Source organism: Aeromonas sp. Prich7-2 (genome assembly GCF_017939255.1).
Taxonomy (GTDB): domain Bacteria; phylum Pseudomonadota; class Gammaproteobacteria; order Enterobacterales; family Aeromonadaceae; genus Aeromonas; species Aeromonas caviae.
Genome location: NZ_JAGKRI010000117.1, coordinates 223,848 through 270,331, shown reverse-complemented (window position 1 = coordinate 270,331; position 46,484 = coordinate 223,848). Strand labels below are relative to the sequence as shown.

Sequence of the window (46,484 nt, the reverse complement as noted above, 5' to 3'; positions counted from 1 at the left end):
TAGGCCGAGGGTCTTTTTAGGACAGTCAGGCGCGATTCTCATCGTGGCGCGGAGAACATTCTCCATCAAGACGCCGGATAGATTTAAGCAAGCCAACCACAACACCCGAAATCAAGGTTGCAAAAAAGGGGGTGACCATAGATTTTTTTGGGCAGATGAGCGGGTGAACAGAGGAGGGGACTGGTCGGCAGCCCGGCCATCAAGCGCGGGGGTCTTCCACCTTGATGTTGGCGGGGACCCGCTTGTTGCCCAGCACCATGGCGCGGACCAAATCGCTGCGGGTGAGGCGATCGGTCAGGAGTACCACTGCCGCATGGACGCCAACGGCGGCCATCAGGGTGTTGGCGATGATGCCGTGCAGCTCCTCCAGCCACTCCTCGCCCCAGAAGGCATCCCAGGTGGTGAGCCAGCCGGTGACGACGGTCCCGACCAGGGACAGCAGCAGCAGCCAGATCATCAGGGAGCCGACCGGATTGTGGCCGAGGTAGTAGGGGTGGCGCCCCTGGGCGAGCTGGCGCAGGTAGTAGCGGACCCGGGCAGGGGTTGGCCACCACTGGCCGAAGCGGGCGTAATAGGGGCCGATCAGCCCCCACAGCAGGCGGATGATGAGCAGGATGCCCACCGCGTAGCCAGCATATCTGTGGGGTTTGCTGCCCTCTTCCAGCACGAAGAAGTTGAGCAGGCAGAGGGTGACGGTCGCCCAGTGAAACACCCGGATGAGGGGATCCCAGACTTTCACTTCAGAGGCAGGTGTCATGGCAAGGCTCCATGGTGGGGGCCGGGGGAAGACCGGCCGGGGCGGCGTTACTCGTCGATCTCTTCTTTCACCTTTTTCAGGTCGGTCGGGTCGAAGTAGATCTCGACCTTGCGCTTCTCCTTGTCCCAGCCGTAGATCTCGTAGCAGCCGGTCTTGGTGGCCTTGAACTTCTTGATGTCGTAGCCCATCGCCTTGATCTGCTGCTGGGCGTCGGCTTCGCTCATCCACTTGCTCTTGTCGGCCTGGGTGCATTGGGGGTCGGCCAGGGCTGCGCCGCTCAACAGGGGGATCAGTAACAACAGGGGGGTTAGTTTCATTGCTTGCTCCTTGCGGGTGGTTGGGTCAACAGTCGCAAGGCTAATCAAGGAGCATTAAGGAAGAATTAAGGGAAAAGGGAAATGAATGGCTCTCCCCGGCGGTGGGCCGGGGAGAGGGTGATCAGCTCAGCTTGCCCCTGACCAGCCACTTGTCCAGCGCATTGGCGAAGCGCTGCTTGTCGGCGGCGTTGAAGGGCGCAGGGCCACCGGTCTGGACGCCGGCAGAGCGCAGCTCCTCCATGAAGTTGCGCATCCCGAGCCGTGCCTGGATGGTCTCCCGGGTGTAGATCTCGCCCCGGGGATTGAGCGCCTCGCCCCCGGCGTCGATGACCCAGGAGGCGAGGGGAATGTCGCCGGTGATCACCAGGTCGCCTGGCTTGACCTGCTGGGCGATGACATGATCTGCCACATCGAAGCCCTTCTCCACCTGCTGGGTCTTGATGAAGGGGGAGGGGGGGACTCTGAGTCCCTGGTTGGCCACTAGCGTGGTCACCACCTGGGCGCGGTGGGCGGCGCGGTAGAGGATCTCCTTGACCGGGATGGGGCAGGCATCGGCATCAACCCAGATGGGCATGGCATGGCTTCCTGTGTCTGGAACGGGTGGCGCATCTTAGCATGGCTGGCGCGGGGCGGCTGCCCCGGGGCTGAGTCGTCCCCGCCTTTGGTGTAAGCTGGGGCCTGCACATGAAACGAGAAGGAGACGAGATGGATCGGGTGCCCGGTGACGTGATTTATGGCCTGACCCTGGACGGCAAGGGGGGCATGACCCCGCTGGCCGAAGGTAGCGAGATCCCCGGTGCTCAGCCCGGCTGGCTGCATCTGGACTACGGCAACCCGGAGTCGGCGCGCTGGCTGCTGCAGACGCCGCTGCTGGGGGAGGCGGCCCGGGAGGCCCTGCTCGGCCAGAGCAACCGTCCCAAGCTGGTGCGGATGGGGGAGACGGTGCTGCTGATCCTGCGCGGCATCAACCACAACAAGGATCACAGGCCAGAAGAGATGGTGGCCCTGCGGATCTTCATCACGCCGGATCTCATCATCAGCAGCCGACGTCGTCCGCTGCTCTCCGAGAAAGATGTGTTCGAGCAGCTGTCGCTGGGGGGCGGCGCCGACACACCCGCCGACTGGCTGGTGGAGATATGCGACGCCCTGACCGACCGGGCCGGGGAGTTCGTCGAGGAGCTGCACGACCAGATCCTGGATCTGGAGGAGATGGTGTTGATGCGCGACCTGCCCGCCAACGGTCGGCTTGCGCGCATCCGCAAGCAGCTCATTATGATCCGTCGCTACCTCTCCCCCCAGCGGGATCTGGTGGCGCGCCTGGCCAACGAGAAGATCAGCTGGCTGGACGAAGATGACAGGCGACGCCTGCTCGACATCGCCGACCGCTTGCGGCGCTGGCTCGACGATCTGGATGCCGGGGTGGCGCGCACCGCCGTGCTGGCGGACGAGATCAACAACCTGATGGCGGAGGCGACCAACCGCCGTGCCTACCAGATGTCGGTGATGGCGCTGCTGTTCCTGCCCGCCAGCTTCCTGACCGGCCTGTTCGGCATCAACCTGGGGGGGATCCCCGGGGCCGAGAGTCCGACCGCCTTCTGGGTGTTCTGTGGCTTCCTGCTGGTGCTGGCGACCGGACTGGCGGTCTGGCTCAAGCACAGGCGCTGGTGGTAAGGAGTGAACATGACGACATGGGAATCTTTTGGCGTGACCCTGCTGCTGTTGCTGGGGCACACCCTGGTGCGCGGCCTCATTCACAAGAGCCTGATGGCCCTTGGCCAGAGCCGGCAGGTGAGCGAGAACCGGGTACTCTACGTGGAGCACGTATTCCACTTCCTGCTGGGCTGCGCCACCTTGCTGATCCTGGCCGGGGTCTGGGGGCTCGACTTCTCCCGGCTGGTGGTGCTCGCCTCCTCCTTCTTCGCGGTACTGGGGGTCGCCATGGTGGCCCAGTGGTCGATCCTCTCCAACATCACCGCCAGCATTACCATCTTCTTCGCCTTCCCCTACAAGATTGGCGATCGCATCCGCATCCTCGACAAGGATGACTCCGTCACCGGCATCATCACCGAGATCGGCCTCTTCTACGTGCGGGTGCGGGATGACAACGGCGATCTGGTCACCTATCCGGCCAACCTTATTCTGCAAAAGCCGGTGAGGCGGCTGGAGGGAAAGGAGGCTGAGTCCACGCAGCCGGAATGAGAAAAGGCTCCCTCGGGAGCCTTTTTCGATGGCTGTTCAGCGTTCGAAGAAGCGGTAGAGGTGCTCGACCTGGACGGGGCAGTCGGCCACCAGGTGGATGTGGTCCCGTGCCTCCTCGGTGGACGAGAAACTCATGGGGCACCCCAGGGTGTCCGTCATCACGTAGAGGTGGCCGTCCTGCCCCCTGAACTCCACGATCCAGCCGGGGGAGACGATGTCGTGCATGATCTCCGCCTCCTTGAACCTGTGCTGCTGGTGAAGCGCGCGCAATTCACTGACTGTCATGACTTCCTCCTATGACTCATGGCGCCACCCTCAAGTCTAGTTCTCCTTCCCGGTGGCGCCGTCATCGGATCAGGGCCCCGTCGCCCCCTCACGGGGCGGTTGCAGGGCGATCAGCAGCTCTCCGGGCAGCGGCGTGACAGGGCCGGTGACCACCCTGGGTCTGGCCTTGGCATCCAGCACGAACAGAGGAATGGCGCCGGGATTGGCATCCTGATACTGGTCCCAGTCGAAGGTGTCGCTCAGGCGGGTCGCCTTGATCTGCCCGCCCCGGCTCAGCAGGCCGCTCAGCCTGGCGAAGTTGATGTCGGCGCCGAACAGGTTCTGGCGGGCACGGAAGGTGGCGCTCTCCCGGTTGGCCTTGCCGTGCTGTTCGCTGGAACGCAGGGAGTGGACCTTCTCCTCCCCGTAGAGGTGGGCGAAGTGCAGCACCCCGAGGGCGTTGTTGTGGCGGCTGGGAGAGAGCGCCAGCACGGTGCTGATGCTGGTGAGGGGCAGGTGCCGCTCGGCGTGCTCCGACTGGGGGTTGCCGAAGTAGCAGGGCAGGCCGCTCATGCGGGCCAGCTTGCAGTGCTCCCAGGCAGGATCGGAGAGCTGCACCGGGATCCCCTGATCCGCCAGCGCCTTGCCGATGGCCCGGGCCACCGAGTTGGCGCCGATGAGCAGCCAGACATTGGGGGCGCTCTGGCGCATGTCGAGCAATCTGGCCAATGGCGTGGCCGTCAGGCTCTGCAGCACCACGGTGAAGATGATGACCGCAAACACCAGGGGCACCAGCTTGTCGGCATCCTTGATGCCGGCCTCGTGCATGCTGATGGCGAAGGAGGCGCTGACCGCCGCCGCCACTATGCCCCGGGGGGCTATCCAGGCGAGCAGGGCGCGGGCGCGCCAGGGCAGGTCCGACCCCCGGGTCGAGACCAGGATGCAGAGCGGGCGGGCCACGAACTGCACCACGCACAGCAGGGCCAGCACCATGGGGCCGAGCTGCCAGAGCTGGGCCAGATCGAGGCGGGCCGCCAGCAGGATGAAGAGGGAGGAGATGAGAATGACGGCGAGATCCTCCTTGAAGGCCAGCACCTCCTCCAGATCCAGCCCCTCCTGGTTGGCGAGCCAGATGCCGAACACGGTCACCGCCAGCAGGCCGGATTCGTGACTGAGCCAGTCAGACAGGGTGAAGGTCACCAGCACCAGCGCCAGTACCCCGAACTTGTGCAGGCTGACCGGCAGCCAGTCCTTGCGGATGAGCAGGGTGGTGAGCCAGCCGGCACCGACCCCGATGAGCGACCCCACTCCCACCGTCTTGGCCAGGGCCAGCAGGGTATGACCGACCAGATCCCCCTGGCTGCCGAGGCGCACCGCCTCGAACACCAGTACCGCGAACAGGGCGCCGATGGGGTCGATGACGATCCCCTCCCAGCGCAGGATCTTGTCCACCTCCCGGACCGGGCGGATCACGTTGAGCATGGGGGCGATCACCGTGGGGCCGGTCACCACCAGCACGGCGCCGAGCACCATGGCGACCCGCCAGTCCAGCCCAAGCAGGAAGTAGCTGGCGGCGCCGATGACGGCAAAGCTGGTCACCATGCCGGTGGAGCAGAGGTTGCGTACCACCTTGCCGATCCCCTTGAGTTCGGTCAGGTGCAGGGTCAGCGCCCCTTCAAACAGGATGATGGCGACCGAGAGGGAAACCAGGGGAAACAGCAGATCCCCCAGCAACTGATCGGGATCGAGCAGACCGGTCACCGGGCCGAGCAAGAGGCCGCTCAGCAGCAGGAACAAAATGGCGGGAACGCGCACGGACCAGGCAAGCCATTGGGCGAGCAGGGAGATGAGGGCTATTCCGGCGAGGGAGAGAGCAATCATGCCAACCTCGTACAGGTGATGGGGTTGGACCTAGTGTAGCGGGGAAGGGGGGCAAGATGACACCCGCCAGGCGTGCAGGAGAGAGCCGCTCAGATCAGATGGGGCTCTCTTTGTGGAGTTCGGTGACGCAATCGGTCACCGCCAGCACCAGGGCGGAGCGCACCATCTGATCGAGCCGGTTGAGCTGCATCTGGTAGAGGGGCCAGTCCTCCTCGTTGGCCGGGGGATCCTGCGGCATCATGCTGCCCTGCTGGATGGCATTCAGGCGCTCGAGCAGATCGCGGACCGGCTTGTCGCTGAAGCGGTAATCCTTGGGGTCGCGTACCAGAAAGTCGCGGATCTTCAGGTACGCCTCGAGATCCTGATAGCGCTCGAGGGAGATGAGGCCGAGGGCGAAGATGAGCTTGAGGCGCACCTCCAGCTGGCCGAGGGGGCCGCTCTGGTTGAGCAGGGGTTCGATGGCGTATTTGACGGCATACTCCTCCTGACGAAAGGCTCGCCGCATCAGGGAGTCGACCGCCTCTTCCAGGATGGTCACGACCTCGAGAAAGAAGCCGCGGGGGCCATCCTGCTCGTTCAGTCGCTCCAGTACTTCATCTTCCTGGTGTGTGGTCATAAGTGCTTCGGGTCCGGCTGACAGGGGGAGAGCAGGCCTCCCCCGGTTTGTATCGTATGGGGTCCGTCACGGGCGGTGTGACGCCACCCCATCAGGTCACTTCAAGTTGTTGTAACGGGCGACGATGGTGCGTACCACATCGCTGTGCTCATCCAGGCCGGTGACGCGGGCCAGGGTCCGTGCCGGACCAAGTTCCGCCAGCATGGCCTGCAGCTCCACCGCCTGGGGATCGTCCTCATTGCGGTAATGCAGTGCGGCGGCGATGCCCTCCTGCAGGTGATCGCTCGGCAGGCCGTATTCCAGGGTGCCGAGCAGCGGCTTCACCAGTCTGTCCCCCGCCGCCAGCTTGCGCAGCGGCTGGCGACCGACCCTGTCAATCTCGTCCACCAGATAGGGGTTGGCGAAGCGGGAGAGGATCTTCTCGATGTAGGCGGCGTGCAGGCGCGGGTCGAAGCCGTAGCGTTTCACCAGCACGGCCCCGCTCTCCTCCATGGCGCGGCGCACCTTGCTGCGGATCAGCGGATCCTCGATCGCCTCGCGCACGGTGTGATAGCCCCTGAGCTTGCCGAGGTAGGCGGTGACGATGTGGCCGGTGTTGAGGGTGAACAGCTTGCGCTCGACGAAGGCCATCAGGTTGTCGGTGGGCTCCATGCCTGCCACCTGGGGCAACTCCCCCTTGAACTGGGTCCGATCGACGATCCACTCGCTGAAGCTCTCCACCGTCACCTCCAGGGGATCGTCGTTCGCCGCGGCGGGCGGAACGATGCGATCCACCGCCGAGTCGACGAAGCCGACGCACTGCTCGAGGGTGGCATGATACGCGACCGGCAGGTACTTGAGTACCTCCTCCTTGAGGTGGCTGGTGCCGCGCACCATGTTCTCGCAGGCGATGACGTTGAGGGGAGTCAGGTTGCCGGCATCGAAGCGGGCCTGCAGCCCCTTGGCCAGGGTGCTGGCAATCTTGTCCAAGATGTTGGGGCCGACCGCCGTGGTGACCAGATCGGCGGTGATGATACGGGCGATCACCTCGTGTCCGGCCGAGCTGACGGCGGCAACGTTGCGCACCACGTCCAGCTTCTGATCCGTGCCCACCACGTGCACCTTGTACTCCTGGCGGTGGTTGAGCTGGTCGATCAGGGTCTCGTTGACATCGGCGAAGGTGACCTGATGGCTGGCGTCAGCCAGCAGTTTGCCGATGAAGCCCCGACCGATGTTGCCGGCACCAAAATGCAATGTTTTCATGATATTAACCTCTACAACCAAAGACGATGACGGATGATTACGCGGCCTGCTCGGCCCCCAGCAGATCCAGGAACTCCTGGGGATCCTGGGTGCTGGCCAGACGGTCGACGAGACCGGGCTCATCCAGTGCATTGGTCAGGCGGGTTATGACCTGTATGTGTTCATCGTTGCGGGCGGCAATGCCGATGACCAGGCGCGCCACTTCATCGGCGCCCTCGCCGAAGGCGACTCCGGCCGGGTACTGGCAGATGACGATGCCGGTACGCTTCACGTGCTCCTTGGCGGCGATGGTGCCGTGGGGCACGGCGATGGATTCGCCGAGGTAGGTGGAGACCAGCTGTTCGCGCTCCAGCATGGCGTCGACGTAGTCCGGTGCCACATAGCCTCGCTCGGCCAGCAGCTTGCCGGCGGTCACGATGGCCGCTTCCTTGCTCTCGGCCTTGAGGCCCAGGTGCACGTCCTGCAGGCTCAGGGTGAAGACTTCCGGCTCCTGCGGCTCGTAGCTGTCGTCGTTGGCCGCCACCAGCAGTTGCGGGTTGGCGACGTCATCGTTGGCCGCGTTGGCCAGGCTGAGGTTCTGCACCAGCTCCTGATAGAGGGCGTTGTCGAGGAAGTTGGTCAGCGAAATGTGCTGTGCATGCGGCGCATGGCGACGGGCACGGTCGGTGAGATCCTTGTGGGTGATGACCAGATCCACCTGATCGTCCAGGTTGTTGATGGCACGGTTGGTCACGCTGATGTCGAGACCGGCGGCCTGCACCCGCTTGCGCAGCATGCCGGCGCCCATGGCACTGGAGCCCATGCCCGCATCGCAGGCGACGACGATGTTGCGCACTGCGGTCAGCTCGGTTTCCGGCTTCTTGGCGGCGGTGGTCTCGGGCTTGGCACCCTTCATGGCCTTCATCTTGCGGGTGGCTTCACCCAGGGCATCGGCCTCGTCGGCTTCCGGCTGCTGGGCACGGACGAACACGGCGGCGACCAGGAAGGAGACGGTGGCGGAGGCGACGATGGAGAGCAGCACCCCGATGAGGGAGGCTTTCGGCGTCATCAGCAGCACGGCGAAGATGGAGCCCGGGGAGGCGGGGGAGACCAGACCGGCGTTGAACAGGGTCAGGGTGAAGACCCCGGTCATGCCGCCTGCGATCACCGCCAGGATGAGGCGCGGGTTCATCAGCACGTACGGGAAGTAGATTTCGTGGATGCCGCCGAAGAAGTGGATGATGGACGCACCGGCAGCGGACTGCTTGGCGGCGCCACGGCCGAACACCATGTAGGCCAGCAGCACGCCCATGCCCGGACCCGGGTTCGCTTCGATCAGGAAGAAGATGGAGCGGCCCTGTTCGGTGGCTTGCTGGATCCCGAGCGGCGAGAAGATGCCGTGGTTGATGGCGTTGTTCAGGAACAGGATCTTGGCCGGCTCGACGAAGATGGAGGTGAGGGGCAGCATGTGGTTGTCCACCAGGAAGCCGACACCGCTCGCCAGCACGCCGGAGAGCACCTTGACGAAGGGACCGATGACGAAGAAGGCGAGAATGGCGAGCAACATGCCGATGATGCCGGCGGAGAAGTTGTTCACCAGCATCTCGAAGCCGCTCTTGACGCGACCTTCCATCGCCTTGTCGAAGCGCTTGATGGCCCAGCCACCCAGCGGGCCGACCATCATGGCGCCCATGAACATGGGGATGTCGGTCCCCACGATGACGCCCATGGTGGTGATGGCACCGACCACGGCACCCCGGTCCCCCCCGATCAGCTTGCCGCCGGTATAGCCAATCAGCAGCGGCAGCAGGTAGGTGATCATGGGACCGACCAGCTTGGCCAAGGTTTCATTGGGCAGCCAGCCAGTGGGGATGAAGAGGGCGGTGATGAAGCCCCAGGCGATGAAGGCGCCTATGTTGGGCATGACCATATTGGACAGGAAGCGTCCAAAATTCTGTATCTTGACTTTGGTATCCGGTGATAACATGTCGGGACCCCGTTTTAAGCCTGTGTGATTAAAAGTGGTAGTCGGGATGACGAGTTTTGCCGAACTCCCATCCCAGTCGTCTAAGCAACTTCAATCTACCAGCTTGTGACCAAATTAGGCTGAAAACGGGGTGTCTTGTGACCTGGATCTCAAATACCCCGACCTCCCCCCTCCCGACATAGTGATGACGATCACAGTCAGTCGCTGTATTTCGGCTACATTTCGATCTTCTCGCCTCTGGGTGTCAATTTTTTGTGATTGATGTCTCGTTTTGCGGTTTGCGCAAATACGGTGTCAATGTGACTGTCGTCACAAAATCAAATTTTGCACTCAAATGAGTCATGATTTGTCGCCTCGTATTCGCAAGTAATGACGATGGATATGCCGTAGTTCATCGTTAATCACCAATGAATCATTTATTTTGTAACCCACTTTCAGTTTTTCCCCCGAGAGGATCGGTTCCAACAAGGCCTCTTGTGACGCCCGGGTGGCGGATCCTGATCCGCTCCCGTCTCGATCCTCCCTGCCGGTAGCGACGCAGGCTGGGGCCTGCGAGCGGGTCTCCCATTCCGTCTGCCTGCGGAGCGCAGCCATAAAAAAAGCCCGCAGGATGCGGGCTTTTGCAGGGCAGACAAACAGGGGGATCACTGCGCCTTGGGGGCCTCGTCGGCAGGCGCGGCATCGGCCTCGCTGGCAAGGGCGACCGGTGCCGGACCCGGCACCAGATCCACCGCCGGCTTGGCGATGAGGGAGCGGGTCTCTTCCACCGCCTCGGTCAGCTTCACCTCGATGATCTGGCCGAGCTCGTAGACCACCTCGGTCTTGTCCAGATAGACGCGGCCGTTGTCCCAGTTGCACTCCAGCCGATCCTTGTTGTCCAGGATATGGCGGGCGGGCATGAAGACCACGGCGCCGTTCTCCTGCAGGCGCAGCTTGAGGCCGGCGCGCATCACGTCGATGATCTCGGCGTTGAACACCTTGTCGGTGCCCGCATCGGCCTTGAGGTAGCGCACATAGAGCCAGTCGCCGATGTCGCGCTCCACCATGCGGTGCAGGCGGCGGCAGGCGGTCAGGTGCTCGGTCAGCTCCAGGCTGGGGCGCTCACCCGGGGTCTTGCCGGCGATGACCGCCTTGAGCAGGCGATGGTTGACCATGTCGCCGTATTTGCGGATGGGGGAGGTCCAGGTGGCGTAGGCATCCAGACCCAGGCCGTAGTGGGCACCCGGTTCGGCGGACATCAGGGCATAGCTCTGGAAGCGGCGGATCTTGCCGTCCAGCCAGCGGGTGTCCAGGTTGTCTATCCAGCGTCGCAGGGCGCAGAAGCCGGAGAGGCTGGCGATCTCTTCCTTCTCGAACGGGGCCTCGGCGGTCTTGAGCAGCTCGATGGCGCCGTCCAGGGACTCCTCGTCAAAGCCGGTGTGGACGTTGAAGATGCCGTAGCCGACCTCTTTGCCCAGCACGCGGCCGGCGCAGATGTTGGCGGCGATCATCGACTCTTCCACCATGCGGTTGGCGATGCGGCGCGGCTCCACGTGGATGGCCAGCACTTCGCCGTCTTCACCCAGCTCGAAGTCGTAGTCGGGTCTGTCCGGGAACACCAGGGCGTGCTCGGTGCGCCACTTGATGCGGGCCTCCGTCATCGCCTTCATCAGGGGCAGCTGGGCCAGGACGCCGGCGTCGATATCCAGCGCTTTGCCGTGCTCGGCCCAGTCGGAGACGTCGTCATAGCTGAGACGGGCATGGGAATTGATGCGGGCGGCGAAGAACTCGGTCTCCTCCAGCAGCAGGCCATCCTCGGCGATGAGCAGACGGGCGCACAGGGTGTTGCGCTCCTCGCCCTCTTTCAGGGAGCAGAGCTCGTCGGAGAGGGTGCGCGGGATCATGGGCACGTTGCGCCCCGGCATGTAGACGGTGAAGGCGCGCTGGGCGGCCTCCTTGTCCAGCTCGCTCCCCTCGGCCACATAGGCGGTCGGGTCGGCGATGGCCACCAGCAGCTCCCAGCCGTTCTCCAGCTTGGTGATGGCCAGGGCATCGTCCATGTCCTTGGTCTTGGCACCGTCGATGGTGAAGAAGGGAACCTGGGTCAGATCCCGGCGGGGCAGCTCTTCCTCTTCGATCACCTTCCACTCCGGCAGGTCCGCCGGTTCAATCTGGGCCAGGTTGTGGCGCGCCAGCACCACCCACCAGGGCACGTTGTGATCTTCCTGGGTGGCGATGAGCTGGGTGATCTCGGCGGAGAAGTTGCCGTCCACCAGGGCATGGCGCTTGAGGGTGGCGACCACCCAGTCCCCTTCCTTGAAGGATTTCTCGTCCAGACCCTTCTTGGCGCGGGCCTTGATGGCGTCCTTGATGAGGGGGTGGTCGGGCACCACGTTGAGGCGGTCGCGGAACATCTTCACGCGGCCGACGAAGCGGGTGACGGCCTGTTCCAGAAGGGCATCCGGCTCGGCCACCTCTTTCTCTTTTTCAGTGCGGATCAGGGCGCTCACCCGGTCACCGTGCATCACCTTCTTCATGTAGGGAGGCGGCACGAAATAGCTGGTCTTCTCATCGACCTCCAGGAAGCCGAAGCCCCGATCGGAGGCGCGGATCACACCCTCTTTCTTGGGGATGTTTTCGCGGATTTGTTGCTTGAGCTGGGCCAGCAGCGGATTGTCTTGGAACATAAATGGGGAACCTGAGTGGAGACCTGATGGTTAATCGCCCAGCACTATACGTTTTTACCCCCCCAAAGCCAAGGTGAATGGCCCCCTCAACGGGGTTGCAGTGCCCGTCGCCCCTGCTGGATCAGGCGCTGGGATATCTGCTTGTGCAGCCCCCGCTCCAGCACCCAGCGGTGCCAGTAGAGCTGCTCGACCAGGTGGTGATCCGGGTTGAGATCGAGCAGGCGCCCCTCTTCCAGTTGCTGGCGGATCTGCAATTCCGGGATGAGGCAGCAGGCCAGCCCCTGCTCCGCCATGGCGACGAAGGCCTCGGAGGATCGCACCGTGTGGCAGGGGTAGCCACCGGGGGGGAGGGCGAAATGACGGGCCATGTAGCTGATGTGCATGTCGTCGCGCTGATCGAAGGCCACCGCCGGCGCCTTGGCCAGGGCCGCCGCCGTGAGGCCGTTCGGGAAGTGGCGGGCGACGAAGGCGGGGCTGGCGGTGAGCAGATAGCGCATCTCGCCGAGTTCGTCGACGCAGCAGCCCGCCAGCGGCTGGGGTTGCAGGCTGACGGCGCCGAACGCCTGCCCCTCGCGCACCCGGTCCAGGGTGCGGCTCTCGTCATCCACCAGCAGGTTCAGCTCGATGGGGTATTGCTCCAGCAGCGGCGCCAGGGCGGGCAGGAACCAGGTGGCCAGGCTGTCGGCATTGACGGCGATGCTGACCCGGATGGGGGCCCTGGGCTCGTCGGGGGAGAGTTCGCCGGCCAGCTCCAGCTCCAGCTGGCGCACCTGGCGATAGTGGGCCAGCAGCTTCTGGCCGAGCCCCGTGGCCTGCAGCGGCTGGCTGCGGATGATGAGCGGCTCCGCAAACTGCTGCTCCAGCTGCTTGATGCGCTGGGAGATGGCGGACTGGGTAATGTGCAGGCGCTGGGCGGCACGCTCGAAGTTTTGCTCCCGGATCACCGCGTCCAGGGCCAGCAGCAGCTTGTAGTCCAACGTCTTCATCAGCATTCCTTATGAAAAAAGGGAGTTCAGCAAGAATGCTACTCAAGGGAGCGCCAGAGGACAACCTGACCGCCCCATGGAGGGGGCCGGTGCCCGGGGCCGCCCCTGTGAGATGTGACAGTAGTCCTGACATGAGATTCATAAGATACTCACCCGGTCCGTTTTTGCATGGGGTGGAAACGGATCATAGCGAGCGTCTTGAATCCCGGGCCGGTCCCGGGACTTTTTTTGCTCAGATGACGGCGAGCAGAGCATCCCCCGCCGGCCGGTAATGGCCCTGCAGGGGGCGATGGACGGCGCGGTCGAAACGCTCGTCCAGGTGGAAGCGGATACCGACCCCGCGCACGGCCCCCAGATCCACCGCCTGGCGATGGCCGAGGCGCTCGATGGGCAGGCCGAGGCGGCGGAAGATGCGCTCCACCGGCAGGCTGACCACGGCCACCAGCTCGCGGATCCCCTGCTCCCTGGCGAAGGCCAGCACCTCGCGGAAGATGACGCAGGTGAGTTCGCTGATGCCGTTCTCCAGGCGAGGGGCCCGGTCGGCGTCGATGGCGAGGCGGGTCAGCTCCCACACGTCGTTGCCGCGAGGGGGGGCTTCGCCAGCGAGGGCGGTGGGGAAGATGCTGGGCAGCATGTAATCCTGGGCGCAGCTGAGCAGGCGGATGCAGCCGCACAGCCCCTGCTTGTCTTCAATCAGCACCCAGTGGGTGTCGGGCTTGTCGAAGTTGTCCCGCTCCAGGCCACGGCGGGATTCCACGTCCCAACCGAGTCGATCGGAGAAGACGCGGTTGCGAAATCGGTAGAGCTCGTTTTCGACCTCCCATCTGGGGTGTTCTTTCAATTTTCCTTTGAAAACAAGCATTCATGTCTCTCCATTTCATGGTTAGGCGCTATAATCCAAGGCCTTGGCCAGGGGAGGCTTGCCTATGACACGCGACCAACTGCTTGAGTACCTGGAACATTTCACGCTGGTGACCGATGGCAACCGGTTGTCCGAGCTCATCGGCCGCTTCACCCTGGGAATGGGTTACGACTACTACCGCTTCGCCCTCATCCTGCCCATGTCGATGCAAAGGCCCAAGGTGGTGCTGTTCAACCAGTGCCCCGACTCCTGGGTACAGGCCTACACCCTGAACAACATGCTGGCCTGCGATCCCATCATCCAGCTCGCCCGCAGGCAGACCCTGCCCATCTACTGGAACCGGCTGGACGAGAAGGCGCGCTTCCTGCAAGAGGGGAGCATGGATGTGATGGGGCTGGCGGCGGAATTCGGGTTGCGCAACGGCATCTCGTTCCCGCTGCACGGGGCGGCGGGGGAGAACGGCATACTCTCTTTCATTACCCGGGAGCGGGCATCGAGTGATCTGATGCTGGAGTCCTCGCCCATCCTCTCCTGGATGTCCAACTACATCTTCGAGGCGGCGATCCGGATCGTGCGCCAGAGCATGAGGGAGGACGATCCCCAGGAGCCCCTGACGGAGCGGGAGACCGAGTGCCTGTTCTGGGCCAGCGAAGGGAAGACATCGGGGGAGATCGCCTGCATCCTCGGCATCACGGAGCGCACCGTGAACTACCACCTCAATCAGGTCACCCGCAAGACGGGGTCGATGAACCGCTACCAGGCCATCGCCAAGGGGGTGAGCAGCGGCATCCTGCTGCCGAACCTGGAGCAGGTGGTGGTCACCAACTTCCCCTCCCTGCTGCAGTGAATACAGGCCCGGCGGCACCGGCTCGTCGCCTGGCATCCCCTCTGTCGCCATCACCGCTGTCCTGCGCCGTCCCATCCTGCCGCCGATTCTCGGGGCGGGGCTGTGACCCCACAATTGTCAGATCCTGCAATTGACAACCTTCTTTGTGTGGTTTCGGCCCGGTTTTCATCAGTTTTATGAATGCATCAGAAAATGAATGAATTTCTCTGATTGCCCGTGCCCCCTTATAGTGCGTTTCTCACTTTCACAGGAACGCATCTCCATGTTCGCCACCACCCTGCAAGGCTTTACCCTCGGCCTTGCCATGATCATCCCCATCGGGGCCCAGAATGCCTTCGTGCTGAGCCGGGGCATTCACCGCAATCACCACCTGCTGACGGCGACCCTCTGCTGCCTGTGCGATCTCGTGCTGATCGGCATCGGGGTGTTCGGCGGGGCCAACCTGCTGGCAGCCAGCCCGATCGGTCTGGCCCTGCTGACCTGGGGCGGCGTGCTCTTCCTCGGCTGGTTCGGTATCCGTTCCCTGCGCAGTGCCTGGCGCGGCCAGGAGGCGGCCCTGGCGGACTCGCCCCGGTTGATGGGGGTGAAGAGCGTGCTGGCCATGACCCTCGGAGTCACTCTGCTCAACCCCCACGTCTACCTGGATACCCTGATGTTGCTTGGCTCCTTCGGCAGCCAGTTTGCCGAGGAGCTCAGACCCGCCTTCGCGGCGGGGGCTATGCTGGCTTCTCTGGTCTGGTTCTACGGACTGGCGTTCGGGGCGGCCGCCCTCTCCCCCTGGCTTGCCCGGGGCCGGGTGCAGCAAGCCATTGATCTTGTTGTAGGTCTCATCATGCTGGTGCTGGCGGTCAAGCTGGCATTGGGTGCCATACCGGCCTCATGAGGCTATTTTTGTGCCGGGCTTCATAAAAATGAGTCCCGGTGCCATCTGCTGACATATTCGTCTGTTAAATTCCCGGCGCTGGTAAAGCGTTACTCATAATAAAAGGGAAAAAAACAGTGAATAACACCATGAAGCTGGGGGCTATTGCCGCCATCGTGCTGCTGTCTGCCTGCAGCAACGAGAATGACAGCAAGGCGCAGCCGGGGACCGTCTCCCTGCGCCTGATCCAGACCTCTGATATCCACTCCAACGTGCTGGGCTACGACTACTACCAGAACAAGGAGGATCGCAAGTTCGGCCTCTCCCGCACCGCCCTGCTGATCCGCGCCGCCCGCGCCGAGAACCCCAACAACCTGCTGCTCGACAATGGCGACCTCATTCAGGGCACGCCGCTGGCGGACTACATCTTCGAGCAATCCGGTGCCGGCTATCTCGAGAAGCAGGCGCACCCGGTGTTCAAGGCGATGAACGAGCTCGGCTACGACGCGGGCAACCTGGGCAACCACGAGTTCAACTACGGCCTGGACTACCTCGGCAAGGTGCTGGCGGGAGCCGACTTCCCCTATGTGAACGCCAACGTGTTCGAGGCGGGGGCCTTCAAGCGCGATGCCAAGGGACAGATTGACTGGAGCGGCAACAAGTTCACCCCCTATCTGCTGCTGGAGCGCGAGGTGACCGATGACAAGGGCCAGCGCCAGCGCGTCAAGGTGGGCATCCTGGGTCTGACCCCGCCCCAGGTGCTGCAGTGGGACAAGCGTCATCTGGAGGGCAAGGTGGTGGTGGCCGACATGGTCGAGACCGCCAATCACTATGTGCCCGAGCTGCGCGCCAAGGGCGCCGACATCGTGGTGGTGGTGGCTCACACCGGCATCAATGCCAGCAGCTATGAGGCCATGATGGAGAACTCCGCCTGGCATCTGGCCAAGGTGAAGGGGGTGGACGCCCTGATGCTGGGCCACGCCCACAAGAACTTCCCCGGGGACTTCCCGGATCTGCCGGAGGTGGACAACCAGGCCGGTACCCTCAGCGGCATTCCCACCGTGATGCCCGGCTACTGGGGCAACCACCTCGGTATCATCGACCTCAAGCTGGAGCAGGTGGACGGCAAGTGGCAGGTGAAGCAGAGCCAGGCCAGCCTGCGCAAGATAGACGCCAGCGAGGGCAGTGCGGTGGATCAGCGGGTGGTGGACCTGGTGCAGGCGGATCACGACGCCACCAACCAGTGGCTGGACGAGCCGCTCGGCAAGATCACCTCCCCCATCCACAGCTTCTTCGCCCTGGTACAGGACGACCCCTCGGTGCAGCTGGTGAGCGATGCCCAGCGCCGCCACGCGGAGCAATTGCAACAAGACGGCCTGCTCAAGGAGTCCTACCCGATCCTCTCGGTGGCGGCCCCCTTCCGTGGCGGTCGCAACGGCATCAACGACTTCACCTACGTGGCCCAGGGTGACATCTCCCTGCGCAACGTCTCCGACCTTTATATCTATCCGAACACCCTGCAGGTGGTCGAGGTGAACGGGGCCACCGTCAAGGAGTGGCTGGAGATGAGCGCCGGCCAGTTCAACCAGATCGACACCGGCAAGACCGGGGTGCAGTGGCTGGTGAACGAGAGCTTCCCCACCTACAACTTCGATGTGATTGACGGGGTCAGCTACGAGGTGGACATCACCCAGCCGGCCCGCTACAGCAAGGACGGGGTCAAGGTGAGCGACGGCCAGCGCATCAGCGGCCTCACCTTCAACGGCCAGCCCGTGGACCCGGCCCAGAAGTTCTACGTGGTGACCAACAACTACCGCGCCAGCGGCGGCGGCCACTTCCCGGGCATCGACGGCAGCAACATCGTCCATGAAGATCCCTTCGAGACGCGGGAGATCATCGCCCAGTACCTGAAGGCCCAGTCTGCGGACAACCCGGCCGGCTTCAGCCCGGCGGCCAACAACAACTGGCACATGAAGGCCCTGCCCGCCAACGTGGACGTGCGCCTCTACTCCTCGCCGACCGACGAGGCCAAGGCCCTGGCGGGGGCGGATCTGTCGTACCAGTCCACCCTGCCGATGGATGACGCCAAGCACCCCGGCTACGCCATCTACCGCCTGATCCGCCAGTAAGGCAGACGCTGGCAGCCAACAAAAAAGCCCTCGCAGTGCGAGGGCTTTTTCATGGGGCGCGGTGCCATCCTGTCCTGTCGTCTGGACTTGCCCGGTCGACGGGGCGGGAGGGCATCAGTAGTAGCCGGGATCGTCCGGATTGGGGCGGGTCTTGAAGCGGCGGTGCAGCCACATGTACTGCTCCGGCGCCTTGCGCACGGCGGCTTCAATTTCGCGGTTGGCGCGGCTGGCATCCGCCAGGTCGTCACCGCTCGGGTAGTCTGCGAGCGGGGCCCCGATATGCAGGGTGTAGCCCTCCCGGGTGCGGATGTTGTAGCAGGGCAGGGTGACAGTGTTCTTCACCCGGGCCAGGGTGGCGGTACCCGTGATGGTGGCGGCCTGCTCCACCGCGAAGTAGGGCACGAAGACGCTGGCATGGCTGCCGTAGTCGTGATCCGGTGCATACCAGAGGGCGTCGCCGTTGCGCAGCGCCTTGATCATCCCCTTCACGTCCATCCGGTCCACCAGGTATTTGTTGGAGGCGCAGCGACCGTGGTACTGGGCGTACTCCAGCACCGGATTGGTGTTGGGGCGATAGACGCCGACCCCGGGGCGCACCAGGCCGAAGCAGCGGGCATTGAGCTCCAGCGTCAGGAAGTGGCAGGAGAGCAGCAGCATCCCCTGGCCCTTCTCCATGGCGTTGATGACGTGCTCTTCCCCTTCCACCTTCATCAGGCGGCGCATCCGCCAGTCTGGCCAGAACCAGGCCATGCCCACCTCGAAGATGGCGCAGCCCACGCTCTCGAAGTTCTGCATCAGGAGGGCTTCGCGCTCATCCCGGCTGAGCTCGGGCATCGCCAGCTCCAGGTTGCGGCGGGCAATCTTGACGCGGGATTTCAGCAGTTTGCGGGCCAGGGTGCCGAGCTGGCGGCCCAGCCACATCTGGCTGCGCCAGGGCAGCAACACCAGCAGCCAGAGCAGGGAGAGGCCCAGCCAGCTCCCCCAGTAACGGGGATGGAACAGACGGGGTTCGAGGCGGGGAGCGTGTTCTTGGGCCATGAAGAGTCTCTTGTTCGCAAAGGCAAAGGGGGGAGTCCGACCGAACCGGGGGGCCTGTGTGGGGTGGCTCGGCGCGGATGCGGTCACTCGCATGTCGAGGATTCTATCCGAAAAGCGGGGGCGGGCGCGAATCGCCGTCATCTGGTCAGAGGGGGCATCAGGGCACAGGGCCGTGCTTTTTTCACGCCCCGGAAAAGAGTGTGATAAAATCGGCCGCTGAATTTTTCAGGTTTTGAGAGCCGATACAGATGAAAATCACCCTGCCCGAGTTTGAAAAAGCCCGCATCCTGGTCGTTGGCGATGTCATGTTGGATCGCTACTGGCATGGCCCTACCGGCCGGATCTCCCCCGAGGCGCCGGTCCCCGTGGTCAAGGTCGAGCACATCGAGGAGCGCCCGGGTGGCGCCGCCAACGTGGCGCTCAACTCCGCCGCCCTCGGCGCCCAGGTCGTGCTGCTGGGCCTGACCGGTCAGGATGAAGCCGCCGATGCCCTCGCCAGCCAGATGGTCGGTGTCAAGGTGGCCTGTGATTTCGTGCGCCTGACCGACTATCCGACCATCACCAAGCTGCGGGTGCTGTCCCGCAACCAGCAACTGCTGCGCCTCGACTTCGAAGAGGCCTTCCACGACGTGGATGCCAGCCTGCTGATGGGCAAGGTGGAGCAGGCGCTGCCCCAGGCGGACGTGATGATCCTCTCCGACTACGGCAAGGGCGCCCTCAACGATGTGCCCGGTATGATCCGGCGTGCCCGCGCCGCCGGCATCCCCGTGCTGGTCGACCCCAAGGGGACCGATTTCGAGAAGTACCGCGGTGCCACCCTGCTGACCCCCAACATGTCCGAGTTCGAGGCCGTGGTGGGCAAGGTGAAGGGGGAAGAAGACCTGGTCGCCAGGGGGCTGGAGCTGGTCAAGCGCTTCGAGCTGGACGCCCTGCTGGTCACCCGTTCCGAGAACGGCATGACCCTGATCCGCGAAGGGCAGCCCGAGCTGCACCTGCCGGCCCAGGCCCACGAGGTCTATGACGTCACCGGTGCCGGTGACACCGTCATCTCCACCCTGGCGACTTCCCTTGCCGCAGGCAAGAGTCTGGATGAGGCCTGCGCCCTGGCCAACACCGCCGCCGGCATCGTGGTCGGCAAGTTGGGGACCTCCACCGTGAGCCCGGTGGAACTGGCCAACGCCCTCTACACCGAGCAGGAGACCGGCTTTGGCGTCATGTCCGAGGCCCAGCTCAAGGTGGCCGTCCAGGCCGCCCGTCTGCGCGGCGAGAAGGTGGTGATGACCAACGGCTGCTTCGACATTCTGCACGCGGGTCATGTCTCCTATCTGGCCAATGCGGGCAAGCTGGGGGATCGCCTGATCGTGGCGGTGAACACCGACGAGTCCGTGCGTCGCCTCAAGGGGCCGGGTCGCCCGGTCAACCCGACCGAGCGCCGTATGACGGTGCTGGCGGCCCTGGGTGCCGTGGACTGGGTGGTCCCCTTCAGCGAAGACACTCCCCAGCGTCTGATCGCAGAGATCCTGCCAGACCTCCTGGTCAAGGGGGGCGACTACAAGCCCGAAGAGATCGCGGGTTACGCCGAGGTGACCGCCAATGGCGGCGAGGTGCGGGTGCTGAACTTCGAGGACGGCTGCTCCACCACCGACATCATCAAGACCATCCGCGAGCGCGGATAAGCGTAAAACCCGGCCAAGGCCGGGTTTTTTGATGGGGCTGCCGGGTCGGTGATATGGCCGCTGCCTGGCAGGCCCCGACCAACGCACTTCCAGCGGCGAACAGAGATGAAAAAGGCGACCTAGGGGTCGCCTTTTCTCATGGTGTGCGCCTGGCTCAGGACTTCTTGGTGACCTGGGCGGCTGGCATCAGACCCTGGTTCACCTCTTCCAGATCCTTCTGCTCCAGGATGCCGGCGGCCTGCTTGAGGGAGAGGATGCTGAGGATGTAGTTGTAGCGGGCCTCGGAGAGCTTCTGCTTGGCCTGATACAGCTTGCGGGTGGAGTCCAGCACGTCGACGATGGTGCGGGTACCCACCTCGTAACCGGCTTCGGTCGCCTTCAGGGCGCTGTCGGCGGAAATGACGGACTGGCTGTAGGCGCGGACCGAGCCGATGCTGGCGTTCACGTTGTTGTAGGAGGAGCGGACCGTGCTCTGTACCGAGCGGAAGCTGCGCTCGAGCTGTTCGCTGGCGGCCACGTAGTTGAACTGTGCCTGCTTGACCTGGGAGGTGGTGGCTCCGCCGGTGTAGATGGGCAGCTTGAAGTTCAGGCCGATGTTGCCCTGATTGCTGTTGCTCTCGGGGTTGCGGATCTCGTCCTTGTAATCGTTGTAACCGGCGTTCAGGCCAGCGCCCAGATCCAGGGTCGGTTCATGACCGGTCTTGGCCAGATCGATCTGCTCCTTGGCGATGTCCTTGCCGATGCGGGCGCTGTGCAGCTCCAGGTTCTTGTCCAGGGCCAGTTCCAGCCACTTGTCGGAGTTGAACGCGGTCTTCTGCGGGCTGAAGCGATCGGTGTTGAGCACATCCAGTTGACGGTGGTCGATACCGGTCAGCTCGCGCAGGCTCTCGTAGCTGTTGTCCAGGGTGTTCTCGGCATTGATCTCGTCCGCCAGCGCCTGATCGCGCTCGGCCTCGGCCTCGTGCACGTCGGTGATGGCGGTCAGGCCCACTTCGAAGCGCTGCTGGGTCTGTTCAAGCTGACGCTCGACCGCGGTCTTGTTGGCACGCACGAATTCCAGGGTATCCATGGCCTTGAGCACGTCGAAGTAGGCCTGGGCGGTACGCAGCATCAGGTTCTGGTACTCGAGGTTGTAGGCCACGTCGGACTGGGTGGCGCTCTTCTCGGTCAGATCCAGGTTGACCCAGTTGCTGCGACGGTAGATGGATTGATCCAGGGTCACGGAGCCGGTAGCGCCCGTGTTGGTCATGGTGTCGTTCTTGTTTTGCAGGTAGTTCAGGCCGGCGCCCAGGTTGATCTGGGGCAGCAGGGCTGCACGGGATTCGTTGATCTTCTCGAAGGCCTGGTCCCGCTTGGCCTTGGATTCCAGCAGCTGGGTGTCCTTGATCTGGGCCTGTTGGTAAATATCGAGCAGGTTTTCGGCATGAGCGGCGCCGCTCACACCCAGCATCACCATGACTGACAAGAGTGTTCTTTTCATATGATAGTTTTAACCTTTTGTATCAACCCAAAGCTGTCCGCTGGATGAAGGGGGGATTGTCACCGACCAAGCTTGATTTCAGCTTAACCACTCTACTATAAGCAGATTTCATTGCGAACTGTCTCTTTTCCAGCTGCGGAAACGTCAAGGTCCGGGGCGAGTTTTCTCGGCAACGCGCCTAGCCAAATGCCCTGTGGCTGCTAAAATCCTTCCCTCATCGTCGGCGAGAGCGAGTGAATGAATGTTCATTCATGCCCCCGAATATTATGGTCAAACCAAGCCAAGTCAAGCTGGCAGGAGTCTCGAATGTCACAGCAAGCCTTGCCTCAAACCTGCCACTACTCCAGCGATGATGTGAAAATCATTGAAAAATCAGCTGGATATAATGGCTTCTTCAAGGTGAATGTCTACCGCCTGCAACACAGGCTGTTTGCCGGTGGCTGGAACGCCCCCATCGTCCGGGAACTGTTCGAACGTGGCCATGCCGCCGCCCTGCTGCCTTATGATCCGGTGCGGGACGAGATCGTGCTGGTGGAGCAGTTTCGCATCGGCGCCATGGAGACCAGCGCCACCCCCTGGCTGCTGGAGCTGGTGGCCGGCATCATCGATGAAGGGGAGACCGCCGAGGCAGTGGTGCGGCGCGAAGCGGTGGAAGAGGCAGGGATCGAGGTGGGACGCTGCGAACACGCCATCAGCTATCTGGTGAGCCCGGGTGGCAGCACCGAGCGCATCGAGGTGTTCGTGGGCGAGGTGGATGCCAGTCAGGCCAAGGGGATACACGGTCTGGCGGAAGAGGGGGAAGACATCCGGGTCCACGTGGTGAGCCGCGAGCAGGCCTATGCCTGGCTCAAAGAGGGGCGCATCGACAATGCCGCCTCCGTCATCGCCCTGCAGTGGCTGGCCCTGAATCACGGCGAGCTGCGGGCACGCTGGCTGGCGGGGCGCTGAGGTGACGCTCGTTCAGACCCGGGTCAGGTGCCCTGTGTCCGACTGGAACACTGTGCAGTGGGTCCACCCTTCATGGACCCTGATTGAGGGAGCCGCGACATGTCATTAGTCCAGAGCCCGATGAAGCGCTATGTGCCTGATTTGATGTCCTTGCAGCGTACCTGCGAGGTCAATTACATGGCGCTGATGAAACTGTTGCCGCCCGGCGGCAGCGTGGGTGCCGAGCGCCGCTATCAGGTCGGCAACGGCCTGCAGTTCCAGCTCACGGTGACCGAGGAGAGCCGCTTCACCAGCCAGGTGATCCTGGCCCAGCACAACCCCGAATTGCCGAGCTACTTGCAAGCCCGGATAGAGATTCGTTTGTATCATGATGTGCGAATGGCGGAAGTGTGTGCGGCGCAACAGATTTCAATGTTGCAACCACGTTATGATTATCCCAATCAAAAAATGCATCACAGGGATGAAAAGGAGCAGGTAAATCTATTCTTGGCCGATTGGTTGAGATTTTGTCTCAAACACGGCACCAGCCTGATTAACATCCTCTAGTCGAACCCATAAAAAAAGAAGCGTGATTTTGGAAACAGAGCTACCTCAGGCGCCGGACGGCAGTGTGCGCCTGTTACAGATTACCGATACCCATCTCTTCGCCAGTGCCGAGGGGCGGCTGCTGGCCGTGCCCACGGCGCAGAGTCTGGCCGCCGTGCTGGAGCGGGTGCAGGCCAACGAGCACCCGTTCGAGCTCATCCTCGCCACCGGGGATCTTTCCCAGGATCACAGCCCGGAGTCCTACCAGCGTTTCGCCTCCATGATGGCGCCCCTGGCCCGCCCCATCTACTGGTTGCCCGGCAACCACGACGACGGCCCCCTGATGACCGAATACCTCCATGCGGCCGGCATCAGCGAGGCCAAGCAACTGGTGGGGGATCACTGGCAGGTGATCCTGCTGGATACCCAGGTGCGCGGCAAACCCCACGGGGTGCTGGGGGATCACCAGCTGGCGGCCCTGGATCAGGCCCTGCGCCAGCATCCCGAGCGCCATGCCCTCATCGCCCTGCACCATCAGGCGGTGCCGGTGGGCTGCGCCTGGCTGGATCAGCACAACCTCAAGAATGCCGACGACCTGTTCGCCGTGCTGGCCCGCCACCCGCAGCAGAAGACCATCCTGTTCGGCCACGTCCATCAGGAGTTTGACGAGGTGCACCACGGAGTGCGGCTCATCGCCAGCCCCTCTACCTGCATCCAGTTCAAGCCGCTCTCCGACGGTTTCGCACTGGACGAATCTGGCCCGGGCTGGCGCTATCTCACCCTGCACCCGGATGGCCGGGTGGCGAGTCAGGTGTGGCGCCTGCCGCTGGGGCAGTTCGTGCCCGACCCCAATGCCACCGGTTACTGAGGCGTTGCCATGAAGCCCGTCCTGCTCTATCTGCACGGTTTCAATTCATCCCCCGGCTCGGCCAAGGCGCAGCAGATGGCGGTCTGGGTGGCAGAGAACAGGCCCGATATCGAGGTGGTGATCCCGGCCCAGCCCAACACCCCGGCGGCCGCCTGGGTGGCCATCGAGCAGACCATTGCCGATCTGCAGAGCCGTTATGGCAACGAATTCAAGCTTGGCGCCGTGGGCAGCTCCCTCGGTGGCTTTATGGCGACCCGGGTCAGCGAGCGATACGGTTGCCGCGCCGCCCTCATCAACCCGGCGGTGCGCCCCCACGAGCTGCTCTGCGACTACCTCGGCCCCCAGACCAACCCCTACAGCGGCGAACGCTATGAACTGTTGCCTGGGCACATGGACGAGCTGAGAGCGCTGGCGGTGCCGGTGACTGCTCCCGAGCGGCTCTGGGTGCTGCAACAGCAGGAGGACGAGGTGCTCGACTATCGCAAGGCGCTGGACGAATACCGCTTTGCCCGTCTCTCCCTGGAGTGCGGCGGCGATCACGCCTTCACAGGCTTCGAGCGCTACCCCGCCCAGATCGTCCGTTTCCTCGGGCTCTAGCCATGCAACCGCCGTTGGCCGCCTTCCTCGAACAGGTGCTGGCCACGGCCCAGGCGGGGCTCACCTACTCCCGGGATCCCTTCGACATCGCCCGCTTCGAGGCGCTGCGAGCGGCCACGGTGACGCTCATCGCCAGCCAGAGCGAGCTGGCTCCCGATGCCATCGGCGACTGGATTGCCCTCGACAGCGGCTATCCCACCCCCAAGCTCGATGTGCGGGCCTTCATTCAGAACGACGCGGGCCATGTCCTGCTGGTGCAGGAGCGCAGTGACGGGCGCTGGACCCTGCCGGGGGGCTGGTGCGACATCGGCGATTCGCCTGCGGACGCCGTGGTGCGGGAAGTGGTGGAGGAGACCGGCCTCGTCTGTCGGGCGGTGCAGCTGCTGGCCCTGTTCGACAAGCTCAAGCATCCCCATCCCCCGCAGCTGCCCCACGCCCACAAGGCCTTCTTCCTGTGCGAGGTGACGGGCGGCGCTCTGCTTACCGACACCGATGAAACCAAAGGGGCGGAGTACTTCCCCATCGACGCCTTGCCCGAACTCTCCCGCCACCGGGTGGTTGCGTCCCAGTTGCGCACCCTGCATGACCATCTGTCGCAGGGGCGGGGGGATACCCTGTTCGATTAACCGGTTCGCAGCCTGACACTGCGGCAAGGAGGCAGCATGATCACACGCATCGGCAATACCCCCATCCAGAAGAAACACAAGGCAAGCTGCCACTGCGGCGCCGTGGTGCTGGAGCTGACCCTGCCGGATGGCGTGGTGGATCCGCGCCGCTGCGACTGCTCCTTCTGTCGGCGGCGAGGGGCCATCGTCGCCTCGGTGCCGCTCTCCGGCATCCGCATCCTGCAAGGGGAGGCGGCGCTTCGCTGCTACCAGTTCAACACCCGCACCGCGAAACACTACTTTTGCAGCGTCTGCGGCATCTACACCCATCACCAGCGCCGATCCAATCCGGCGGAATATGGCTACAACCTCGCCTGTCTGGAGGGGGTCAACCCGTTCGATCTGGGAGAGGTGCCGACCCGCGACGGGGTGCATCACCCTGCAGATACCGTAGCCGATTGAACGCGAGGTGACTGCCCGACGGGTGGCGGGGAGGACGGGCGAGGCGTTGCCGCGTCACTCCCGTGACGACATCTCAGGGGGTCATCTGCTTGTGTAGCCCCCGCCATGGCTGTGTTAACCTTGCCCTGTCCGTCTCCCGGCGGACCCCGGCCTCTCTCTTCATTCCATCTCTGCCAACAGGGGGCACACCCGTGACGACTGCTTCAGCGCTGCCGGATCTGATCCTCGGGGCCTCGCTCTATTTTCCGCCCCTGTTCAAGGCTGTGCTGCTCGGCCTGCTGGGCTGGCTGCCGCTGCACCATCTGCTGCGGGACTGGCTCTACGGCGGCGAGGTCTGGCACCCCCTGCTGATGGATCTCTCCCTCTTCATCCTCGCCGTCAGCGGCGCCCTATGGATATTGCTACATGGCTAAATCACCCCTTGCGACCCTCAAATACTTCTCCACCCTGCTGGTCTTTGCCCTGGCGCTGGTGTCGCTCTGGTGGCTGTGGAACGACTACATGCAGGGTCCCTGGACCCGGGATGGCAAGGTGAGGGCCGAGCTGGTCAGCATCACGCCCCAGGTGTCGGGCAAGATCGTCAGGATAGGGGTCAAGGACAACCAGCTGGTGAAGACGGGGGACCTGCTCTTCACCCTGGATCCCGAGCCCTATCGCATCGCGCTGGACAACGCCAGCGCGGCCCTGGCCAAGGCCAGGTCGGATCTCGACAAGGCGGAGCACGAGGCGAATCGTCGCCAGAGCCTCTCCCGCACCGTCATCTCCGCCGAGGCGGTGGATGAATCCAGGCTCAATGCCCAGGCGATGAAGGCGGCCTATGAGGTGGCCCAGGCCAATCTGGAGCAGGCCAGATGGTCCCTTGCCCGGACCGAGGTCCATGCCGCGAGCGACGGCTACATCACCAATCTGCAGGCCAGGGTCGGCAACTACGCCACCGCCGGGGTGCCCCTGGTGGCCCTGATAGACACCCACTCCTTCTATGTGCAGGGCTATTTCGAAGAGACCAAGCTCAGGCACATCGCCCCCGGCAAACCGGCCGAGGTGGTGCTCTACAGCGGGGATCGGGTACTCAGGGGGGAGGTGGAAAGCATAGGGCGCGCCATTCACGATCAGAGCCTGGAAGGCAGCGAGGGGCTGCTGCTCGACGTCAAGCCGAACGTGCCCTGGGTGCGTCTGGCCCAGCGGGTGCCGGTGCGGATCAGGCTGCTGGCGATTCCCCCGGATCTGGTCTTGATCGCGGGCACGACCTGCACCATCACCATAGGGGACTAGGGTGATCCCCTCGCTCTGGCGCCAGACCCCCTGGGGCAAGGCCAACGGCGGCCAGTGGCGCTACGCCCTGCGCAATGCCCTGGCCATGTGCCTGTCGCTCTGGCTGGCGTTCGTGCTGCAACTCGACTCTCCCTACTGGGCCATGACCTCCGCCGCCGTGGTGAGCTTTCCCACCGTGGGGGGCGTCATCAGCAAGAGCCTGGGGCGAGTGGTGGGCAGCCTCATCGGCGCCATGGCGGCGGTGATGATCACCGGCCTTGGCATCGGTGATCCCTGGCTCTTCAGCCTGCTTATCGCCCTCTGGCTGGGGGGTTGCACCTACATCTCCAACCACCATCAGAACAACGTCTCCTACGGTTTCGCCCTGGCGGGCTATACCGCCGCCATCATCGCCTTCTCCTGCGTCAACCTGACCGACCCGCAACATATCTTCGACATCGCCCAGGCCCGGCTGAGCGAGGTGATCGTCGGCATCCTCTGCGGCGGCCTGATGATGATGATCCTGCCGAGTTTCTCCGATGGCGAGACCCTGCTGGACTCCCTCGGCAAGAGCCAGACCCGGCTGCTGGAACATGCCCAGCTGCTCTGGCTCGGGGAGACGGGCGCCGATGTGCGCACCGCCCACGAGGGGGTGATCGGTCAGATCCTCACCCTGAACGTGCTGCGCATCCAGGCCGTCTGGAGCCACCACCGCCTGCGCCGCCACAACCAGTTGCTGAACTATCTGCTCCATCGCCAGCTGGGGATGGTCAGCCTCATCTCGGGGCTGCGCCGCATGCTGCAACACTGGCCAGAGGACGCAGTCGACCCGGCCCCCATGCTGGCCGCCGTGCTGCGGGAGCTGGGACAGGGGGGCTGCGACAAGCTGCGCATCGCCCGCCTGATGGCGCCCTTCGTGGCCCGTTCGGGGGACGATTATCGCTGTCAGGCCTTCTGGCTGCGGCTGCGCCACTTCTGCTGGAGCTACCTGGAGTGTCAGCGCTGGCTGGAAAGGCTGGCCCGCCACGATGGTCAGGAGTGGCCGGCGCCGCCGCGCCACAGCTCTCTGACCAGCCACACCGACGGCCTGGAGGCGGCCTACAACGGGGGGCGTACCTTCCTCTGCGTGATGCTGGGCTGCACCTTCTGGATCCACACCCAGTGGGATGCGGGCGCCGCAGCCCTGACCCTGCTCGCCATCTGCTGCGTGCTCTATTCCGCCACCCCGGCCCCGGCCAAGGGGGCCCAGACCATGCTCAAGGCCATCGTGCTGCTCAGCTTTATCTGCTTCGGGGTCAAGTTCGGGCTGATGATCCGCATCGACGACTTCTGGATCTTCTGCTCCCTGCTGTTCCCCGCCCTCATCACCCTGCAACTGCTGAAATTGCAGCGCCCCCAGGGGGCGGCGCTCTGGGGCCAGCTCATCGTGCTGCTCGGCTCCTTCCTCGCCATCACCAATCCGCCGAGCTACGACTACCTCGCCTTCGTCAACAGCAGCCTTGCCCAGGCACTGGGAGTGATGAGTGCAGGGCTGGCGTTCCAGCTCCTGAGGCCCAGCTCGGATCGGCGCAAGAGCCGCCGCCTGATGCATCGTCTGCGGCGGGATTTCGTGGACCAGCTGGCCCCGGCCCCGCATCAGAGCGAGGGGGAGTTTGAATCCCGGGTCTATCACGCGGTGAGCCAGCTCAGCCAGAGTCAGGATCAGGGGGCCCGGCTCTGGGTGCTGCGCTGGGGCGTGGTGCTGCTCAATTGCAGCCATATCGTCTGGCAGCTCAGGCTCTGGCGCAGCCGGGATCCGGCCCTCTATCTGGTGCGGGACGGCTGTCTGCGCTGCCTGAAAGGCATTCTGACCGAAGGGGGCGTGCAGCACGAGACCCTGGGGCGCACCCTGGCGGAGCTGGACCGCATCAGCCAAGGGCTGGGGGAACATGCAGACCCGGCGGCCCGGGCACTGGCGGGACTGGTGTGGCGACTCCATTGCTCCCTCTCCCAGCTTGTGCAGGCCCTGCCCGGGGAACCCGCCTGATCCCGTGCGGGGAGGCCGGAGCCCCTCTGGATCACCCTTTGCGAGCGCCCCATTTGTCCCGGGCCCTCCTAGCGAGTAAGATTCCCCCCAAACGTCAATTCGCAAGGCCCTCCATGTCCACTCAATACAATGCGGATGCCATTGAGGTCCTCAATGGCCTTGAACCGGTGCGTCGCCGCCCCGGCATGTACACCGACACCACCCGGCCCAATCACCTCGGCCAGGAGGTCATCGACAACAGCGTCGACGAGGCGCTGGCGGGTCACGCCCGCAATCTGGAGGTGATCCTGCACGAGGATCAGTCCCTCGAGGTGATCGACGACGGTCGCGGCATGCCGGTGGACATCCACCCGGAGGAAGGGGTCTCCGGTGTGGAGCTGATCCTCTGCAAGCTGCACGCGGGGGGCAAGTTCTCCAACAAGAACTACCAGTTCTCCGGCGGCTTGCACGGGGTGGGGATCTCCGTGGTGAACGCCCTCTCCGATCGGGTCGAAGTGACTGTGCGCCGGGACGGCCAGGTCTATGACATCGCCTTCGAGCGGGGCGAGAAGGTGTCTGATCTGACCATCACAGGCACCTGCGGCCGTCGCAACACCGGCACCCGGGTGCGCTTCTGGCCGGAGGCGCGCTACTTCGATTCGCCGCGCTTCTCGGTTTCCAAGCTGGAGCACCTGCTCAAAGCCAAGGCCGTGCTCTGCCCGGGCCTCACCATCAAGTTCCTCGACAAGAACACCGGCATCAAGTTGGAGTGGTGCTACGAAGACGGCCTCAAGGATTACCTCATCGATGCGGTCAAGCAGTTCACCTGCCTGCCGGAGCAGCCCTTCGTCGGTTCTTTCAGCTCCGAGCAGTCGGCGGTGGACTGGGCCCTGTGCTGGTTGCCGGAAGGGGGCGAGTGCCTCGCCGAATCCTATGTGAACCTCATTCCCACCGCGCTCGGTGGCACCCATGTCAACGGCCTGCGCCAGGGGCTGCTCGACGCCATGCGCGAGTTCTGCGAGTTCCGCAACCTCTTGCCCCGCGGGGTCAAGCTGACCCCGGAAGACATCTGGGATCGCTGCGCCTACATCCTCTCCATCAAGATGCAGGACCCGCAGTTTGCAGGGCAGACCAAGGAGCGACTGTCGTCCCGCCAGAGCTCGGCCTTCGTGTCGGGCGTGGTGAAGGATGCCTTCAGCCTTTACTTGAACAGCAACACCGAACTGGCCGAACAGCTGGCGGAGCTCTGTATCTCCAGCGCCCAGCGCCGGATGCGCGCCGCCAAGACGGTAGTGCGCAAGAAGATAACCCAGGGCCCTGCCCTGCCCGGCAAGCTCACCGACTGCGGCTGCGCCGATCCCATGCAAGGGGAGCTCTTCCTGGTGGAGGGGGACTCCGCGGGCGGCAGTGCCAAGCAGGCTCGCGACCGCGAATTCCAGGCCATCATGCCCCTGCGCGGCAAGATCCTGAACACCTGGGAGGTGGAGGCCGGTCAGGTGCTCGCCTCCCAAGAAGTGCACGACATCTCGGTGGCGATCGGGCTCGACCCCGACTCCGACGACCTCAGTGGCCTGCGCTACGGCAAGGTGTGCATCCTGGCGGATGCCGACTCGGACGGTCTGCACATCGCCACCCTGCTCTGCGCCCTCTTTGTGAAGCACTTCCGCGCCCTGGTGGAAAAGGGCCATGTCTATGTGGCCATGCCGCCCCTCTATCGTATCGACATCGGCAAGGAGGTCTTCTACGCCCTCGACGAGGACGAGAAGAACGGCGTGCTGCAACGGGTCGAAGCCGAGAAGAAGAAGGGCAAGGTGATGGTGACCCGATTCAAGGGGCTGGGTGAGATGAACCCCAAGCAGTTGCGGGAAACCACCATGGATCCCAACACCCGCCGCCTGGTGCAGCTCACCATGGGCGCGGAAGGGGAAGATGGGGACGAGACCCTGCAACTGATGGACATGCTGTTGGCCAAGAAGCGCGCCGGTGATCGTCGCGAATGGCTGGAAGAGAAGGGCAACCTCGCCATCATCTAAAGCGAGTCGCAAGTACCCCGGCCCTCCCCTTCGCAAGGGGAGGGGGCCAAGCCTCTCCTCCCCCTCCATGAGGGGGAGGGGGCCAAGCCTCTCCTCCCCCTCATGGAGGGGGAGGTTGGGAGGGGGTCTTGTGATTCACCGTCGGCCCCCTGCCGACCCGCATTTCCGGCGTGCCCTCTGAGGGCGCGCCATAGCAAGAGAACAACCTTATGAGTGATGCTATCGAGCTCAGTCTGTTGGATGAAGTAGAGCGCCAACCAGCTCCCGAACCGAAAGAGATAATCACATGAGTGATGCCATCGAGCTCAGTCTGGACGGGGTGGAGCGCCAGCCAATGCGCACCTTTACCGAGCAGGCTTACTTGAACTACTCCATGTACGTCATCATGGATCGGGCCCTGCCGCATATCGGCGACGGCCTCAAGCCCGTGCAGCGGCGCATCATCTACGCCATGAGCGAGCTGGGTCTGTCGGCGCTGTCCAAGCACAAGAAATCCGCCCGTACCGTGGGTGACGTGCTGGGCAAGTACCACCCCCACGGCGACAGCGCCTGTTACGAAGCCATGGTGCTGATGGCCCAGCCCTTCTCCTACCGCTACCCGCTGGTGGACGGTCAGGGCAACTGGGGTGCGCCGGACGATCCCAAATCCTTCGCCGCCATGCGTTATACCGAAGCGCGGCTGTCGCGCTTCTCCGAGCTGCTGCTCTCCGAGCTGGGCCAGGGCACGGTGGAGTGGACGCCGAACTTCGACGGCACCATGAAGGAGCCTGTGGTGCTGCCCGCCCGCCTGCCGCACATCCTGCTCAACGGGGTGACTGGTATCGCGGTGGGGATGGCGACCGATATCCCGCCCCACAACGCGCGGGAAGTGGCCCACGCCTGTGTGGAACTGCTGGACAACCCGAACGCCGGCCTGGATGCCCTGATGGCCCATGTGCAGGGGCCGGACTACCCGACCAATGCCGAGATCATCACGCCGCGCGACGACATCCGCAAAATCTACGAGACCGGCAAGGGTTCCATCAAGCAGCGGGCGGTGTGGAGCGAAGAAGATGGCGACATTGTCATCACCGCGCTGCCCCATCAGGCCTCAGGCGCCAAGATCATGGAGCAGATTGCCGCCCAGATGGTGGCCAAAAAGCTGCCCATGGTCACCGATCTGCGGGATGAATCGGACCACGAGAACCCGACCCGTCTGGTGATCGTGCCGCGCTCCAACCGGGTGGATGTGGAGGGGCTGATGGCCCACCTGTTCGCCACCACGGATCTGGAGAAGAACTACCGGGTCAACCTCAACATCCTGGGTCTGGACAACCGGCCCCAGGTCAAAGACCTCAAGACCATCCTCACCGAGTGGCTGAGTTTTCGCCGTGAGACGGTGCGCCGCCGCCTGCAGTATCGCCTCGACAAGGTGCTGGCCCGCCTGCACATCCTCGAAGGTTTGCTCATCGCCTATCTCAACATCGACGAGGTGATCGAGATCATCCGCACCGAGGAGGAGCCGGGCCGGGTGATGATGGAGCGCTTCAACATCAGCGAAACCCAGGCCGAGGCGATCCTCGAGCTCAAACTGCGCCACCTGGCCAAGCTCGAAGAGTTCAAGCTGCGCGCCGAACAGAACGAACTGGCGGAAGAGCGCGACAAGCTGGAACTGATCCTGGGTTCCGAGCGCCGTCTCAGCACATTGCTGAAGAAAGAGATCCTGGCGGATGCCGAGAAGTACGGCGACGATCGCCGTACCCCGCTGGTGGAGCGCGCCACCGCCGTGGCCCTGACCGAGAAGGAGCTCACCCCGAGTGAGCCGGTGACCGTGATCCTCTCCGACAAGGGCTGGGTGCGCGCCGCCAAGGGTCACGACGTGGATGTGGAGGGCCTCTCCTACAAGGCGGGGGACGGTTATCTGGCCCACGCCCATGGCCGTAGCAACCAGCAGGCGGTGTTCCTCTCCACCCTGGGGAGAACCTACTCGCTGGAGGCTCACACTCTGCCGTCGGCCCGCAGTCAGGGCGAGCCGCTCACCGGCCGCTTCGCGCTGGGGGCCGGCGAAGAGGTACGCCATCTGGTGATGGGCAATGAAGGCGAGCCGTACCTCATCTGTTCCGACGCCGGTTACGGCTTCGTCTGCAAATATGACGACCTGATCGGTAAAAACAAGAACGGCAAGGCGCTGCTGACCGTGCCGGAAGGGGGCATCGTCATGGCGCCCCAGAGGATAGGCGCGCCGGACACGGATCTCTGCATGGCCATCTCCAACGAGGGGCGCATGCTGCTGTTCCCGCTCAATACCCTGCCGGTACTCGGCAAGGGCAAGGGCAACAAGCTCATCAGCATCCCGTCGGCGCGCGTCAAGGCGCGGGAGGAGTTTATGGTGATGGCCGCCGTCATCCCCCAGGGCCAGTCGGTCACCCTGTTTGCCGGCAAGCGCAAGCTCACCCTAAAACCAGCTGATCTTGACTACTACCGCGGCGAGCGCGGCCGCCGTGGCGCCAAACTGCCCCGCGGTTTGCAGCGGGTCGATCGCATCGAGATTGAACCCGTCGCCGGCGCCGAGCCGGCAGCCGGGGAAAATCAGGAAGGGTAATTTGTATGGAGATGGTATTTACCTGACAGTTGCCCACAAAAGGGAGTGGTCATACGGCTTCAAACCGGATAACAAAACGGTACCCCTACCGTGTTATCCGGAGTCACCGTATGACCACCAACGAGAAAGTAGCACGTCGTAAACTCAGCCTGCTAGAGCTCGCCAAAGAGCTCAATAACGTCAGCAAAGCCTGCAAGCTCATCGGCTACAGCCGCCAGCAGTTCTACGAGATTCGCCGTAACTACCAGACCTATGGGGCTGAGGGCTTGCTCGACAAACTCCCCGGCTGTAAAGGGGCGCATCCCAACCGGGTCGCTCCCGAGATTGAACAGGCTATCCTCGATTACTCTCTCACCAGACCAACCCATGGCCCGCTGCGGGTCGTGCAAGAACTGGCTTTGCAGGGTATCAACGTCAGTGCAGGCGGTGTGCGTGGCGTGTGGCAACGTCATGACTTGCTCTCTAAACACGACCGTTTGTTGCGCCTCGAGAAAACCCACCGGGAGCAGACCATTGAACTCAATGACGAGCAAATTCGCCTGTTAGAGCGCTTCAGCCCCGAGTTTCGCGAACGCCAGATTGAGGTCCACTACACCGGGGAACTGGTGGCGGTCGACACCTTCTTCGTCGGTGCACTCAAGGGGGTGGGCAAGGTGTATCTGCAAACCGTGCTCGATTGCTACAGCCGCCACGCCTGGGGACGGCTCTACACCAGCAAGCTGCCGGTGACGTCGGTCCATGTGCTCAACGAAACGGTGCTGCCGTTCTTCGAGGCTCATGAGGCACGGGTCTATACCATCCTGTCGGACAATGGGCGCGAGTTCTGCGGGCGCCCTGACCATCATCCCTACGAGCTGTTCCTGCAACTGGAGGGGATTGAGCACCGGACCACCAAGGTACGCAGGCCGCAGAGCAACGGCTTTATCGAGCGGCTACATCGCACCCTGCTGGATGAACACTTCCGTATCAAGGGGAGGACGACCTGGTATGAATCAGTGGAGCAGATGCAGACAGACCTGGACAGCTATCTGGATCACTACAACACCCAGCGGCCACATCAGGGCAGGATGATGGAGGGTCAAACCCCCTACAGCATGTTCAAAAAGGGTCTGAAATTGATACCGAAGGAAGTGCGCTCTAAAGTAGCGTAAACAAGACACCGGTTTGAGGCCGGTGTCAGGTGATAACTAGATCTGTACAGGTAATTAATAGAGAAGGGAGCGAATAAATCGCTCCCTTTTATAATTTATTTCTAGTAGTTAATGGATTCATAAATCCAACCTACAAAATTAAATCATGGCATGATCGCCTCAAACTCTGCTCTCTCAACAAAATATTGGTGAGCAGTCACATCGAATAAAATTTCAACTAGGATATATTCCTAGGTCGATAGGCTACGATATTAACCCCTCCTTTACCCTTATATCTTGTCATTTCGAATATATCTATTTTTGAAATTAGCTCTGGAGTTTTGCTTACTCCATAAGTTCGAGGGTCAAAATCTGGCTTTAACCTTTTTAGCAAGCCTCCCACTGGGGCTACATTTGCCCAATTTTCTGTATCATCCTCTTTATATTGAAGCCAACCCTGTAACAAAGCATCGATTATTTCCTGAGGAATTTTTTCGTTATCTGTAGAAGGTGAGACATTAACAAGACCGGTATGTATTATTGAAGGGATTGGTTCACCGAGGTTTTCTGTGAAAATAAAGTCATCACATGAGTTTCTAAATGATATAGGAGTTTTCTTTTCTCCAACGCCAAAAACATACATTTCTGATTCACGCAACCGAGATGCTAACTTTGTGAAGTCGCTATCTGAAGATATAATTGCAAAAGCATCGTATTTTTCTGCGTATAGTAAATCCATTGCATCAATGATTAATGATGAATCAGTTGAGTTTTTTCCAGTGGTGTACGCAAATTGTTGAATCGGTTGGATAGCTAACTCATTGAGGCTTGTTTTCCAATTTTTAAGATATTCACTTGACCAATCACCATAAGCTCTTTTGGTTATTACATGTCCATGTTTTGATATTTCATCAAGAATAAGTTTGATTTTCGAATACTGTGCATTGTCCGCGTCAATGAGAACAGCTATTTTTTTCTGATCATTTAAATCTTTCATGTGTAGCCTTTAATTCTAATTGAAGTTGGTAGGTTGGCTTAAATTGACGAAGCCCGACATCTGAAAACAAATTAATATTTTTGATAACTTATCAGAACCGAATGGTTCTTTTCGTGATCCGTGCTGAATTTTGCTACACGAAGGGATGCAGGTCTGCTTAGCCAAGCAAAATCAGACGTTCGCGAAAATAGGCTTCCACTGTCCTGTTGCAACCCCTCTTATCTCCCTTTTTTCCAATCACCACGGGGCCAATGGCGTGGACGATTACGCTTCGCTAATCGACCCTACTCGCCTCTGCTCGCTAAGCTTAAAGGGATCAGCACAGTGCCAGGAGGCCAATCATGGAGATCGACAAAGCCATCGGGCTGATCGAGGCCCACGGGGTCTTTCACGGGGATCACTACAGCTTCAACAGCGGCGAGTTCGTGCAGTGGTGCCAGGAGGATACCCACCAGACCCTCAGCCTGGAGCAGGCCAATCACGATCTGGCGCCCTTCTGCATCCGGGTCGGTTACGCCGAGCCGGTCCGGTCGTGGCGTTACTATCTTACCTGAGCTCACCCGAGGGGTGACGCAGAGGGCGGGACGAGCCGCGCGATGCGGTGAGTCAGTAACAAAGGAGCCGGCAAGGCTCCTTTCTTGTGATGGGCAGGGCGAAGGCGGGGAGTGGCCCTAGTTGTCGACGTTCCAGGCAATGGGCAGCTCAAGATCGAATATCAGCTGATCCCCGTCGAGGGTAAAGGCCAGGCTGGTCTGGTGCTGGTCGTATTCATCGATAAGACGGCAGCTCTCGGCGAAGTTGGATTCGTAGCTGAGGCGCGCACTGCCGCCGGTGTTAGCCCCGTCGAGTTCCACCCCCAGTACCCGCAGCGGGTCTTTCTGACTGAGCTTGACCCGGCTGTCCCCCACGTCCACCAGCCGCTCCAGCAGGGGGAAGAAGTCCTGCTTGTTCGCCTCGATGGCCCGAGTGATGGCCTGCTCCAGCTCGGCGCGGCTGGCAAGGGGGCCATCCAGCGTGTAGCGGGTCTGTATCCTCTCCTGGGTCATGCTCTCTACCTCTCTGGTGTTGCCGGCGGGGGCCTTAGTCCTGGCTGTGATGGGGCGCTCAGGCGGGAATGCGGCCATTGCGCACCAGGGCCCGGCGGATGTTCTTGCACATCTTGCCGAAGTTGTAGAGCTCGTCGAAGGTGGGCAGGATGCCGCGATCGATCTGATATTGCCAGTAGCAGAGGTCCGTATCCACCAGCTCCATCAGCTTCTTGGGGCAGCCGATGCAGGTGTTGTCAGGTCCGCACTTGAAGGTATCCGGCTGATAGAGCGGAAACTCCGCCTTCACGGCGTCGATGATCTGTTGCATCGCGGTGATCCTGTCGGGCTTTCTGCTCACGGCCTTGCTCCCCGGCTCTGGTATGGGGGAGTGATTATATCCCTGTCAAAAATGTGGCCAATGACGCTTACGGGGTAGTTTTCTGCCGAGATCGGTGTTCACGGCCAGGGCTTGTGTTGAAAACGGGGCGCTGGATAGCACAACGCCCGGCAAGCCGGGCGTTGGAATACGCAGAAGGGAAAGGCCCGTCATCAGAAGTCGTGGTAGAGGGGCCAGCCGAGCAGGGGATGCTTGAGACCGGCGCGCATCTCCATGTTGTCGAGCTTCTCCGGGGAGGCGTCCTCTTTTTGCAGCTGCTGGTACTGGCGCACAAACCCCAGGGTGTGCAGCAGGTTCGGCACGAAGCCCGGGCTCAGCTCCTGGCGCAGGGCCGCGGCCATGTCGGCGGGCAGCTCACTCAGCATCAGGGCGAGCTGGGTGGCCAGATGGTCGGTGTCGAACCAGGCCTCGTCGAGGGCAATCTCTCGCGCCAGTCGGCGTTTGAGATCCTGCTTCACCTTGAGGGGGGCGGCGCCGCTGCCCTTGCCGCAGAGGATGCGATAGAGCAGCGCCTCGGCCAACTTGTCCTCCATGGTGGGGTGGTCGCTCTCGCTGGCGAAGAAGTGCTGGTCGATCAGCCCCATCAGGCGGCTCTTGTTGTGCTCGGTCAGTGCCTTCTCGTACTCCTGCCACCCTTGCCACTCCTCAATGTCGGGGGGGCTCGAGATCTTGTCCAGCAGGCGCGCATCCACGTCACCGTAGAGGCTGTTGCCAGCCTGCTTGGGGCTGACGGTGATGAGCATGGACCAGCCCTTCTGGAACGGCTTGATGGGGCCTTCCGGCGCCAGCAAGAGCGCCAGCGCCTTGGCCGGATCCCGCTGGGAGAGCTCCTGCAACCCCAGGCTCACCACGCCGATGACGTCGTGGGCGGCCTGCTCCAGCAGGTGCATCTTGTACTTGTTGTAGTACTTGTCGGCGAATTTCAGGCTCATCAGCACCGCCTTGCCCTTGATGGCGGCGAGCTGCTGCTGACTCAAGAGTTCATTGTCGCGGCCAAAGCGCAGCACCTGGGTGAGATAGGGGCCCTGGTTGGCATCGCGAATGACTAACTGCATGAATGGGCTCCTTAATCCAGAAAGCTGAACATGTCGTCGACGTCGCCGTACTCGTCTTCCTCGACCTTGTTCTTCTCTTTGGCCTGCATCACCAGCTCGGCGGCAAACTTGTTGATAATGCCGTCCCAGGTGGAGTGCTCATTGCGCAGCAGCGACTTGATGGACTTCTCCACCTCGGGGGCCAGCTCGCGGATCAGCATCAAGAGGCTGCGCGGGTCGTCCAGGGCGTAGTCGTGGACATCCTCGCTCTGCTGGCGTTCGCTGTAGCGCAGGGACTCTTCGAGATCTTCCTCTTCGGCGTGCAGCACGTCGCGATAGCCTTCCTCCTCTTCATAGCGATCGCCGCGATAGAACTCGATAAAGGGGATGGCGAGGTAGAAGAGACCGGCCGGATCCTCGGCCACGCACTCGAGGATCTCCCGCTGCTTGGCTTCGCTCTCCTGGGTGCGGATCAGGTAGTTGAGGAAGTCGAAGGTGTGCTGTTGCAGCTCGTCGGCGTTGTTCTTGATCGCCTCTTCCCAGTAGAGGGGCTGCTGGCAGACGATGTCGCGGATCCGCTCCGGGGTCATCAGCTCGGAGATGATGGAGGGGAAGGAGATGTCGTGCTGGCCGTTGATCTGGGTCAGGGTAACGATATCAATATTTTCAATGACTTCCGCCAGCTGGTCGTCAGACATGGTCTTGGCGATCAGCTCGAACTTCTCGCTGGCCTGCTTCGGCTCGATGACGGCCAGCTCTTTGATCTCGATGGCGGTAATTTCTATCAGACTGTTGCTCATGCCTTGCCCCAATTAGAAACGGACTTCGTCGTACATATCCTGCTCGCCCTGGTCGTCGCCATAGCGATCGCGGCGGCCGCCGCCGTGGTAGTCGGCGTCGGCATCTTCCCCGTCATCTTCTTCCTCGTCGCGCAGCTCGTAGTCGTCATCGGCACGGTGGCTGCCGCGCGGCAGCGGGTTGTCGAGCAGGAACAGCACGGCGCAGGCTTCCATCAGCTGATCTTCGCTCTGGGCCCGCACCGCCTTGACCAGCGGCAGGGCGGCGTTGTTGAAGCCGACGCTCACCTTGAACTCGTCCCAGGAGGGCTGCTCGCCGCTGGCGAGCCACTTGTTCCACTGCCCCTTGGCCTTGGCCGGGAACTGCACCCGGCCATAGAGGGCGAGCGGCAGGTATTCGGGCATGAACTCCAGCATGCTCATGTCGGCCAGCAGCAGGGCCTTCATCTGGTCGGTGAACTGCTCGAGCCCCTTGGGGTCGTCCTGATCCCGGTAGGATTCGATGTTCTCGCTGGCATCGCTTTGCAGGGCCTTGAGCCGTGCCTGGTCCCATTTTTTTTGCATAGTTGCTCTTCTTGCCTGGTGGCTCAGGGGTAGAACTGGTCCCACATCTCCTGCATGGCAGCAGCAGGATCGGTCACGATGACGTTGTTGAAATCCTTGATAAAGGCGGCCCGCTGTTTCGGATCGGACAGCACTTCATAAGCCTGCTTTACCTGGTGCAGCCGGGCGGCTGCCTGCTCTTTCTCTTCTTCGCTCGCCCCGTGCAGCTTGTCGGGGTGGTACTGGTTCGACAGCCGTCGATAGGCTTTTTTGATGTCGTTTTCACTGGCATTGGACTTGACGCCCAACACCCGGAAGTAGTTGTTCATGACGGATCCTGCCTCACTGGCATGGTGGAATTCATCCTGTGTCGACCTGGTGGCGGAACGTCGGCAAACCAGGCTCGGCAAAAACCGGAGATTTTAACGGAAAGCCGGCGCCTCTGCCATGAAAGTGCGGTCTTTCTGTACGAAAAGAGCGGGCGGTGCGAGATGGCGGCGGGGCTACACTGGCAGAGGGGGGCGGCAGGCCCCGGCGTTGCCCGGCCCCCTCTTGTCCGAACCATCCGGATTCTGCCGTCACAAGGAGTCATCGCCATGGTCAAGTCCGCGTTTTTCGTGCTCGCGCTGGCAGGCAGTGGCGCCTCTGCCAGCGACATATTGCCCGCCTCGCCGCTGATGGGGGATGTCACCAGGGCCCAGTTCATGGAGCGCGCCGCCCAGCGCTTCGCCTTGCAGGACAAGAACGGTGACGGCGTGCTGTCGGTTGCCGAGAAAGAGGCCAACCTGGCAAAGCTGGCTGGCGTGATGCAACAGGCTGGCAAGCCGGTCCCGGAGCGGATGAGCCAGCTCAAGCCGTCGCGGGAGACCACCGGGGCCCAGTTCATGGCGCGGCAGGAGGCGCTCTTCTCTCGCCTGGACAAGAACGGTGACGGGGTGATCGGGGAGTCTGAGCGTCTCGACATCAAGGCCAATCTGGAGAAGCGGGCGATGGAGGCCGCCCAATAGGGCGGGTTGTCAGCCCTCCGATGAAAAAGAGCCCGGTAGCGATACCGGGCTCTTTGCATCTCTGGCATGAAGGGGGGCTACCAGCTTGCCCAGAGCAGCCGCAACCTGAGCCCCCAGGCGCTGCTCCAGCCGGTGGTGCTGCTCACCAGAGCCCCATCCTTGATGACGAGGAAGGTCGGCGTCACCCCCACCTGCCAGCGGGCGGCCAGATCCCCGGACTCGTCGTTGTGGGTGGGGAAGGTCAGCCCCTTCTTCGCCATCCCGGCGCGCAACTGGTCATCGCTGCCGGAGCGCAGTGCCACCGTCAGCACATTTTCACCCTCCTGCCAGAGCTGCTCCACCGTGGGAGTGGTGAAGCGGCACACCCCGCACCAGCTGGCCCAGTAGTAGACCAGCAGGGGCTTGCCGCGGCTCTGCTCGGTCAGAGTGGTGGTGGTGCCGTCCTGCAGGGTGAAGGGGGCCTCCATGGCCCCCGCCGGCAGCGTGGGGCTGCGCCACAGATCCACCAGGGTGGTGATGACAAGCGCCATCAGCAGCAGCCAGAGCGCCTCCTTGCCCCAGCGGCGCCAGCGGGGGGCCTTTATGCCTGCATCCTCGGCCATGGCTTAGCTCCGCTTGGCCAGCTCGGCTTTGACCAGCTGCTCCAGCTCGTCATAGGGAATGGCACCTGGCACCAGCTGGTTGCCGATAAGGGTCGCCGGGGTGCCTTGCACGCCGAGCAGGGTGCCGATGCGCAGGCTGTTGCGCAGCTCTTCGGTGGCCTTGCCTGCGGGCTTGAGGGTCAGGTTGTCGGTGGCGGCCAGCGCCTTGTTGATGTCCGTCTCGGTCAGCATCCCCTGCTTGCTCATGAGCTTGTCGTGCAGGGGGAGGAAGCGGGCAGGATCCTGTTGCCACAGGGTCAGGCTGTACTGGGCCGCCTTGGCGGAGGTCTGCCCCTTGAACGGCAGCAGCTTGATCACCAGCCCCAGATCGTCGGGATAGGCCTCGAGCAGCCGGGTCAGCTGGGGATCGAACTGCTTGCAGTAGGGGCAGTTGTAATCGGTGAACAGCACCAGGGTCAGCTTGGGGTGCTTGGCCCCGAGGCGCGGGCTGGTGGCGCTGTTGAACAGCACCTCCTGGTTGCCCTTGATGAAGTCGCCGAGCTGGGCCTGCTGGGTCGCGGCGTTCTGCTTCTCCCAGGACTCAGCGGCCTCGTCCAGGATCTTCGGGTTCTGCACCAGAGTCTCACGAATGAGCTCCTTGATGCGGGCCTCCTGCTCCGGGGTGAAGGGGGCGGCGTGCAGCAATGGGGCGCTCAGGCCGCCGGCAACCAGGGCGGTACACAGGGTCAGGGTACGCAGGTTCATGGCATTCTCCTTAGAAATGGGGGCCGGGCTGGACGAGGCCGGCCTTGTTCAAGACGTCGAGCAGCGCTGCCTTGTCCAGCAGGGGGGAGAGGGTCTCCCCCCGGGGCAGGCCGGGCCCGTAGATCTGGTTGAAGGGGACGGCGGCGGCGCCGCGCTGGCGCAGGAAGGCGGCGATGGCATCACTCGGCCTGCTCCAGTCGCCGCGCAGGGCCACCACGTCCGGGGCGGACAGGGCCTCCTGCACCTCGCCCTGCAGCAGCACGTTGTATTTATTGGCCTTGCAGGTGACGCACCAGTCGGCGGTGACATCCACGAAGACCCGCTGGTGCCGAGCCAGGGCGTCGGCGATGGCCTGTTCGGAGAGGGGCTGCCAGGCGACTCTGTCTATGCTGCCCGACCCCTGCGCCGTGAGGGCGCCCCCCAGCAGCAGGGCGCCGCCGATGAGTGCCGAGAGGGAGAGGGCCAGCGTGAAACCACACAGACCATAACGCCAGAGGATGCCCATCAGCAGCACCAGCACCATGGCGGCCATCAGCCAGCCGGTGGCCGTGCTGCCCAGATGGTTGCCAAGCAGGCTCGCCAGCCAGAGGCTGGAGCCCAGCATCATCAGGCCGAGCAGGATGCGCAGTCGCCCCATCCAGCGCCCCGGTTTGGGCAGCCAGAGGGCAAGGCGCGGCAGGGCCGCCACCAGCAGCCAGGGCAGGCTCATGCCAAGGCCGAGGGCCGTGAAGATGAGCCAGAGCTGGCCGAGGGGCGCCGCCAGTGCAAAGGCCACCGCGGTGCCGAGGAAGGGGGCCGAGCAGGGGGTCGCGAGCAGGGTGGCGAAGCTCCCCTGCAGGAAGTGACCGCCGAGCCCCTTGCCGCCGCGGGTGGCGAGGCGAGTGTTGAGATTGCTGGGCAACCTTATCTCGAACAAGCCCAGCAGGTTGGCGCAAAACAGCAGGGTCACCGCCACCATGAAGCCGATGAAACCGGCGCTCTGGAACTGGATCCCCCAGCCGACGGCTCCCTGAGTCGCGCGCAGCAGGCTGCTCATGGCTGCCAGCACCCAGAAGGAGGTGATTATCCCGGCGCTGGCGGCGAGGAACTGCTTGCGCACGCCTCCTTGTTCGCGCCCCTGCTGCTGCAACACGGTGCCGAGTTTCAGGGCCAGCACCGGCAGCACGCAGGGCATCAGGTTGAGGATGAGACCGCCGAGCAGCGCCGCCCCCAGCAGCCAGATGAGAGGCTGGCCTGGGGCTGGCAAGGTGAGGGGCCCGGCGATGGTGGCGCGGGTCTGCCAGGCCTGCTCGCCGCTGGTGAGCAGCAGGCCGAGGGATTGACCACGCAAGTCAGGGGCATCCCCCTGCCAGCCGTCGCTGACCGGCACCCGGGCAATCAGGGTGGTGCCGTTCACCTCGAGCGCGGGCTTGCCGAACTCGGCCCCCTCCAGCGCATCGATGAAGAGCGCAGGCTCCTGCCACCCCTCGACCCGCTCGGCCCGCAGTTGCAGCAGGTTGTGCTGGTAGCCGAGCTCGACCCGGGTGTCGGCGGGCAGCGTCTGTGGCAGGGTGCTCATGGCCCGGGCCCAGGCGAAGTCGAAACCGGCCGGCGCCTGCCCATCCGCCGCCAGGGTGAAGGGGTAGTCGGTCAGGATGCAGACATTGCTGCAGGTGGAGAGGCGCAAGGTGCCCTTGAGCGGCTGCCCGGCCGGGTAGCCCAGGCTCAGGGGGAAGCGTACCTGCTCCTGATAGCCCTGGGTGTTGAGCCCGGCCACCTCGAAGGGACGCGGCGTGGGCCAGTGCCACTGGAAGTCGCCGACCGGCTCATCCCACAGGATCTGGGGCGCTATGCCCCCTTCACCCGGGCTGTGCCAGTAGGTCTTCCAGCCTGACTCCAGCTGGACATCGAGCAGGATGCGGGTCTGATCCGGGACGCTGCGGTCGGCTTGCAGCCTGACCTTGGCGTGACTGTTCTGGGGGCGGGTGAGCCACCCCGTATCGCTGGCCAATCCGCTGGATTGCCACAGCAGGCTGCCCAGTAGCAGGGCCGCCTTGAAGAGATTCGACATGTGTTGGGTCTCGCAAAAAAATGAGTGACAGCAGGCTGAAAAAGCGCGGCTGAACTTATTCCCGCCAGACGCAGAGGGTGAGGTGCAGTCGCCGCTCTGGCGGCGAGACATTGATGGGGGGAGGCAGTGCCGGCGCGCGCCGTGACAGGGGCACCAGCAGGGCAATCACGAAGGCGATGGCGAAGAAGAGTTGCTCCACGCACAGCAGACTGGCGGCGCTCAGCCATTTGCCGTTGAGCTGGCAGCTATTGGGCTGCACACTGGCGGGCGTGCCCTTGTCGGCCTGGTCGTCGGCTGAGGCGAACTGGGGCAGGGTCTGGCAACTCACGGCGTGATCGAGCAGGGCGAGGCGGGCCAGCGGCTGGGCCGCGCAATTGAGCACCAGCAGGCAGACCAGCAGCAGGAGTCGTGTCGCCGCGCGTTGTTGCAAAACCATGTTCGCCCCGTTCATCAAGATGGCCACATCCTAGCGGGCAATGGCGGGTGGGGCAAGCCGGGGTGACCGGTGGCGTCCGGGGCTGGTCGGTTCTGTCTGGCGAACGCTTGTTCGCTAAAAGGGGGACCAGTATACTGCGCCGAGTCAAATTCCGAGGTGTTCGATGCTCAAACTTGCCCGTGTGCTGCTGCTGGCACTGCTGCTCGTCTTCTGGTTCCTGTTCGGCCTGTTGCTTTGTCTGGTGCGCCCGCGCCACCCGAACAACGTCTATGTCTTCGCCCGCATGTATCATGCGGTCTGCCCGCTGATCGGCCTCAAGGTCCGGGTGACGGTGGCCGACGAGGTCAAATCGGTGGGGCCTGCGGTCTACGTCTGCAATCACCAGAGCAACTACGACATCTTCACCGTGACCGGCGCCGTGCAGCCCGGCGTGGTGGCGGTGGGCAAGAAGAGCCTGCTGTGGCTCCCCTTCTTCGGTCTCATCTTCTGGCTCTCCGGCAACGTGCTGATCGACCGCTCCAACCGCTCCCGCGCCATCGGCACCATCGGCCAGGTGGTGGATCGCATCAAGCATCGCGGCACCTCCATCTGGATGTTCCCGGAGGGGACCCGCTCCCAGGGGCGTGGTCTGCTGCCGTTCAAGGCGGGGGCCTTCCACACTGCCGTCCAGGCCGAGGTGCCGGTGGTGCCCATCGTCTGCTCCAGCTACTTCGGTCAGGTCGATCTCAACCGCTGGGACAACGGCGAGGTGCTGCTGGAAGTGATGGCCCCGGTGTGCAGCAAGGAGCACGGCGCCGCCGGCATCCGCGAGCTCTCCGACACCTGCCGGGAGAAGATGGAAGCCAAGCTGGCGGAGCTGGATGGCAAGCTTGGCCATCGGCCGGCGGCCTGAGCCCGGTTGCAGAGAAGAGAGGGAGCCGCTGGCTCCCTTTTTTATTGGTGAAAATCACCATCTTGTTGGTTTTTTTCACCACATTGTATCCAATGGACATCCATTGTTAACTTTCATCTAATTGTAAATAAAGGAAAAAATATTCTGGCACGGCTCTTGTAATGTCATGGGAAGAGAGTGACACCCCATCAACAAGGAGCCAGACCATGAGCGTATTCAGCCGCCTGACCGACGTGATCAATGCCAACCTGCACAGCCTGCTCGACAAGAGCGAAGAGCCGGAGAAGATGCTGCGGCTGATGATCGAGGAGATGGAGCAGGTCCAGGTCGAGATGAGAACCCAGGCCGCCCGCGTCATCGCCGAACAGAAACAGTTGGAGCGCCATCAGCAGGCGCTGCGCAACCAGATCCAGGAGTGGGCAGCCAAGGCCGAACTCGCCATCCAGAAGGGCCGCGAAGATCTGGCCCGTGCCGCCCTCACCGAGAAGCTGGCGGAGATGAAGCAGTGCGAGCGGCTGGAAGAGGACAAGGCGCGGGTGGCCGAAGTGCTGGCCCAGCTCACCGCCGACAGCGAGCGACTGGCGGCCAAGCTGACCGAGGCGCGGGAGAAGCAGAAGATGCTGACCCTGCGCGAACAGACCGCCCACAGCCGCATCCGCGCCCGTGCCCAGGTGGACAACCAGCGCATGCACGAGCTGGTGGCCCGCTTCGACGGCTTCCAGAACCGTGTCGATCAGCTGGAGGCCCAGCTGGAGGCGGCGACCCTGGGGCAGAATCCGTCCCTCGAGGCCCAGTTCCGCGAGCTGGAGCTGAACGACGAGATTGAGCGGGAACTGGCCCGGCTCAAGGGTCAGAAGGTGGAGGCATAACATGACACCCTGGCCCAAGGATCTCGCCCATCGCAAGCTGACCGGGGTCTGCGCCGGTCTTGCCAGAGGGCTGGGGGTGTCCAGAGTGACGGTGCGGGTGGTGGCCCTGCTCGCCCTGATCCTGATGCCGCCGCTGGCCCTGGCGCTCTATCTGGTGGGGGTGCTCGTCATGCCTCCCCGCCGTGAACTTCAACGCTGGCTGGGGTGATCTCCGGATCGCCCCGTCGGCAAGTGCAAGCCCGTGAGGAGCACAACATGCTGGAATTTATCGTCTTGATCCTGGTGCTGATCGGCA

48 protein-coding genes (1 of these 48 only partly in view) are annotated in these 46,484 nt (G+C 63.0%); 24 read left to right on the top strand and 24 right to left on the bottom strand.

Annotation, left to right across the window (positions count from 1 at the left end):
* Window positions 1–199 precede the first annotated feature (199 nt).
* From J9892_RS17275 to J9892_RS17265, 3 genes are all read right to left on the bottom strand, one after another.
* Window positions 200–757, bottom strand: a complete 558-nt coding sequence (locus tag J9892_RS17275) for a cytochrome b/b6 domain-containing protein (RefSeq protein WP_045523083.1) — start codon at window positions 755–757, stop codon at window positions 200–202.
* A 47-nt stretch (window positions 758–804) separates the two neighbouring features.
* A complete protein-coding gene (locus tag J9892_RS17270) occupies window positions 805–1,074 on the bottom strand; it encodes a PepSY domain-containing protein (RefSeq protein WP_010672753.1) in 270 nt (89 codons plus the stop codon).
* Window positions 1,075–1,195: 121 nt separating this feature from the next.
* Window positions 1,196–1,648: a YaiI/YqxD family protein gene (locus tag J9892_RS17265; protein ID WP_039039769.1), complete on the bottom strand. Its 453-nt coding sequence runs from the start codon at window positions 1,646–1,648 to the stop codon at window positions 1,196–1,198.
* Between the two features lie 131 nt (window positions 1,649–1,779).
* On the opposite strand from J9892_RS17265, the gene zntB reads away from it, so the two are divergent.
* A complete protein-coding gene (gene zntB / locus J9892_RS17260; RefSeq protein ID WP_171865294.1) occupies window positions 1,780–2,745 on the top strand; it encodes a zinc transporter ZntB in 966 nt (321 codons plus the stop codon).
* Window positions 2,746–2,754: 9 nt separating this feature from the next.
* A complete protein-coding gene (locus tag J9892_RS17255; protein ID WP_039039767.1) occupies window positions 2,755–3,273 on the top strand; it encodes a mechanosensitive ion channel domain-containing protein in 519 nt (172 codons plus the stop codon).
* Between the two features lie 36 nt (window positions 3,274–3,309).
* Here the strand turns inward: J9892_RS17255 and J9892_RS17250 are convergent, their stop codons facing one another.
* From J9892_RS17250 to J9892_RS17215, 8 genes are all read right to left on the bottom strand, one after another.
* Window positions 3,310–3,558 (bottom strand): hypothetical protein, encoded by a 249-nt coding sequence (locus J9892_RS17250; RefSeq protein WP_010672757.1) that lies wholly within the window; start codon window positions 3,556–3,558, stop codon window positions 3,310–3,312.
* Window positions 3,559–3,627: 69 nt separating this feature from the next.
* A complete protein-coding gene (locus tag J9892_RS17245) occupies window positions 3,628–5,418 on the bottom strand; it encodes a sodium:proton antiporter (protein ID WP_161470335.1) in 1,791 nt (596 codons plus the stop codon).
* Window positions 5,419–5,512: 94 nt separating this feature from the next.
* Complete coding sequence (locus J9892_RS17240; protein ID WP_010672759.1) at window positions 5,513–6,034, bottom strand: MltR family transcriptional regulator; 522 nt, start codon at window positions 6,032–6,034, stop codon at window positions 5,513–5,515.
* A gap of 96 nt (window positions 6,035–6,130) precedes the next feature.
* Window positions 6,131–7,276, bottom strand: coding sequence for a mannitol-1-phosphate 5-dehydrogenase (locus J9892_RS17235; RefSeq protein ID WP_042015428.1), 1,146 nt, complete (start codon window positions 7,274–7,276; stop codon window positions 6,131–6,133).
* A gap of 37 nt (window positions 7,277–7,313) precedes the next feature.
* Entirely contained in the window at window positions 7,314–9,242 is a 1,929-nt protein-coding gene (locus J9892_RS17230; RefSeq protein ID WP_041212287.1) for a PTS mannitol transporter subunit IICBA, read from the bottom strand.
* Window positions 9,243–9,886: 644 nt separating this feature from the next.
* Window positions 9,887–11,908: an exoribonuclease II gene (locus tag J9892_RS17225; protein WP_171865256.1), complete on the bottom strand. Its 2,022-nt coding sequence runs from the start codon at window positions 11,906–11,908 to the stop codon at window positions 9,887–9,889.
* An 86-nt stretch (window positions 11,909–11,994) separates the two neighbouring features.
* Window positions 11,995–12,894: a LysR family transcriptional regulator ArgP gene (locus J9892_RS17220; protein WP_010672764.1), complete on the bottom strand. Its 900-nt coding sequence runs from the start codon at window positions 12,892–12,894 to the stop codon at window positions 11,995–11,997.
* Window positions 12,895–13,126: 232 nt separating this feature from the next.
* Window positions 13,127–13,756 carry an acyl-homoserine-lactone synthase gene (locus J9892_RS17215; RefSeq protein WP_029313613.1) on the bottom strand — a complete coding sequence of 210 codons (630 nt, stop codon included), beginning with the start codon at window positions 13,754–13,756 and terminating at the stop codon, window positions 13,127–13,129.
* Between the two features lie 64 nt (window positions 13,757–13,820).
* Here J9892_RS17215 and J9892_RS17210 point away from each other — a divergent pair, with 64 nt between their 5' ends.
* The 3 genes from J9892_RS17210 (at window position 13,821) to J9892_RS17200 (ending at window position 17,594) form a co-directional block, all read left to right on the top strand.
* Window positions 13,821–14,603: a LuxR family transcriptional regulator gene (locus J9892_RS17210; protein WP_010672766.1), complete on the top strand. Its 783-nt coding sequence runs from the start codon at window positions 13,821–13,823 to the stop codon at window positions 14,601–14,603.
* Window positions 14,604–14,865: 262 nt separating this feature from the next.
* The gene (lysE, locus tag J9892_RS17205) at window positions 14,866–15,486 is read left to right on the top strand and encodes an L-lysine exporter (protein ID WP_041212291.1); all 621 of its coding nucleotides are present in this window, start codon (window positions 14,866–14,868) and stop codon (window positions 15,484–15,486) included.
* Between the two features lie 128 nt (window positions 15,487–15,614).
* Window positions 15,615–17,594 (top strand): bifunctional 2',3'-cyclic-nucleotide 2'-phosphodiesterase/3'-nucleotidase, encoded by a 1,980-nt coding sequence (locus J9892_RS17200; protein WP_043153994.1) that lies wholly within the window; start codon window positions 15,615–15,617, stop codon window positions 17,592–17,594.
* Window positions 17,595–17,708: 114 nt separating this feature from the next.
* Here J9892_RS17200 and lpxL read toward each other — a convergent pair whose 3' ends face one another.
* Window positions 17,709–18,632 (bottom strand): LpxL/LpxP family Kdo(2)-lipid IV(A) lauroyl/palmitoleoyl acyltransferase, encoded by a 924-nt coding sequence (gene lpxL, locus J9892_RS17195; protein WP_052815073.1) that lies wholly within the window; start codon window positions 18,630–18,632, stop codon window positions 17,709–17,711.
* A 248-nt stretch (window positions 18,633–18,880) separates the two neighbouring features.
* Between lpxL and hldE the strand changes: the two genes are divergently transcribed.
* Window positions 18,881–20,308: a bifunctional D-glycero-beta-D-manno-heptose-7-phosphate kinase/D-glycero-beta-D-manno-heptose 1-phosphate adenylyltransferase HldE gene (gene hldE, locus J9892_RS17190; RefSeq protein ID WP_052815074.1), complete on the top strand. Its 1,428-nt coding sequence runs from the start codon at window positions 18,881–18,883 to the stop codon at window positions 20,306–20,308.
* Between the two features lie 154 nt (window positions 20,309–20,462).
* Here hldE and tolC read toward each other — a convergent pair whose 3' ends face one another.
* A complete protein-coding gene (gene tolC / locus J9892_RS17185; protein WP_029313618.1) occupies window positions 20,463–21,788 on the bottom strand; it encodes an outer membrane channel protein TolC in 1,326 nt (441 codons plus the stop codon).
* Window positions 21,789–22,094: 306 nt separating this feature from the next.
* Between tolC and nudF the strand changes: the two genes are divergently transcribed.
* From nudF to J9892_RS17125, 12 genes are all read left to right on the top strand, one after another.
* Entirely contained in the window at window positions 22,095–22,736 is a 642-nt protein-coding gene (gene nudF / locus J9892_RS17180) for an ADP-ribose diphosphatase (protein WP_010672772.1), read from the top strand.
* 99 nt (window positions 22,737–22,835) lie between these two features.
* Window positions 22,836–23,282, top strand: a complete 447-nt coding sequence (locus J9892_RS17175) for a DUF1249 domain-containing protein (protein ID WP_039039758.1) — start codon at window positions 22,836–22,838, stop codon at window positions 23,280–23,282.
* 28 nt (window positions 23,283–23,310) lie between these two features.
* Window positions 23,311–24,129, top strand: a complete 819-nt coding sequence (gene cpdA / locus J9892_RS17170; protein ID WP_052815075.1) for a 3',5'-cyclic-AMP phosphodiesterase — start codon at window positions 23,311–23,313, stop codon at window positions 24,127–24,129.
* Window positions 24,130–24,138: 9 nt separating this feature from the next.
* Window positions 24,139–24,726: a YqiA/YcfP family alpha/beta fold hydrolase gene (locus J9892_RS17165; protein ID WP_161470339.1), complete on the top strand. Its 588-nt coding sequence runs from the start codon at window positions 24,139–24,141 to the stop codon at window positions 24,724–24,726.
* A 2-nt stretch (window positions 24,727–24,728) separates the two neighbouring features.
* Entirely contained in the window at window positions 24,729–25,352 is a 624-nt protein-coding gene (locus J9892_RS17160) for an NUDIX hydrolase (protein WP_052815077.1), read from the top strand.
* A gap of 36 nt (window positions 25,353–25,388) precedes the next feature.
* Window positions 25,389–25,793, top strand: coding sequence for a GFA family protein (locus J9892_RS17155; protein WP_039039754.1), 405 nt, complete (start codon window positions 25,389–25,391; stop codon window positions 25,791–25,793).
* A gap of 170 nt (window positions 25,794–25,963) precedes the next feature.
* Entirely contained in the window at window positions 25,964–26,206 is a 243-nt protein-coding gene (locus J9892_RS17150; RefSeq protein WP_039039819.1) for a DUF1656 domain-containing protein, read from the top strand.
* Complete coding sequence (locus tag J9892_RS17145; RefSeq protein WP_042015437.1) at window positions 26,199–27,065, top strand: HlyD family secretion protein; 867 nt, start codon at window positions 26,199–26,201, stop codon at window positions 27,063–27,065. Before J9892_RS17150 ends, J9892_RS17145 begins: the two co-directional genes overlap by 8 nt.
* A 1-nt stretch (window position 27,066) precedes the next feature.
* The gene (locus tag J9892_RS17140; protein ID WP_052815079.1) at window positions 27,067–29,070 is read left to right on the top strand and encodes an FUSC family protein; all 2,004 of its coding nucleotides are present in this window, start codon (window positions 27,067–27,069) and stop codon (window positions 29,068–29,070) included.
* 113 nt (window positions 29,071–29,183) lie between these two features.
* On the top strand, window positions 29,184–31,082 hold the full coding sequence (parE, locus tag J9892_RS17135) for a DNA topoisomerase IV subunit B (RefSeq protein WP_210538608.1): 1,899 nt from the start codon (window positions 29,184–29,186) through the stop codon (window positions 31,080–31,082).
* Window positions 31,083–31,368: 286 nt separating this feature from the next.
* Window positions 31,369–33,663: a DNA topoisomerase IV subunit A gene (parC, locus tag J9892_RS17130; RefSeq protein WP_210538607.1), complete on the top strand. Its 2,295-nt coding sequence runs from the start codon at window positions 31,369–31,371 to the stop codon at window positions 33,661–33,663.
* A 110-nt stretch (window positions 33,664–33,773) separates the two neighbouring features.
* Window positions 33,774–34,814 (top strand): IS481-like element ISAs19 family transposase, encoded by a 1,041-nt coding sequence (locus tag J9892_RS17125; RefSeq protein WP_210538606.1) that lies wholly within the window; start codon window positions 33,774–33,776, stop codon window positions 34,812–34,814.
* 217 nt (window positions 34,815–35,031) lie between these two features.
* Here J9892_RS17125 and J9892_RS17120 read toward each other — a convergent pair whose 3' ends face one another.
* Window positions 35,032–35,790, bottom strand: a complete 759-nt coding sequence (locus tag J9892_RS17120; protein ID WP_201894588.1) for an NYN domain-containing protein — start codon at window positions 35,788–35,790, stop codon at window positions 35,032–35,034.
* Window positions 35,791–36,131: 341 nt separating this feature from the next.
* Between J9892_RS17120 and J9892_RS17115 the strand changes: the two genes are divergently transcribed.
* A complete protein-coding gene (locus J9892_RS17115) occupies window positions 36,132–36,344 on the top strand; it encodes a hypothetical protein (protein WP_201894589.1) in 213 nt (70 codons plus the stop codon).
* A gap of 117 nt (window positions 36,345–36,461) precedes the next feature.
* Here the strand turns inward: J9892_RS17115 and J9892_RS17110 are convergent, their stop codons facing one another.
* From J9892_RS17110 to J9892_RS17085, 6 genes are all read right to left on the bottom strand, one after another.
* A complete protein-coding gene (locus J9892_RS17110) occupies window positions 36,462–36,836 on the bottom strand; it encodes a hypothetical protein (protein ID WP_052814374.1) in 375 nt (124 codons plus the stop codon).
* 58 nt (window positions 36,837–36,894) lie between these two features.
* Window positions 36,895–37,146 carry a hypothetical protein gene (locus J9892_RS17105; RefSeq protein ID WP_052814375.1) on the bottom strand — a complete coding sequence of 84 codons (252 nt, stop codon included), beginning with the start codon at window positions 37,144–37,146 and terminating at the stop codon, window positions 36,895–36,897.
* Window positions 37,147–37,367: 221 nt separating this feature from the next.
* On the bottom strand, window positions 37,368–38,270 hold the full coding sequence (locus J9892_RS17100; RefSeq protein ID WP_052814376.1) for a hypothetical protein: 903 nt from the start codon (window positions 38,268–38,270) through the stop codon (window positions 37,368–37,370).
* A gap of 11 nt (window positions 38,271–38,281) precedes the next feature.
* The gene (locus J9892_RS17095; RefSeq protein WP_041212370.1) at window positions 38,282–39,049 is read right to left on the bottom strand and encodes a hypothetical protein; all 768 of its coding nucleotides are present in this window, start codon (window positions 39,047–39,049) and stop codon (window positions 38,282–38,284) included.
* A gap of 12 nt (window positions 39,050–39,061) precedes the next feature.
* Window positions 39,062–39,610: a hypothetical protein gene (locus J9892_RS17090; RefSeq protein WP_017778352.1), complete on the bottom strand. Its 549-nt coding sequence runs from the start codon at window positions 39,608–39,610 to the stop codon at window positions 39,062–39,064.
* Window positions 39,611–39,633: 23 nt separating this feature from the next.
* The gene (locus tag J9892_RS17085) at window positions 39,634–39,918 is read right to left on the bottom strand and encodes a DnaJ domain-containing protein (protein ID WP_024943298.1); all 285 of its coding nucleotides are present in this window, start codon (window positions 39,916–39,918) and stop codon (window positions 39,634–39,636) included.
* Window positions 39,919–40,185: 267 nt separating this feature from the next.
* Between J9892_RS17085 and J9892_RS17080 the strand changes: the two genes are divergently transcribed.
* The gene (locus J9892_RS17080) at window positions 40,186–40,596 is read left to right on the top strand and encodes an EF-hand domain-containing protein (RefSeq protein WP_210538605.1); all 411 of its coding nucleotides are present in this window, start codon (window positions 40,186–40,188) and stop codon (window positions 40,594–40,596) included.
* Window positions 40,597–40,673: 77 nt separating this feature from the next.
* Here the strand turns inward: J9892_RS17080 and J9892_RS17075 are convergent, their stop codons facing one another.
* The 4 genes from J9892_RS17075 to J9892_RS17060 are packed head-to-tail and all read right to left on the bottom strand — an operon-like array spanning window position 40,674 to window position 44,428.
* Entirely contained in the window at window positions 40,674–41,198 is a 525-nt protein-coding gene (locus J9892_RS17075) for a protein disulfide oxidoreductase (RefSeq protein WP_052814378.1), read from the bottom strand.
* A gap of 3 nt (window positions 41,199–41,201) precedes the next feature.
* Window positions 41,202–41,942 (bottom strand): DsbA family protein, encoded by a 741-nt coding sequence (locus J9892_RS17070; RefSeq protein ID WP_052814379.1) that lies wholly within the window; start codon window positions 41,940–41,942, stop codon window positions 41,202–41,204.
* A gap of 10 nt (window positions 41,943–41,952) precedes the next feature.
* On the bottom strand, window positions 41,953–43,992 hold the full coding sequence (locus tag J9892_RS17065; RefSeq protein ID WP_052814380.1) for a protein-disulfide reductase DsbD domain-containing protein: 2,040 nt from the start codon (window positions 43,990–43,992) through the stop codon (window positions 41,953–41,955).
* Between the two features lie 55 nt (window positions 43,993–44,047).
* A complete protein-coding gene (locus J9892_RS17060) occupies window positions 44,048–44,428 on the bottom strand; it encodes a hypothetical protein (protein WP_052814424.1) in 381 nt (126 codons plus the stop codon).
* Window positions 44,429–44,591: 163 nt separating this feature from the next.
* Here J9892_RS17060 and J9892_RS17055 point away from each other — a divergent pair, with 163 nt between their 5' ends.
* The 4 genes from J9892_RS17055 to pspG form a co-directional block, all read left to right on the top strand.
* Window positions 44,592–45,320: a 1-acylglycerol-3-phosphate O-acyltransferase gene (locus J9892_RS17055; RefSeq protein WP_039039739.1), complete on the top strand. Its 729-nt coding sequence runs from the start codon at window positions 44,592–44,594 to the stop codon at window positions 45,318–45,320.
* 206 nt (window positions 45,321–45,526) lie between these two features.
* Window positions 45,527–46,189, top strand: coding sequence for a phage shock protein PspA (gene pspA, locus J9892_RS17050; protein WP_010672795.1), 663 nt, complete (start codon window positions 45,527–45,529; stop codon window positions 46,187–46,189).
* A 1-nt stretch (window position 46,190) separates the two neighbouring features.
* The gene (locus J9892_RS17045; RefSeq protein WP_010672796.1) at window positions 46,191–46,397 is read left to right on the top strand and encodes a PspC domain-containing protein; all 207 of its coding nucleotides are present in this window, start codon (window positions 46,191–46,193) and stop codon (window positions 46,395–46,397) included.
* Window positions 46,398–46,444: 47 nt separating this feature from the next.
* Window positions 46,445–46,484: the 5' end (the start) of an envelope stress response protein PspG gene (gene pspG, locus J9892_RS17040; protein WP_010672797.1), read on the top strand. Its footprint extends 179 nt past the window's final position; the window shows 40 of its 219 coding nt (coding positions 1–40); the start codon lies at window positions 46,445–46,447; the stop codon falls past the right edge of the window.

Bases quoted from the DNA above. Each gene is read 5' to 3' on its own strand.
- J9892_RS17275 (WP_045523083.1), bottom strand. From the start codon at position 757: ATGACACCTGCCTCTGAAGTGAAAGTCTGGGATCCCCTCATCCGGGTG.
- J9892_RS17270 (WP_010672753.1), bottom strand. From the start codon at position 1,074: ATGAAACTAACCCCCCTGTTGTTACTGATCCCCCTGTTGAGCGGCGCA.
- J9892_RS17265 (WP_039039769.1), bottom strand. From the start codon at position 1,648: ATGCCCATCTGGGTTGATGCCGATGCCTGCCCCATCCCGGTCAAGGAG.
- zntB (WP_171865294.1), top strand. From the start codon at position 1,780: ATGGATCGGGTGCCCGGTGACGTGATTTATGGCCTGACCCTGGACGGC.
- J9892_RS17255 (WP_039039767.1), top strand. From the start codon at position 2,755: ATGACGACATGGGAATCTTTTGGCGTGACCCTGCTGCTGTTGCTGGGG.
- J9892_RS17250 (WP_010672757.1), bottom strand. From the start codon at position 3,558: ATGACAGTCAGTGAATTGCGCGCGCTTCACCAGCAGCACAGGTTCAAG.
- J9892_RS17245 (WP_161470335.1), bottom strand. From the start codon at position 5,418: ATGATTGCTCTCTCCCTCGCCGGAATAGCCCTCATCTCCCTGCTCGCC.
- J9892_RS17240 (WP_010672759.1), bottom strand. From the start codon at position 6,034: ATGACCACACACCAGGAAGATGAAGTACTGGAGCGACTGAACGAGCAG.
- J9892_RS17235 (WP_042015428.1), bottom strand. From the start codon at position 7,276: ATGAAAACATTGCATTTTGGTGCCGGCAACATCGGTCGGGGCTTCATC.
- J9892_RS17230 (WP_041212287.1), bottom strand. From the start codon at position 9,242: ATGTTATCACCGGATACCAAAGTCAAGATACAGAATTTTGGACGCTTC.
- J9892_RS17225 (WP_171865256.1), bottom strand. From the start codon at position 11,908: ATGTTCCAAGACAATCCGCTGCTGGCCCAGCTCAAGCAACAAATCCGC.
- J9892_RS17220 (WP_010672764.1), bottom strand. From the start codon at position 12,894: ATGAAGACGTTGGACTACAAGCTGCTGCTGGCCCTGGACGCGGTGATC.
- J9892_RS17215 (WP_029313613.1), bottom strand. From the start codon at position 13,756: ATGCTTGTTTTCAAAGGAAAATTGAAAGAACACCCCAGATGGGAGGTC.
- J9892_RS17210 (WP_010672766.1), top strand. From the start codon at position 13,821: ATGACACGCGACCAACTGCTTGAGTACCTGGAACATTTCACGCTGGTG.
- lysE (WP_041212291.1), top strand. From the start codon at position 14,866: ATGTTCGCCACCACCCTGCAAGGCTTTACCCTCGGCCTTGCCATGATC.
- J9892_RS17200 (WP_043153994.1), top strand. From the start codon at position 15,615: ATGAAGCTGGGGGCTATTGCCGCCATCGTGCTGCTGTCTGCCTGCAGC.
- lpxL (WP_052815073.1), bottom strand. From the start codon at position 18,632: ATGGCCCAAGAACACGCTCCCCGCCTCGAACCCCGTCTGTTCCATCCC.
- hldE (WP_052815074.1), top strand. From the start codon at position 18,881: ATGAAAATCACCCTGCCCGAGTTTGAAAAAGCCCGCATCCTGGTCGTT.
- tolC (WP_029313618.1), bottom strand. From the start codon at position 21,788: ATGAAAAGAACACTCTTGTCAGTCATGGTGATGCTGGGTGTGAGCGGC.
- nudF (WP_010672772.1), top strand. From the start codon at position 22,095: ATGTCACAGCAAGCCTTGCCTCAAACCTGCCACTACTCCAGCGATGAT.
- J9892_RS17175 (WP_039039758.1), top strand. From the start codon at position 22,836: ATGTCATTAGTCCAGAGCCCGATGAAGCGCTATGTGCCTGATTTGATG.
- J9892_RS17165 (WP_161470339.1), top strand. From the start codon at position 24,139: ATGAAGCCCGTCCTGCTCTATCTGCACGGTTTCAATTCATCCCCCGGC.
- J9892_RS17160 (WP_052815077.1), top strand. From the start codon at position 24,729: ATGCAACCGCCGTTGGCCGCCTTCCTCGAACAGGTGCTGGCCACGGCC.
- J9892_RS17155 (WP_039039754.1), top strand. From the start codon at position 25,389: ATGATCACACGCATCGGCAATACCCCCATCCAGAAGAAACACAAGGCA.
- J9892_RS17145 (WP_042015437.1), top strand. From the start codon at position 26,199: ATGGCTAAATCACCCCTTGCGACCCTCAAATACTTCTCCACCCTGCTG.
- parE (WP_210538608.1), top strand. From the start codon at position 29,184: ATGTCCACTCAATACAATGCGGATGCCATTGAGGTCCTCAATGGCCTT.
- parC (WP_210538607.1), top strand. From the start codon at position 31,369: ATGAGTGATGCCATCGAGCTCAGTCTGGACGGGGTGGAGCGCCAGCCA.
- J9892_RS17125 (WP_210538606.1), top strand. From the start codon at position 33,774: ATGACCACCAACGAGAAAGTAGCACGTCGTAAACTCAGCCTGCTAGAG.
- J9892_RS17120 (WP_201894588.1), bottom strand. From the start codon at position 35,790: ATGAAAGATTTAAATGATCAGAAAAAAATAGCTGTTCTCATTGACGCG.
- J9892_RS17115 (WP_201894589.1), top strand. From the start codon at position 36,132: ATGGAGATCGACAAAGCCATCGGGCTGATCGAGGCCCACGGGGTCTTT.
- J9892_RS17110 (WP_052814374.1), bottom strand. From the start codon at position 36,836: ATGACCCAGGAGAGGATACAGACCCGCTACACGCTGGATGGCCCCCTT.
- J9892_RS17105 (WP_052814375.1), bottom strand. From the start codon at position 37,146: ATGCAACAGATCATCGACGCCGTGAAGGCGGAGTTTCCGCTCTATCAG.
- J9892_RS17100 (WP_052814376.1), bottom strand. From the start codon at position 38,270: ATGCAGTTAGTCATTCGCGATGCCAACCAGGGCCCCTATCTCACCCAG.
- J9892_RS17095 (WP_041212370.1), bottom strand. From the start codon at position 39,049: ATGAGCAACAGTCTGATAGAAATTACCGCCATCGAGATCAAAGAGCTG.
- J9892_RS17090 (WP_017778352.1), bottom strand. From the start codon at position 39,610: ATGCAAAAAAAATGGGACCAGGCACGGCTCAAGGCCCTGCAAAGCGAT.
- J9892_RS17085 (WP_024943298.1), bottom strand. From the start codon at position 39,918: ATGAACAACTACTTCCGGGTGTTGGGCGTCAAGTCCAATGCCAGTGAA.
- J9892_RS17080 (WP_210538605.1), top strand. From the start codon at position 40,186: ATGGTCAAGTCCGCGTTTTTCGTGCTCGCGCTGGCAGGCAGTGGCGCC.
- J9892_RS17075 (WP_052814378.1), bottom strand. From the start codon at position 41,198: ATGGCCGAGGATGCAGGCATAAAGGCCCCCCGCTGGCGCCGCTGGGGC.
- J9892_RS17070 (WP_052814379.1), bottom strand. From the start codon at position 41,942: ATGAACCTGCGTACCCTGACCCTGTGTACCGCCCTGGTTGCCGGCGGC.
- J9892_RS17065 (WP_052814380.1), bottom strand. From the start codon at position 43,992: ATGTCGAATCTCTTCAAGGCGGCCCTGCTACTGGGCAGCCTGCTGTGG.
- J9892_RS17060 (WP_052814424.1), bottom strand. From the start codon at position 44,428: ATGGTTTTGCAACAACGCGCGGCGACACGACTCCTGCTGCTGGTCTGC.
- J9892_RS17055 (WP_039039739.1), top strand. From the start codon at position 44,592: ATGCTCAAACTTGCCCGTGTGCTGCTGCTGGCACTGCTGCTCGTCTTC.
- pspA (WP_010672795.1), top strand. From the start codon at position 45,527: ATGAGCGTATTCAGCCGCCTGACCGACGTGATCAATGCCAACCTGCAC.
- J9892_RS17045 (WP_010672796.1), top strand. From the start codon at position 46,191: ATGACACCCTGGCCCAAGGATCTCGCCCATCGCAAGCTGACCGGGGTC.